Raw genomic sequence first — 54,852 nt, 5'->3', positions numbered from 1 at the left:
GTCATGAAAGGGTCGTACCTGACGAAAAACGTCAGGAACGACCCTTTCATGACATGCGGGAGAGGCTCAGCGCGGAGCCATGCGCAGCGAGCCGTCCATCCGGACGACCTCGCCGTTCAGGTAGTCGTGGTCGATCAGCGACAGCGCGAGCTGCGCGTACTCGTCCGGCCGCGCGAGCCGCTTCGGGAACGGCACGCCCTCGGCCAGCGAAGCGCGGAACTCGTCGCTCACCGTCGCCAGCATCGGGGTGTCGACGATGCCCGGCGCGATGGTCAGCACCCGGATCCCGTGCGACGCCAGGTCGCGCGCGGCGGGCAGGGTCATCCCGACGATGCCGCCCTTGGACGACGAGTACGCCACCTGCCCGATCTGGCCGTCGAAGGCCGCGATCGACGCGGTGTTGATGATGACGCCGCGCGCGTTGTCGGCCAGCGGTTCCGTCTTCGCGATGGCCTCGGAGGCCAGCGTCAGCACGTTGAACGAGCCGATCAGGTTGATCTGGACGACCTTCGCGTACAGGGCGAGGTCGTGCGGGCCCTTCTTCGAAAGGATCCGGGCGGACGGCCCGATCCCGGCGCAGTTCACCACGGTCCGCAGCGGCACCCCGGACTCGGCGGCGGTCGCGACGGCGGCCCGCACCTGCTCCGGGTCGGTCACGTCGGCCTCGACGTAGGTGATGCCCTCGATCTGCTCGGCGTTGGCGATGGCACCGGCGAGGTCCAGCGCGAAGACCCGCGCGCCCTTCGCCGCGAGTGCCTTCGCGGTGGCGCCGCCGAGCCCGGACGCGCCGCCCGTGACGAGCGCCGCGGTATCGGTGATCTGCATGTTCTCCCTTTCGTCGACAACCGCGTCTAGGTTAACGCTCGTTCGCATCGGGGTAGCGCGTGTGTTGGCTCACGTCGATGGGCGGCATGTCGTGAGGAGTATTCGGGCCTGAAGCATTCCGTTCGCTCGGAGGTCAACTCCGGCTGTCACCTTCAGCAGCATGAGCGCTGCTCGGATCGTGGTGGTGGGGACCGGTTACGTCGGATTGACCACGGGGGCCTGCCTGGCCGGCCTGGGGCATCGAGTCACTTGCGTCGATGTCGACCAGGCGAAGGTCGCAAGGCTCTCCGCCGGACGGGTGGACATCCTGGAGCCGGGATTGTCCGAGCTGGTGTCGAGGGGGCTGACCAGCGGAAGACTCAATTTCGTGGTCGGCGCGCGCGACGCCGTTCGTGACGCGGAGGCCGTCTTCCTGTGCGTGCCGACGCCGATGGGCGCGGGCGGTTCGGCGGACCTGCGGGCCGTCGAAGCCGTGACCGGCGAGATCGGCGACATCATTCCCGCGGGATGCGCGCTGATCACCAAATCGACCGTTCCGGTGGGTACGTCGAAGCGCATCCAGGCGATGCTCGGCCGCACCGACGTGCCGGTCGTGTCGAACCCGGAGTTCCTGCGCGAGGGCACCGCCGTGGAGGACTTCCTCGGGCCCGACCGGATCGTCGTCGGTTCGGACGACGTCGCGGCCGCCCGCTGGGTCGGCGACCTCTACGCCGACCTCGCCGCCCCGGTCGTCGTCGCCGACGCGGCCAGCGCGGAACTGGTGAAGTACGCGGCGAACTGCTTCCTCGCGATGAAACTGTCCTATGTGAACTCGATCGCCGAACTGTGCGAACGGCTCGGCGCGGACATCGACCTGGTCACCGAAGGCATGGGCTACGACCGGCGCATCGGCCGCTCGTTCCTCAAGCCCGGCCCCGGCTGGGGCGGCTCGTGCCTGCCGAAGGACACCAGCGCGCTGGTCCGGGTCGCCGAGTCGGTGCAGTACGACTTCACGCTGCTCACCTCGGCGATCGAGGAGAACATCGCGCAGCGGGACCGCATCGTCGCGAAGATCGCCGGCGCGGTCGGCGGCACGCTGGCCGGTTCGCGGATCGGCGTCCTCGGGCTGGCGTTCAAGGCCGGGACGAACGACCTGCGCGACTCACCCGCCCTCGCGGTCGCTTCGGTGCTGGGCGCGCTCGGCGCGGAACTGACCGCCTACGACCCCGCCGTCGGCGGCCAGATCGCCGGGATGACCGTGGTCGACGACCCGTACCAGGTCGCGAAGGCGGCCGACGCCGTCGTCGTGCTGACGGAATGGGACGAGTTCAAACGGCTCGACTGGACCTACATGGCCGAGCAGATGGACGGCGATTCGGTCGTCGACACGCGCAATCTCCTGGAGCCACAACGGATCCTGGACGCCGGCCTGTCGTGGCAGGGCGTCGGGCGGCCGCGGGCGGCGCTGCGGCGGAAGGTCGCCGTCTCATGACACGCGGGAGACGAGCGCCATCAGCCCCTCCACGACCTCCTCGGCCGTCGGAGCGTTCTCCGGGTCGAGCATGTGCTGCAGCATCACGCCCGAGTTGAGCGCCGTCGCCACCGCGCCGATCCGGCGCTCGTCGGCCTCGGTGAGGTTGTCCTCGTCGATCCCCAGGATGCCCGCCGCCATCCCGCGTCGTCCTTCGCGCTGCGCCGCCGCGAGCTGTTTCCGCAGCTCTGGATGATGCTCGGACTGGACGAACGCCTCGATCGAGGCGATCCACAGCTGCCGGTTGCGCCCGTAGGAGTCGATCATCGCGCGCCAGGACGTGGCGTACTGCTCGGCCGCCGACGCCTCCGGGTCGACAGCGCTCCGCATCTCCAGCTGGATCTCCTTGCCCCAGTCGTCCATCGCCTGCGAGAACGCCGTCAGCAGCAGGGTTTCGCGTGAGCCGAAGTGGTAGCCGATCGCCGCGTGGCTGACCCCGGCCGCCGTCGCGATGTCCCGCACCGTCGTGCGTGACCAGCCTTTTTCCTTCAAGCACTGGATGGCGCCCGCCATCAGGTCCTCGCGATTACCCATGCCCGAGATCTTAGACCACGCGGTTTATTCAAATGGTTTGACCAAGCGGCTTGACCAAGCGTGCAAATCTGCCGTACGGTCGTTCCCAACACCACGAAACCTCTGGGAGCAGCCATGACGACCACAGTTCTGATCTCCGGCGCCGGCATCGCGGGTCCGGCCCTCGCCTTCTGGCTTCGCGAGCGCGGCTTCACGCCGACCGTCGTCGAGCGCGCCCCGGCGCTGCGCGAAGGCGGCAGCGCGGTCGACTTTCGCGGCGAGCAGATGGCCCTGCTGGAGCGCATGGGGATCCTTGAAGACATCCGCGCGAAGGAGACCGCGATGGGCGCGCAGCTCGTCGTCGACGTGAACGGCAAGAAGGTCGCCCAGATGCCGTCGGTTTTCTTCAGCGGCGAAGTCGAGATCGAGCGCGGAGACCTGACGCGCATCCTCTACGACCACACGAAGAACGACGTCGAGTACGTCTTCGGCGACTGGATCACCGGGCTGGACGAAGGTGCGGACGGCGTCGACGTCAGCTTCGAGCACGGCGATTCGCGCAGATTCGACCTGGTCGTCGGCGCGGACGGGCTGCACTCGGGCGTCCGGCGGCTGACGTTCGGCGACGAGGCGCGGTTCCGGACGGACCTCGGTTTCCAGACGGCGGGCTTCACCGTGCCCAACCACCTCGGCCTCGATCACCTCGGCATGATCTGCAGCGTTCCCGGCCGGACCGTGATGGCCGCCAGCGGACGCGACGGCTCGGCTCTCAACGTCAGCTTCCTCTTCACCTCCGGCACGGTGGACGTGCACCGGCACGACGTCGAAGGACAGAAACGCCTGGTCGCGGAGCGGTTCGCCGACTTCGGCTGGGAAGTTCCGGCGCTGCTGGAAGGCCTCGGTGACGTCGACGCGCTGTACTTCGACTCGCTCAGCCAGATCCACCTCGACAAGTGGTCACGGGGCCGGGTCGTGCTGCTCGGCGACGCCGCCTGGTGCGCGGGTCCGGGTGGTTCGGGCACCGGGCTCGCGATGATGGGCGCGTACATCCTGGCCGGGGAACTCGCCGCCGCGCGTGGCGATCACGAGGTCGCTTTCGCGCGGTACGAAGAGAAACTGCGCGGACCGGTGAAGGTCTCGCAGAAGCAGGCGGCCGGGATCGGGACGTTCCTCATCCCGGCGTCGCGGTTCGTGATGGGCTACCGGAACTTCCTGTACCGGGTGCTGGGTTCGAAGCCGATGACCAAGGTGTTCACCTGGATCACCTCGCGCGCGGCGAACGCGGCGACGCTCGAAAACTACGACGCTCCGGTCACCGCTCGACGCTGAAAAAGTAGTTAGCAAAGCGTAGTATCGGCCGGGTGTTCACGACCAGGCCGGAACTGGCCGGCACCCACGGCATGGTGGCATCGACGCACTGGCTGGCTTCGGCCACCGGGATGGCGGTGCTGGAAGACGGCGGCAACGCCTTCGACGCGGCGGTAGCGGCCGGGTTCGTCCTGCAGATCGCCGAGCCGCATCTGTGCGGCCCGGCGGGGCAGGTCCCCGGCATCTTCGTCACCGCCAAGGATCGAACTCCGCGAGCCCTCGCGGGCCAGGGAGTCTCGCCCGCGGCGGCGACGCCGGAGTGCTTCGCGGACCTCGGGCTCGATCTGATCCCCGGCAGCGGGTTGCTTCCCGCGACCGTCCCCGGCGCGTGGGACGGCTGGCTGCTGCTCCTGCGGGATCACGGCACGAAGTCGTTGCGCGACGTGCTCGGTTACGCGATTTCCTACGCACGCAACGGGATACCGCTGGTCAGCCGAGTCGGCGACACGATCCGCGCGGTCCGGGACCTCTTCACCGAGCACTGGCCGACGTCGGCGGCGCTCTGGCTACCGGACGGCAAGCCCGCCGAGGGGCTGCATCGCAACCCGGCGCTCGCGGACACGTGGGAGCGACTGGTCGCCGAGGCCGAGTCGGTGAGCGGCCGTGAAGCGCAGATCGACGCCGGACGTCGCGCGTGGTCGCAGGGTTTCGTCGCCGAGGCGATCGATGCGTTCAGCCGCAAGGCTTTCCGTGACGATTCCGGTCGCGACCACGCCGGTCTCCTCACCGGTGAGGACCTCGCGGGCTGGGAAGCGACGTACGAGGACGCGCTGCAGGTCGACTTCGGCGACTGGGGCCTGGTGAAGATGGGGGCCTGGACGCAGGGGCCGGCGTTGCTCCAGCAGGCACGGTTGCTGGACGGCCTGCGGAACGAGTTGTCCTATGTGGACGGAATCCCGACGGAGCGCACCGTGCACTTGGCCGTCGAGGCGGCGAAGCTGGCGTTCGCGGATCGCGAGGCTTGGTACGGGGATTCCCCCGACGTGCCGATCGAGCTGCTGATCTCCCGCGAGTACGCGGAGGCCCGTCGCGCCTTGATCACCGACGAAGCGTCCGCCGAGCTCCGGCCCGGTGGTCCGTCGCCGAAGCTGCCCGCGATTCTCGAAAAGCTGCGCGGGCTCGAATCCGGCTCCGGCGCGACGGGGGAGCCGACGGTCGGGCCGCTGGGTGCGACCCGGGGCGACACCGTGCACATCGACGTCGTCGACGCGGCCGGGAACATGATCTCGGTGACGCCGTCGGGTGGCTGGTTGCAGTCGAGCCCGACGATCCCGGAGCTCGGTTTCTGCCTCGACTCGCGCGGTCAGATGTTCTGGCTGGAACAGGGATTGCCGAATTCGCTGGCACCCGGGAAACGGCCGCGGATCACGCTTTCGCCGTCGATGGGCCTGCGCGACGGAGAGCCGGTGCTGGCGTTCGGGACCCCCGGCGGCGACCAGCAGGACCAGTGGCAGCTGTGTTTCTGGCTGGCGCACACGCTTGGCGGGCTGAACCTGCAGGAGTCGATCGACTCGCCCGCGTGGCACACGACCGCGTTCCCGAGCTCGTTCTATCCGCGTTCGTGGACGCCGCGAGAACTGGTGGTCGAGTCGCGACTCGGTCAGTCCACAATGGACGCTCTCGCCGCGCGCGGGCACGCCGTCGTCGACGCCGGACCTTGGGCGCTCGGAAGGCTTTCGGCCGTTTCGCGGTCCGGTGGCGTACTCCGTGCCGCCGCCAACGCGCGAGGAATGCAGGGCTACGCCGTCGGCCGCTGAGGCTGCTGCCCTTCACGGCTTTTTCCCCTGGTTGTCCACAATGACCCCCGTCTGTGGACAACTCACGTCAGCTCCCCTCCCGACCCCTCATCGGCGATAGACTGGCTTCGGGGTCGCCCCCCTGGGACGGGTGGGGGGTGGGGTAGTGACTCAAGAGCGAGGCTGTTCCCAGAGCCAGAATTCGATGCCCTGGTCGTCCACGCAGTCGGCGCTCAGGCCGTAGGGCTGCTGTTCGGTTTCGCCTGCCTGGCCGCCTTGCGCGCGGACGCGGTCGAGAGCGGCGGCGAGATCGTCGACGGCGTACATGACCTTCCAGCCCACCTGCCGCCCCGGGCCACCCCAGAGCCCGCCCTGCAAACCGGAACCCTCGACACCCCAACCGCCTTCGACCCGCCCGGGCGAGAACTGCCAGCCCAGAACGGCCCCGTAGAACGCCTTCGCGCGCGCGTCGTCCGGGACCTGGAAGGTGAAGTAGCCCGCTTCGCCGTGCCGGACCGGCGCTGCTTCCGGAGCAGCGGAAGGCGCCGCCTGCGCGACGAGCCACCGCTGGCCGTACGGGTCCTTGATCGCCCCGCTCAGCCCGTACCCCGTGTCCGAGACGGGACGTTCCAATTCCCCGCCCAGCTCCACTGCCCGCAGCGCCGACGCGTGCGCGTCCGCCACCTCGACCCGGATCAGCGGCCCACCCGCGGGGGCCACGACATTTCCCAGCTCCGGGAACTCTTCCGCGAGCATCAGCACGCTGTCCCCGATGGCCAGTTCCGCGTGCCCGACCCGGCCGTCCTCCATCACGATCGGATCGGCACGGCGCCGCGCCCCGAACACCTCGACGTAGAAGTCGAGCGCGGCGCGGGCGTCGGTCACCACGAGATACGGCGTCAAAGAACGCACTTCGGCACTGGATGGCATAGCGGAGGCTCCGTTCAAGACGGCGCGACGCAGGTTGTCACGCAGTTCGGCGGCGAAGAGCGGGTCAGGATCCACAGCCTGCGAGGGCGCGCGAAGCGCGTCGAATGGATCAGACATCGCGACCCTCCTTCTCCTGATAAGCACGCCGGAACGCGGCACGGGCCCGCACGAGCAACGCCTCCGTGGCGTGCACCGTGCGGTCCAGATGGGCGGCGACCTCCGGGACCGGAAGTCCGTCGACATAGCGAAGCGTCAACGCGGCTTGGTGATGCGTCCCCAGCGACGCGAGCACCTCGCGCGCCAGGAGAGCGTCCAGCCGTTCGTCCCACGGATCGGTGTACTCCTCCTCGTGGACGAGCCGCAGCCCGCGTTCCTCACGTTCCTTGCGCCGCCAGTGATCGGCGAGCTTGTGCCGGGCGACGCCGATCAGCCACCCGGTGCTCACCGGAGGTGCGAACTCCTTGCGACAGGCCCTCACCGCACCGAGGAACGTCTCGGACGTCAGCTCCTCGGCGAGGGTGCGATCACCGCACCGGGACAGCAGGTACCCGTAGACCTCCGGCAACGCCTTCTCGTACAACGAAAGCAGCGCGAAGGCCGGGTCCCGATGCACCCGTGGTTCCGTCACATCCCCATCGTCGCTCGGGGAGCCACAACTCCGACGGGTGAAATCGAACTTTCTCAGATCCGCGGATCCGGCAGCCGCCGCGCCACCGTGATCACCCCGACCGTCAGCACCGCCTGAATCCCGATGACCAGCACGAACGCGCCCTTCATCCCGAGCGGGCCCGCGCCGGCGGACGCGAACAACGTCCCCAGCGTCGCCACTCCGAGTGCCATCGCGGCCTGCTGCGACGTCGTCAGCATCCCGCTGCCGACCCCCGCGATCTCCGGCGGCACCTTCGACAACACGATCCGGAACACCGTCGTCATCGCGAGCCCCTGACCGAGACCGCACAACAGCATCCCCGGCGCGAAATCGAGCACGCCCAGATCCGGCCACTCCAGCAGTACGGTGCCGATCAGCACCAGCAGCCCGAGCAACTGGATCGAGAGACCCGCGGCCACCACCCGCTGCCCGAACCGCGTCACCAGACGGCTGCTGACCAGGCACATCCCGAAGAACGCGAGCGAAAGCGGCGCCGTCACCAGACCCGAATCCAACGGGCCGAGGCGCAGGCCGTCCTGCAACGTCACCGCGAACACGAACATGAACGCGCTGAACCCGATGAAGAACGGCACCCCGACCAGCAGCCCCTGCCGCACACTCGGCATCCGCATCACCGAAGGCGGCAGCAGCGGAACCCCGCCCGCGCGTTCCATCCGGCGTTCCACACGGACGAATCCGGCCGCGGCGAACGGGAACACCACGAGCAACGCGACCGTCCACAGTGGCCAGTCCAGCACCGGGCCCTCCGCCAGCGGGAGCAGCAGCGACACCAGCGCGATCGCCAGGAAGACCGTGCCGGGACGGTCGATGCCGATCGGGTTCCGCGAGCGGCTTTCCGGGATCAGCTTCCGGGCCACCACCAGGCCCGCGATCCCGACGGGCACGTTGACCAGGAAGATCGGCCGCCAGCCCGTGCCCCAGAGATCGGCGGCGACCAGCGCCCCGCCGAGGAACTGGCCGAGCACCATCGAAAGCCCCGCTGTCGCGCCGTAGAGACCCAGCGCCTTGGACCTGCGTTCGCCGGTCGTGGTCGCCTGGATGATCGACAGCACCTGCGGCAGCATCAGCGCGGCGGCCGCCCCCTGCGTCGCCCGCGCCAGCACCAGCGTCAACGCCGTCGGCGCGATCCCGCAGAGCAGGGAGGTGAAGGTGAACGCGGTCAGCCCGATCAGGAACAGCTTGCGGCGGCCGAAAGCGTCGCCGAGCCGCCCGCCGACGACGAGCAGCACGGCGTAGGCGATCCCGTAGGCCGCGACCACCAGTTCCAAGGTGGCCGACGACGTGCGGAGATCGGAGCCGATCGCGGGCAGGGCGATGTTGACGATGAAGAAGTCGATGAGGGGGAGTGCCGCCCCCAGCAGCACGGTGACCAGGCCCGCCGAGGTCAGGGCCGGTCCGGCGGCGACGCGGGCAGGCGTCGCCGGAACTTGCGTCGAAGTCATGGATACCACGATCGACCGATTCCCACCCTGGTACCAGGAGTGTGGTTATCCTGGTACCAGCACTACCTGGTAACCGGCTTCGAGCTTTGCGAACCTGATGAGGTGACCATGACCGTCGATTCGCGAGTGGCCGACGTGCGGCGGCACGAACTGGCCGCCTTCCTGCGCAGCCGCCGCGAACGCATCACCCCGGACCAGGTGGGCCTGCCGGTCAGCGGCAGGCGCCGCACGCCGGGGCTTCGCCGCGAGGAGGTCGCGCAGCTGGCCGGGGTCGGGGTCACCTGGTACACGTGGCTCGAACAGGGCCGCGACATCAACGCGTCCGAGCAGGTGCTGGACGCGATCTCCCGCACGCTGCGGCTCGACCCGCACGAGCACACGCACCTGTTCACCCTCGCCGGCGCGCCCGAACCGCCGCTCGAGAAGGACTGCAAGCTCCTCAGCGACAACGTCCACCGGATGATGACGAAGCTGGAGCCCTTCCCGGTCTGCGTGCGCAACGCGCGGTGCGACATCCTCGCCTACAACCGGGCCTACAACTGGCTGATGGGCGACCTCGACGCGATCCCGTTCGAGGACCGCAACACCCTGATCCAGTGCCTGACCAACCCCGAGTGGCGGCGGAGGCTCCCGGACTGGGAGCTCAACCTGCCCCGCGTGGTCGCCGGATTCCGCGCGGCGATGGCCGAACACCTCGCCGAACCGGCGTGGAAGAACCTGGTCAAACGGCTGCGCCAGGAGTCCGACGTCTTCGAGCGGATGTGGAAGGAACACGACGTCTCCGGCGAGCGGATCGTGCTCAAGCGGTACCTGCACCCGGACGTCGGCCTGCTGCGGTTCGAGTTCTCCTACCTGTACCTCGGACGGCGTTCCGAGATCTCGCTCGCCACGCTCACCCCGGCGGACGACGAAACCGCGGAGAAACTGCCCAGCTCCTTCTGACGGGGGAGGCGGACCAGGCTCACGAGGGAGTTCTTCCGCCGGGTGAAAGCCGACGCTGAGAGCATGACAGCAGCCATAGCCACTCCCAAGATCTCCAGTTCCCGCCTCGTCGTCTGCTACGCCGCGATCCTGGGCACCCTCCCGTACCTGACCCTCAAGGCGTCCTGGGTCACGGGCGGCAGCCTCGGCCTCCGCGATCCGTCCTTTGTGGACTCAGACCTGATGCTCTTCGCGAACCTGCTCACCGGCGGGATGGACGTCGTCGCGGTGGTGCTCGCGCTGGCGTTCACCTACTCCTGGGGCCGCCGGATCCCCGCGCCGCTCGTGCTGTTCCCGATCTGGATCGGCACCGGGCTGCTCGCGCCGATCGTGCTGAACCTCCCGGTGATCGTCGCCGACCTGGCGAAACCGCAGCTGACCGAGATGCCGCTGGAGAACTGGGTCTGGGCCGTCGTCTACGGCGGATTCGCCTGGCAGGGAATCCTGCTGCTGACCGCGTTCGTGCTCTACGCCCGCGACCGCTGGATGTTCGTCGTCACCGGCACCGTGCGCCCCGGAACGCTCGGCGTCGCGGGCAACCTCGGCATCGCCGCCGCGCTCGTTTCCGCCATCGGTCACACGATCTGGGCGGTCGGCTCCGGCGGCATGTCCGCCCGAGGCCAGGACGTCGTGATCGCGGTGCTCGGCGTGCTCGCCGCGATCGCACTGGCGACCGTTTCCCGGGGAAGGTTCTGGCCGCGGCTGGTGCTGGTGTGGACCGGCGCCGGGGCGATGGCGGGCTCGGGGGCGTGGGGCCTGTTCAGCGCGTTCACCATGGGATCCGCTGATCGCGTCCCGGTGCTGGCCGTGCAGGTGATCGGCGGGGTCCTGATGATGACGTCGGTCCTGCGACGGCTACCGCACGCGGCGTAGCCGGGAAGCCGCTTTTCAACGGACGCGGCAGGACCCCACCCCGGGTAGCTTGCGTCCTGTGCTGCTGAAAGAACGGTATCCGTGGAGCCCCTGGGTGGGCCGCGTGCTGCGCGTGGTGCTGCCGCTGGGGTTCGTCCTCGGGGCCACGAGCGGCGCCTCCCGCTGGCAACCGGACACCCCACCGCTGACCACGTTCGGCGTCCTCTGGCTGGTCGTCACCGCGTTGCCGTTGCTGATGGTCCACCGGTACCCGATGCCGATCTTCCTGCTCACGTCCGCGCTGACCTTGGGGTACTACGCGTCGGGCAACCCGGGCGGGCCCGCGATCGTGCTGCCGACCATCGCGCTGTTCATGCTCACGAAGATCCGCGGGCCGATCGTCGCGAGCATCACCGGCGGGTCACTGCTCCTGGCCGCCGGCGTCGTGCTCTTCGTCCGGCACGGGTTCAGCACCTTCGACGTCCGTGCCGGGCTCGGGGTCGTCTGGGTGATCGCGGTCGTCGGGATCGGGACGGCGGTGCGCAACGGGCTGGCCGCCGCGCGCGCCCGCCGCGAGCAGGCCGACGAGCATCGCCACCGGATGGCCGAGCAGGAACGCCTCACCATCGCCCGCGAAGTCCACGACGTCGTCGCGCACAGCCTGGCGATGATCAACGTCCAGGCCGGTGTCGCGGCGCACGTCGCCGACAGGCGCCCGGAGCAGGCGAAAGAGGCGCTGCTGAACATCAAGGATGCGAGCGCTTCGGCGCTGAAGGATCTTCGCGCGACGCTGGCCGTGCTGCGTTCCGGGGAGGACAAGGCGCCTGCGCCGAGCCTCGCCCAGGCCGACGAGCTGTTCGAGCACGCGCGGGCCGCCGGGCTGGAGGTCCGTGTCGACGGCGAGCCGGGTGAGCTGCCCGCCCCGGTCGACGGTGCCGCGTACCGGATCCTGCAGGAGTCGCTGACGAACGTGGTCCGCCACGCGCACCAGGCCCGCGGCGTCGACGTCACGTTCGAGCGGAAAACCGGTGCGCTGACCCTGCTCGTCCGCGACGATGGCCGGGGCGCCGTCGAACCCGCACCCGGCCACGGCCTGCGCGGGATGTCCGAACGGGCGGCCGCGCTGGGCGGCGCGTTCACGGCGTCCGTGGTGGACGGCGGCTTCCAGGTCCGCGTGGACCTGCCCATCAAGGGGGAAGAATGACGATCCGGGTGGTTCTCGCCGACGACCAGGCGCTGGTGCGCGCCGGTTTCCGCGTGCTGCTGGAGACCGAAGACGGCTTCGAGGTCTGCGCCGAGGCGGGCGACGGCGAGCAGGCCGTCGCGGCCGCCGCCGAGCACAAGCCGGACATCGTCGTGATGGACGTCCGGATGCCCGGCGTCGACGGGCTCGAAGCGACGCGGCGGATCACCGCGGATCCGGAGCTGGCCGGGGTGAAGGTCCTGGTCCTCACCACTTTCGACGTCGACGAGTACGTCTACGAGGCGTTGCGCGCCGGCGCGAGCGGGTTCCTGCTGAAGGACACCGATCCGGTGGAGCTGCTGCGGGCGCTGAGGGTGGTCGCCGCGGGCGAGGCGCTGCTGGCGCCGACCGTGACCCGGCGGCTGATCGCGGAGTTCGTCGACCGGCCGGAGAACCGCCGCATCGACGTGAGCGCCGTCCGCGAGATCACCGACCGCGAACGCGAGGTCCTCGGCCTGGTCGCCGGCGGGATGTCGAACGACGAGATCGCGGCGCAGCTGGTGATCTCGACGGCCACCGCGCGCACGCACGTCAGCCGCATCATGACCAAGATCGGGGCGCGTGACCGGGCGCAGCTGGTGGTGCTGGCCTACGAATCGGGCCTGGTCAGTCCCCGGCGACCGTGATGTTCCCCCAAAAAGCTGAGATTGCGGAAAAATCCTGGCTGTCACGGGGAGTCGTCAGGTGGGCCGTAATGCTGACACTCCGTTAATCCGAGCCAGTGCACGTGCAGATGCACGTCCCAGGCCGGGGTGAACGGATGTCCGACGCGGCTCACGTCACCGTCTGATCTTCCTCTCCACCTGGGAACCGATGAAGTGATCACCGGATTCCGGCGGGCGATCCGAAAACAGACGTCCGTACTGGTAACCCTGAATTCCTGATGAGTCCACGGGTAGCGCACTGAATCCCCTCCGGTGTTCGTGCACGGTGCGTGATTTTCCGCGCGGCCGCCGCGGGGAATGGTGGTCACTTTCCGTCGCGAAACGGCTCCCCGGACCGGGGGCGCGAAGGTTGTGTTGCTTTTCTTGCGACGCCTCTGAGCACTAGTCTCCGGCTGAACAGCGTGCGGCGATGTCACCTACCTGGCGTGATTCTCACCCGGCCGGGCAAGAAATCGACGCGCTTTCTTCTCTCACTGGGAGTCACTATTGAGGGCGAAAACTTCTGATCCGCTTCCGGTGGCCCGCTGATGGGCGGGGATTTCCTGGCGGCGGTCACCGAACGGCAGCGGCAGCGGCTGCTCGACCTCGGCAGGCATGTGGACCACGCGGCGGGCACGACCCTGCTCAACCAGGGCGATCCGGCGCCACCGGTGCTGATCCTGCGCGCCGGATTCGTGAAGGCGCTGCGCGCGGCCCCGGGCGGCACGTCGCCGATGATCGTGGACCTGCTCGGCGCCGGCGACCTTCTCGGCGTCGAAGACTGCCTGGTCAGGCGGCCGAGTCACCTCTCGTACGTCGCCACGAAACCGGTGCGCGTACTGGAGATCCCGCAGCACGCCTTCCATGGCTTTCTCGACGAAGACAAGCAGGCGATGGCCCTGATCACCGTGGATCTGGGCTTCCGGCTGCGGCTGCGGAACAGCGCGCTGGGGTTCGCGACGACCAAGGTCCGGAGCAGGCTGACCGCGTACCTGGCCAGGCTGCAAACGCTCTACGGGGTCCCGGGCGAAGGCGGCGTCGTCATCGACGTCGGGCTCAACCACGCGGATCTCGCCTCCGCGATCGGCGCTTCGGCCGCTTCGGTCAACGCCGAGATGGCGAAACTGAAGAACGAGGGCTTTTTGACCACCGGCTACAAGACGATCCACGTGAAGAAACGCCTTCTAGAGGACGGCGCTCCGCTTTCCCCGGCTCCAGCCGCCCGGCCGAGGCGGATTCCGCAGATGCGGATAGGGCGGCGAGTCGCGATGGGGTGAACGGGGCTTTCCCCGCGAAATCAGCGAGGAAAGCCCCGTTCTCCTCATTCACTGCGCCGCGGGGTGCGCAAAACCGGGTCAGCCGCGCTTCAGCTGAAGTGCGAGCCGTATGACGAATACGACGGCCAGCGCGGCGACCAGGGCGATTTCCCAGGCCATGGCTGTTCCTCCTCGTCCGACGACGCTTCGATGCTCTGCCCCTAAGGCGCATCACCGGGGGAGGTCGTTCACCGACACGGCCCAACTCACACTTTCGGGCTAACGCCACGCCCACCCCCAGTGCCAGGAACGGCTCTTTCCTGGCAAATTTCGCAAGGAAAGAGCCGTTCCTGACACTCGAGGAGCTACAGAGCGCTGCCGACCGCCGCCCACACCCGATGCGGGTCGAGGTCCATCGGCCGCGAGTCCGGATCCGGCCGCAGCCGCCGCAGCAGCACCTGCTGCACCAGCGTCGTCGGCCGCCCGGCCGAGGCCACCCGCAGCCAGAACAGGTGATCCTCCAGGCCGTCGAACAGCACCTCGGAGTTCCATCCGCCGAACTCGTCGACCAGCGACCGCCGCACGAGATAGCCGCTGCCCAGGTACGGCAGCGTCCGCAGGCGCCGCTCCTCCGGCGGCAGCGCGCCGACCAGGCCGTCCACCGGGTCCGCGACCGGGCAGTGCACGACGTCGGCCCCCTCGGAAGCGGCCAGCAGGCGTTCGAGCAGGAATTCCGAAGCGCGCATCCCGCCGTCGAGCACCAGCAGCCACGACGCCGTCGAACGTTCCAGCAGCGAGTTCCGGGTGAGCCCGCGGCCGAGCGGGGTGTCGTGCAGGAGGACGCCGTACGGGCGCGGACGCGGCCACGGGTGCACGCCGTCTTCGCCGACGAGCACCTTCCGCGGGGTGACGCTGCCGGTGAGCAGGTCGTTCGCGAGCTCGTCCGGGTCGACCTCGCCGGTCCGGCGCACGATCAGCACGTCGACGTCGGTCGTCCCCACCGCCGAAGCCGCCGCGGGCTCCCAGCGTCGCGTGGCGACCCGTCGCGCGCCTGCCGCGCGCTGCGCGATCCGCGCCGACAGCGCCGTCCCGCGCGCCGAAGCCGGGCCGGCGGCGGACCGGTCGCCCGCGAACCGCGCGTCGAACGACGGAGTGTCGACGGCCATCGCGTTTTCCGGGTTCCGCAGGCTCGTCGCCAGCGCCCGCGCCGGGGCGATGTCCGCGGCCGGCGTCGAACCCAGCGAAGCCGCCAGGTCGATCAACCGCCGCGCGGACGCCGTCATGTCCAGCGACTTCACGAAACCGTAGGCGGCCGAACGCAGGTGCCGTTCGCGTTCGGGCTCGTCGGCCAGCGCGGCGGCGACCGAACCCAGCGCCTCCGGCCGCGCGAGGACCAGATGTTCGCCGGGGACCAGCGGTTCGACGTCGACGGACGTCTCGCTGACCACCACGCAGCCGTTGGTCATCGCTTCGAGCGTGCGCACCCACTCCAGGGTCTGCTTCTGCTCGCGGTGCAGGTTCAGCAGGAACCGCGACCGCGCGAGGTGCTCGAACTTCGCCTTGCCCGGCAGGAAGTCGACGCGGGCGGCGGTCATCGGCTCGTGCGGCGGTGTCAGCAGCCGCGTCCGAAGCCCGGCCAGCTCCCGCGCGTACGAACCGAGCAGGACCGAACGCCGCCGCTCGGCCGTGCCGAGATAGGTGACGTCGATGTCGCGCGGACTGTCGAGGTCGCCACCCCACAGATCCCACAGCGGGCTGTAGCCGAGCTGGAAATGCTCGACGCCGATCCCGCGCCGCCGCAGTTCGGCGGTCGAATCGGTGTTGATGTCGACGGCGCCGCCCAGGATGGAGAGCAGTTCGGCGTTGCGCTCGAAGGTCGCCGTCCCGGGATGCTCCACGCAGAACCCGATGGTGCGACGGCACTGTTCGGCCGTCGGGAACTCGGCGTCCGGGGCGGTCACGAAATACTCGTGGGGGACGACGACGTACACCGTGTCGTTCCCGGCCTCGGGATACTTGCCGATCGCGGTCCTGGCCTTGCCGCCCGCCGTGCGCACGGCGTCGGCGACCACCTCCAGGAGTTCCTCCATGAAGGCGGAACCGCCTTCGGCCGAGACGAAGCAGAGTTCGGTCACGGCCGGTCCATCTTCTTCCGCACGACCCGCAGCGGCGCGGTGACCCGCCAGCTGACGGTGCGGCGCGTGGCGTCGAGTTCCCTGGCCATCTCGGCGGCTAGCCGTTCGGCGTTGAGCAGCCGCTGGCGGTCGGCCGACGGTTCGCCACCGGGCAGGATGTCCGCGTCGACGACGCCCGCCGACACCACGAGTTCGGCGTCGAGCAGCGCGAGCCGCAGCTTGTCCCGTTCCTCGCGGCAGGTCTTCAGCTCCGCGCGCAGCGAGTCACGCTGCTGCTGGGCGAGCAGGACCTCGGCCTCCAGCGCCTGCAGACGCGCCTTCGCGACTTCGAGCTCTTCTTGCTGTGAAGCGAGCTTCTGGTTCATCTCGGCGGACTCGCCCTCGTTCGGCGCGGCGGCGGTGGCCTCACGCAGCTCGTGCTCGGTGTCGGCCAGCTTGGCCTTGAGCCGGTCCTGCTCGGCGGTGAAAACCTGCCGCTCGGCCCGGAGCCGGGTCAGCTCGGCCTGGACACGGCCGGGAATGTCGGTGTCAGACATGAACGCCCCCACTCAGTTCGGTCAGGATTTCGGAGTACTCGCGCGCGTAGCCCGCCGGGTCGAGCCACGGCAGCAGCTTCTCGTGCGCGGCTTTCGCCATCTCACGGCGGCGCTGGGCCGACGTGCCCAGCGCGCGCAGCAACGCCGCGGTCAGGGCGTCGACGTCGTTGGTCTCGAACAGCCAGCCCGTCTCGCCGTCGACGATCATCTCCCGCGCGCCGAACACGTCGGTCGCCGCGACCGGCACGCCGCAGCAGACGGCTTCGAGGATCGACCGCGGCAGCGACTCGATGTCCGAGCTGTTCACGAAGATGTCCGCGGCCTGCAGCCAGCGCAGCGGATCCGGCTGGATCGGCACCAGGCTGACCGACTCCTCCAGCCCGGCGCGCTCGACGGACTCCTCCATCGCCAGCCCGTACGGCGACGGGTGCAGGCCGACGATCGACAGCTTCGCCTCGGGATGGATCTTGTGGATCCGTTCCATCGCCGAGATCAGCGGCGCCTGCCCCTTGCGGGATTCCGCGATGCCGATGTTGACCAGCACGATGTCGTCCGGCGAGTAGCCGAGCATGTTCCGCGCCTGCTGCCGGGTCTCCGACCGGGTCCGGCCGCCGAACTTGTGCATCGGCGTGCCGTAGCGGACCGTCCGGCAGCGCTCCGGCTTGCTGTACGGGAGGAACATCTCGCGCGTCGCGTCCGCGACGAACAGCAGCCTGTCGACCTCGCCGAGCGTGCTCTCCCAGCGTTTCCACACCGCGGCGGGCGGCTTCACCGGGCCCCAGTTCTGGTAGGCGAACGCGGGCAGCGAGAAGCTCTCGTGGATGACCCACGCCGTCGGCATCCCGGCCCGCTTCGCCGCGTCCGCGCCGACGAAGCCGCCGAGAGTGTTGACGAGCGCGACGCCCGCTCCGGAGCACTTCGCGAAGCGCGCCAGCTCGGCGACGTGGCCTTCGTAGGCAGGCACCGTCTGGTTCCGGTAGTGGGTCGTGACGTGCACGGGGATGCCGAGCTCGTGGCAGTCCGCGCGCAGCGGGCCGTCGGTCTCGCTGACCAGGCTGACCTGCCAGCCGTGGTCGGTGACCATCCGGCTCAGCAGTTCCTGCAGCCACAGCTGCCCGCCTCCGACGCCGAGGCTGTGCGTGAACACCAGCACGTGCTTCGGATCGGTCGGGATGTTCACGCGCGCCATCGCGCGGGCGGTGTCACCGGCGAGCTCGTCGGCGAGTTCGGCGTCGTCCAAGTCCGCGACGGGGTTGCGAAGCGTGAAAGTGCGCTTCGCCGAAACGACCTCGCCGACGCCTTCGGTGCGGTAGCGGACGCGAAGCGACAGCGTCCGCTCTTCGCCGTACGGGAGGTCGACGGGCACCCAAGCCTCGAAACCGCTCACGGCGGCGTCGTCGAACCCGGGGAATTCCTTGGGGACGTCCTTGCGCGGCAGGCGGGTGCGCGCGCTGACCGTGCCGCCGCCCTCGACCATGACCTCGATCAGGCTCGGCGCGCGGCCCTGCAGCATCGCCCAGCCGGTCACGTAGACGACGTGTCCTTCGGTGACCTTGCCCTGCTTCGGCGCTTCGAGTTCGCCCAGCCACAGCGGTTCTTCGCCGGGCAGCGTTCCGACGTGGACGGTCGCCTGGTTCAGCACGCGCTCGTCCGGGCCGGTGACGACGATGTCCTGGGTGCCCGCGGGGACCCAGGTGGCCGGGACCGCGCGCCAGCCGAAGGTGCCTTCGGGCGCGCCCGGGCACGGCTCGGGGAACAGGTTCGTCTCGACGTCCGCGATGGTCACGGACATCTCGTCGATCCGGCTGATCCCGGTCGTCCAGCCCCGGAGCTCGAACAGGTGCCCGACCGGCCGGTCCGGGGTCAGGATGCCGGCGGTGTGCAGGCTCGTCATCGCTTCGCTACCTCGTCTTCGTCCGGCGCCACCCCGGCGCCGACCTTCGTTGAACGGTACCCGTGGACGGTTCTCTCCAAGCGCGATCGCCAAATCCCGGCGATGGACTCGCGTACCTCGTCCGTGCCTTGTCCGGTGCCGCACGAACCGATCGTCGAAAAGACGACCTCACGCTCCATCGCACTGTCCACAAAGGAGGGATGGAGGCCGATCAGCACGCCGAGCCAGCCGGCCAGGTCGCGCATCGAGTCGCCGTCCGCGGCCGCGGACCAGCCCGCGTCGGCGAGTTTGTCGGCCAGCACCAGCACTCCGCGTTCGACCACTTCGGACACGCCGGTGTCCGCGTTCCGCCATTCGAGGTCGATCGGACGCAGCGTCTCGCCGTCGACGAGGACGTTGTGCGGCACCAGATCCCACAGCGCCTCGACCCCGCGCGCGGCCTCCTCGCGGACGAGATCCCGCCATCCGGCGAGCAGTTCCGCGACCCGCTCCGGCTCGTCGAGCAGGACCTCGACCATCGTCGGGGCGTCGTACACCTTGTCCGCCCACGGTCCGACCGAGATCCCGCCGACCGGCGGCGACGGGGACAGGGGCACGCGGCGGACCTCGGCGCCCTCCCCGGTGCGGACGACGTCGGCACGCGTGCAGGCGAACGCGGCGCGCTCGGCGGTGTTGAAGTAGGTCGCGAGCCGGTACGCGGGCCAGAGCGCGGCGGCGCCCGGACCGCAGAGCAGGGCGAGGCCGTTCGCGGGACCACCGGCGATCGCGGCGGACAGCCGGGGCAGTTCGGTGTCGATCTGGGCGCCGCGCACCGCGCGGGTGACCTCGTGACCGGGGGAGCAGAGCAGCTCACGCTGTACTTCGAGACCCGCCGCAGCGAGCGTCCCGGTGACACCGCGAGAAGCCGTCAGCACCACGAGAGCACCTGTCGGCGACAGCTGTTCGCGAACCCAGTCCAGCAGGTTCCGCGTGGCGTACGGCTGCTGGACGACGACGAGGTCGAACGCTCCGGCGACCAGCTTGTCGTGCACTGTCACGGTGTCGAGGTCACGCGTGCGGAACCGCGTCGCGGCTGCGCGGACCGGATCGGCCTCGACCGCGTGCACCGTCGCCGAGACCTCGCCCAGATACCGCGTCAGCCCGCCGAACCCCGCGCCGACCTCCAGGACCCGCGCCGCCTTCGGAAGCACGAGCGCCCGGAGGACGTTCGCGGCCCCGTGGTCGAGAGGCACGCGCTCGGCGTCGTCCCGACCGGCGAAGTGCAGTTCGTCGGAGAGCGAACCGGTGTCCTCGGCCAGGGAAAGCAGGGTCGTGAGCAGCCGGGCGTTCGCGGCGGTCATCGATCAGCCGGTGACGGCGTAGTTTTCCAGCGTCTTCTTCACCGCACGCTGGTACGTGCCGCTCAGCGCCTTCTCACCGTCTTCCCCGCCGAGCGGGTTCTGCAGGATGTCGACCCGGACGATGTTGTTGCCGCTGAGCCAGGTGCCGCGGTAGGTGCCCTTGTCGCCGTCGATCTTCTTCTGGAAGTTCAGCTTCGGCGGCATACCCGGCAGCGGTTCGGTGATCTGCACGAAGCCGTTGCTCGTCTGGTACTGGCGCAGCTGCTTGACCAGGTCACCGGCGGCACCGGGGCTGGTCAGCGGGATGACGGTGACCGAGATCTTCGCCGGCTGCGGCCCGGTCTCGTCCGGCTGCTTCTGCGAGCCCCGGTACGCGACCTGCTTCACTCCGGCGGCGATGACGAGGTCAGCCTCGCCCTTCTCCAGGCCCGCGATCTCGGCGAGCTGGGCAGCCGGGATCGCGCCGCTCTTCGAGTCCTCTTCACCGGACTGCTCCGGGATCTTCTCGAACAGCAGCTCTTCGGGCGTCTTCGGCTTGGCCGACGACGTCGGGGGAGCCGGCGGCTGGTTCGACTGCGGCGCGGCCGTCGGCTCCGGCGGGGTGTCACCGCCGCCGGAGAAGGCGAAGTAACCGCCGACGCCCAGACCGGCGAGCACCAGGACGGCCACGATCGCGATGACGGCGATCTTGCCGCCCTTGCCCTTGGGCTTGTCTTCGAACAGCTCGGGACCCTGCTTGACCCACTCCGTGCTGCCGACCGGCGAGATCGGCGGGAAGTCCGAACCACCCCACGGCGGGCTGGCGTCGGTGTCGGTCCAGCCCTGCTGCTGCGGCTGTTGCTGCTGGTAACCCTGCTGCTGTTGCTGTGGGAAGCCGCCCGCGGGCGAGGCCTGACCCTGCTGGGGGAAGCCACCGGCGGGGGACGCCTGACCCTGCTGCGGGAAACCGCCCGGCGGCGACGACATCGGCGGCACGACCTGGGTGCGGTTCGGGTCGGCCTGCTGTTGCTGCCAGTTCGGGACGACCTGGGTGCGCTCGGCCTCGCCGTTCTGCGGCAGGCTCACCGGCGCGATGATCTGGGTCGAGTCGGCGCTGTTGGGCTGACCGGTCTGCTGCGGCGCCTGCTGCTGAGGCTGAGCGGGCGGCGGCTGCTGTTGCTGGAAAGGCTGCTGCGGCTGCTGACCGGGCTGCTGGACCTGCTGCTGGGCGGGGTCGCCGTACGCGACCGCCGAGGACAGGACCTGGTCACGGCGGAGCCGGTAATCGTCCGCGGAGAGCCGTCCAGATGCGAGCTCTTCGTCCAGATTGCGCAGCTCTTCCTGCCAGGACACCACCGGCCCCCTTATCCGATTTCCGGCGGGAGAACGCTCCCGGCCGTCGCGATACCACCACTGCGGTGACCTCGCACATTCTGCACTGCCCGGAGTCGTCACGCCCTCGCGGGTCGAATCGTGATCTCCCCGCGACCTGCGCTTCTCAGCTCGGCGGGAGAACGGCGTCCAACGAGGTCAGCGTCTGCTCCAGACGGGTGTCGAGCGCCTGCGGGTCGCCGCCGAGCGGCTGCGAGACCCAGGCGCTCACGGCCGTCGTTCCCGAGACGTAACCGGTGCCGCTGAGCTGGCCGTTCTTGTTCGCGCCGACCAGGGCGAGTCGATCGCCGACGCGCTGCTCGCGCAGTCCGGCGTTGACGGAGTTCTCCCGGAAGTACTTGACGATCGCGGCCGCGTCCTTCGCGTCGTTGGCCGGGATCACCAGGACGAGGTAACTGTTCGTACCTTCGTTCGAACCCTTGTAGGTGACGGACGCGACGTTCTTCGACACGAGGTAGTCGGCCGCGGCCTTCGAGTAGAGGTTGAGCTCGACACCCTTCGCGACCGACATCGTCGAGTTGTCCTTAGACGGCGTTCCCGGCAGCGCGGGCAGCCGGTCTTCCATCGGTGTCTGGGCGCTGTCGGGCTGGCCCGACGGCGCGAGACCGCCCGGCGGCAGGGCCACGCTCTGCGAGGGAGGCTGCTCGGCGACGTTCGGGGACGGCGAGCCCAGCCACAGCGTCCCGCCGATGATCAGCGCCAGCACGACCAGCACACCGGCGGCGATGAACAGCCAGGTCGGCTTGCGTTTGCCGACGACCGCGTAGTCCCCGGACGGCGTGTGGAGTCGCGGGCCGGGTTCGGGGGTCAGCGACGGGAGCGGGCTGTTCAGCTGCCGGGTCGACGGCTTCTCCCTGACCGGCGGCGGCTCGGCGCGCAGGTAGACCGTCGGATTGATGTCGGCGGGCGAGGGCGCGGTGGTCTTGTGGTCCTCGATCCGCGGGATGGCGGACTTCTCCTCCTCACGCGGCTTGGGCTGCTCGACGGTCACCGGCGGCGGGGCTTGCTGGTGGTACTGCATCGGCTGGGTCTGCTGCGGCTGCTGGACCGTGACGGCCGGCCGCGCGGCGGGATTGGCGCTGTGCCACTCCCCGCCCGGGCGCCGCAGCGGCGAGGGGACCGGCGACGGCATCGTCCCGCCGGAGGCCTCCGCCAGGAGCTCGTCGCGCTTCCGGCGGTGTTCGGCGTGCCCGATGCGACCCGCGGCCAGCTCGACGTCCAGCGCTCGAAGCTCGTCTTGCCAGCTCATTCAGCCCCCTGCCGCCGGGTGTGGGCAGCCAGTGTTGCATGCACCCTTATGGGTGGTTGATGTGGTCTTTCCACATTCTTGCGTCCACTCACGACCTGGTCCAGCACTGATCTGGCCGTCTTCCGGCTGGTCAGGCGCGGCGGGCCGGTTCGCCGGTACCGTGGCGGACGTGGGAAGTGCCGGGTGACGGAAATCGACGCGTGCCGCGAGGCGCTGCGCGAGCTGGCCATCGGCAGGCTCGCCGGACGTGACGTCCGCTCCTCCCATCTGGTCGAGGCCGGTTTGGACGCGATCGTCGCCGGACTCGACATCCCGTCCTTGGCCCTCTTGGCCGGGCTCGGGACCTCCGCGGAAGACGCCGTCGAAAAGGCCTTCGACCAGGTCGTCGACGAACTCGGGCTCGAACTGCCCGCCGATCCGACGGCCGCCCGCTGGCTGCTGGTCCACGGCTGGCTCACCGCGATGGTCGAAGGCCGCCTCTCGCCCGCGGCCGGTGGCGCGCTGGTCAGCGAGGTCGGCGAGCTGCTCGGGTCGCCACTGGCGCTGCGCGGGATCACGCGCTGGTCGGCGATGCTCGACAGCTGGATCCCGACCGACCTCACCCCGAGGGACGTCTGCGAAGTGCCGATCCTCGAAGAGTCGGTAGTGCTGCTCGAAGGACCTTGGCCTCCTTCCCGACGTCACCCGTAAAGCCCCGTTTTCTGTCGTACATGTGTTCTAAAATGGTCGTTGTACAGCAGGAACAGCGGCGAAAGGCAGACACGGATGGCCTACATCACCCTGCCCACGTTCGTGGGGTACAGCACGAGCTCGGGTCCCTCGCGTTCCTCGTTCGTCCGGCGGTGGCGGCGTCAGTACGAGGACCCGGCCCGGGGCGGGTTCAACTTCTATCTCCGCGCCGCGAACGCGATCCGTGCCGGGCGGATCTCCGGGCGGGATCGTGAGGTGATGCGGGCGCTGGTCGAGAACGCGGACGAGCGCACGCGGCCGCACTACACCGAGATCGCCAACGGCTGGCTGCGCTACGTGGGGCGGCGCGATCTGCGGCTCGCCGAGGTCGGCCGGTCGCGGTGGCGGCTCGGCGCGCTCGAAGTGGGCATCAACCCGCACCTCGGCCTGCGCAAGGGCGACGGCCCCGTCTACGCGACCTGGCTCTACTTCAAGGAGGAGCCGCTGAGCCGGGACGCGGCGCAGATGGTGCTGTGGCTGCTTGAACAGACGATGGACGACCTGCGGCCGGGCGGGCGTGCGCTGGTGATCGACGTCCGGCGGTCGAAGGAGTTCGCGTTGTCCCCGCGAGATCGCGACAAGGTGAAGCCGTGGGTGCGGAGTGAGGCGTCGGCCTTCATGAGCCTTTGGGAGGCGGCCGCATGATCGAACGACGGCGAGCCCGCGTTCCGTGGGCTCGCCGTTCACGCACCGTCATTCCCACGGTTCCGACGGCGGCGCAAGACACCTGATCAGGTGACAGTTTCGCGGACTGTGCCCGCGAGCTGGACAACTCGGGCCCTGAACACGAAGCTTTCCCAGTCTTGATCGGTCGAACCACCGAGGGTCGCTCGTGAACAACGCTTGGGAAGCCATCTCCAGGGTCGCAGATGAGCCCGCTTGGTACTGGGTCTACGACAAGCTCGCGTTCTGGCCGAGTACCTACGCGCACGCTTGGCCCGGTTTCCGGGAACCCGCCCCGTCCGTCGCTTGGGATCTCGCGCCCGGCGGCCTCGACCGCGCGTCGGCCGAGTTCCGCCTCGGTCCGTACGCCGTCGAGCAGAACGACGTCGCCCGTGTCGCGCTCTCGGCGCTGAAGGACTGCGTCGCCGAGGACGAGTGGGTCTGGGTGCTGCACTGGCAGCACCAGTCGTACCGCTTCTACCCGCATCGGCACGCCGCGCTCGACCCGTGGCCGGTGCCGGTGTTCCCGCGCACGGACTATCACATGTTCCTGGCGAACGACTTCCGCTTCGGCACGCTCGGGCACCCCTGGGAACGGACTTTGTGCGTCTACGGCGAGAAGCTCGTGCCGGCCTTCGAGAAGCACGGTGAGCGGGTCTTCAAGAACGCCTTGCGCCGCGACGGGACACCGGCCGCGATGGCGGGCTGACCGCCGTCCGGCTGGCGGACCTGCCTAAACTGAGGCTGGTGTTCGAATACCACGGGTGGGTGACCATCCAAGCGAGCCCTTCCGGCGACGACGACGCGGCGCTTCTCGAGCGCATCGTCGAGCGGGTGCACCGTGCCGTCCGCGACTTCGACGACGGCGACCTGGTGGACCTGCGCTGGGCCGCCGGAGTGCCGGTGCTGCACCTGGGCGGCATGGACAAGCACGGCACGGCGATCGCGCCCGAGCTGGTGGACCTCTTCACCCGCGTCGGCGACCTCGCGCCCGGCTCCTACGGGCTCCTGCACGTCTGGGACGACCAGGACCCCGAGCACGACAACGAGTTCAAGGTGTACCGGATGGCCCGCGGCCTGGTCACCGAACGCGCCGACGAGCACCTGTCGCCGGTCGCGCCGACCGTGCTGGACGGCTACGAGATCTGAGAGTTCCGAGCCGTCTGCCTGCGGTTTTCGTGGATGATCGAATTAGGCTGTTCGGCTGCTTTCCCCGCCCGTCCGAATAGGACAGAGTTCACCTGGGCGCGGGTGGCACATCCCCGCGGAACGAGGGGGATTCGCCGTGAGATCGTCGTGCCTGAGATCGCGTCTCGGTGTCGTCAGCGTCGTGTTGGCCGTGGCTTTCGGGGTAATCCCGGCCACGGCTTTCGCATCTCCGGGGGAAGCCGCTTCCCCGGTACCGTCGGCGGTGCCGAATTCCGCGCCCGATACCGCGGCCGCGACGAAATTCGCCAAGCAGGGCCAGAAGAAGGTCCGGGTCGACGACCTGACCTCCGAGCGTTCGGAAACCTTCGCGAACCCGGACGGCTCGATGACGCTGACGCGGACCACCCGCCCGGTCCGGGTCTCCCGTGAGGGTGGCTGGGTCCCCGCGGACTCCACCTTGAGTCCTGGGCAGAACGGCGGGCTTTCACCGAAGGCCGCGATGGCGGATATTTCGCTCTCCGCAGGTCGGCGGGCAGATGTCCAGACCACGGGAGTCGCACCTCTGCTCCAACTGAGCGCCAAGGGCACCTCGGTGGGGCTCGATTGGCCGGGGGCACTTCCCCAGCCGGTCGTTTCGGGTGCCACCGCCACCTATTCCGACGTGCTCCCCGGTGTCGACCTCAAGGTCCAGGTCGACGTGGACAAGGTGCACGAGGTCGTCGTGATCAAGACGCCGGAGGCGGCGAAGAACCCGGCCATCGCGAAGATCAAGCTGGGCCTGCCGGTGAAGAACGGCAAGCTCACCAAGGACGGCGACGGCGCTCTCCGGGTCAAGGACACCAAGGGAGCCGATGTCTTCCTGGCCCAGGCGCCCTTGATGTGGGACTCGTCGGGAGTCGAACCCGGCGCGACGGATTTCGTCCGCGGTCCCGGGACCGGCGGTCGCCAGGCGAACGTCGCGACCGAGATCTCGGGCAAGTCGCTGCTCCTCACACCCGACGCCGACCTGCTGGCGAACGCCGCCTATCCGGTTTACGTCGACCCGACCTGGCAAACGAACTACTGCTCCAACTGCGGTCGAAACCACTACCTGGTCCAGCACGCCTGTGGTGCTTCGAAGACGCCGGGCGAGGCGACTTGGGACTCGGGCGACCAGCTCAAGGCCGGGTACGTCCACGACACCAACTCGAGCTGCTCGGGGAACCTCGTCACCGCGCGCTCCTTCGTGGAAATGAACCTCGGGGGCCTGGCCGGGAAGCTGATCTACTCCGCGCAGCTCAACCTGGCGGTGACCAACCCGAACGATTGCGGCAGCTACAACAACGTGGTGCTGACCAATCCGATCGGCCCAGGGCTTAAGTTCGGGAGCGGTCCGGCAGTGGGCCGCTGGCTCGGAAGCGTGAGCGGCTGTCCGACCAACGTCGGTTTCGACGTCTTGGACGCCGTCAAGTACTTGGTGGACGGCGGCGGGGCGACCTTCACCTTCGGCATCCTCTCGCCCAACGAGAACGACCAGAGGACCTGGAAGCGGTATTCCCCTCAGGTCGGGTTCTCGATCACCTACAACTCACGCCCGAACTCGCCGGCCAATCTCGCCATCGTCAACGGGACTTCGACGTATCCCTGCGGCCTGCCCGCCCCGGGTCAGCCATGGGTCCGTCCGGTACTCGGTCGCACCAGCACCGGTTACGTGGTCAAGGCGAACGTCCAAGATCCGGACGGCGGGATGCTCTGGACGGGTTTCCGCGTCTACAAGGGCTGGGTGAGTACCGGGAACTACGCCTGGGACAAGCGTGAGGCATTTGTCGACAACGTCTTGAGTGACTCGAACGTCGCCAATCGCAACGCTCAGGCGACTTTGTTCAAGGACTCGATGCCCGCGGACGGGATCTACTCCTTCGACGCGCACGTCACCGATGGCCGGGAAACCAGTTGGGCGGGCGCCTGCGAAGTCGAAGTCCAGCTGTCCGCTCCCGCGGCGCCGTCGGTGTCATCCCAGACGTACCCGAGTGGCAGCTTCGGAGGCGGCCCAGGCAGGGCGGGTGACTTCACCTTCACGGTGGCCAACACTCCGACCTCGGTCGGAAGCTACGTGTGGAAGCTCGACAACACCGCGCCGCCCACCTGCGACGGGACCGAGCCCGGAACCGTGAAACCTGCCGCGTACAGCGGCCCCGCGACCGCCGCCATCGCCCCGCAGACGAAGGGGACGCACGTCCTGAGCGTCTGGTCGTGCAACCGGGCGAAGACACCGTCGACCAGGGTCGACTACAACTTCAGCGTTCGTGACGTGACCGCTCCCCTCGCGTCTTGGCAGTTCGAGGGTGATGGCAAGTCGCAGGCGACCGGTCTGCGTTACGTCGGTGAAGGCCGGGGAGCATTCACGGACGGCAAGATCGGTGAAGGCGCGGCACTGTCGGGCCAGCCTGGCGACTACTTCGCGACTGGTGCGCGGGTGGTGGACACGACGAAGTCCTTCTCGGCTTCCGCTTGGGTGAACCCGACCAGTCTGAACAGCAGGCGGGTCGTGCTGTCCCAGGACGGCAGCCAGAGCAGCGGTTTCGCCTTGCAGTACCACGAATCCGGTAAGTGGGCCTTCAGTATCGCCGATTCGGCTCAAGCCAACCCGACGCAGAGTTCCGCCTTCTCCACTGCCGCTCCGACCGAGGGTGCGTGGACACATCTCACGGGTGTTTACAACGCCACCGCGAAAACGGCGACGCTCTACGTCAACGGGCAAGCGCAGGCCACGGTCAGTGCCACCGGCTCAGGCGGCGCGGGACCGTTGGTCGTCGGCGGTGGGAAATCCGGCGGTGTCCGTACCGACCTGTACTCCGGGAAACTCGACGAGGCCGTGCTCTTCGACCGCGCGCTGACCGCGGCGGAAGTCGTTTCACTGCACGGGAACAACGGTGTGCCGACCGGTCTGTCGGCCACCCGCGAGTACGCGTTCGAGAGCAACACGGTGGACGCGACCGGAAACGACGGTGTGCTCACCTTCGCGCCCGGCTCGGGGTTCGCGACCGGCTACAGCGACTCCGCCGGGCAATCCGCGACGGAGAGCAAGGTCGGACAGTCGTCGGGACAGGCTTTCGTGAGCAACGGAAGCGGTTACGGCCAAACGAAAACGCCGGTGGTCGACACCGCGCAAAGCTTCACCGTTTCGGCGTGGGTGAAACTGGCCGACACCAACGGCTATTACGCCGTGGCCGGGCAAGACGGCGTCCGTTCGAGCGGCTTCCAGCTGCGCTACTCCAAAGACGCCAACCGGTGGATCATGGGGCTTCCGTCCGCGGACATCGATGGAGACGGGTACCGGTGGGCGATTTCCACCAGCTCCCCACAAGTCGGCGTCTGGACGCAGCTGACCGGGGTTTACGACGCGTCCACCGCCAAAGCGCTGATTTACGTGAACGGTGTCCTCGAAGGGCAGACGGCCATTCCCGCAGGGACCGCCTGGACCGCGACAGGCGGCTTCGCGGTCGGTCAGGTGCGGTGGAACAGCCAGCCGTCGACCTTCTTCAAGGGCAGCATCGACCAAGTGCAGGTCTGGGACCGGGCTTTGCCCGCCGCTGAGGCCGCCGGCCTCGCCAACACCGCTGTGCTCCGGGCGAACTACCAGCTCGACGGCACTACCGCCGACGGCGTGACCGGCGCCGCCGGGACCGTCTCGGGCGGTGCTGCCATGGTCGACGACAACGGCGTCAACGTCGCGAAGTTCGACAAGTCCGGGACCGGGCAGATCGCGGCGCAGCGTCCGGAGAGTTTCCGCGGCGATCGCAGCTTCACCGTCGAGGCGTGGGTGAGGCATCGCTGGACCGCCGAGGACGTCGCCGCGGCCAAACAGGCGAACCCCGCCAACACGGCAGGCATCGACGAGGTGGGCAGGGCCGCGGTCGGAGTGGATTCCCCGCAGTTCCCGCCTTTCATGCTCGGGTATCGAGGAATCAAGGACCAAGCGGGCAAGTGGCAAGGCCGGTGGAGCTGGATGATGGGTTCGTCGACCGCAACTTCGACGAATCCGTTCGCGTGGTTTGCGGTTTCCGACAGCAACGCGTCCGACGGTGTGTGGACTCACTTGACCGGCACGTACGACGCGACGACCGGTACCTCGTGCTTGTACGCGTCGACGGATGAGATGCAGTACTCGCCGGTCTGTCTGACCAACGTGACCGGATGGAACGGGGCCAGTCCGCTCGAAGGCCTGCTCATCGGCAGGGGTGCATGGAGTGGCAACAAGTCCGACTACTGGTACGGCGATGTCCGTGGAGTGCGTGTCTACTCCGGTGTGCTGGACGCGCAACGTGTCGCCGCGGACATGATCCTCGACCACCCCTGATTCTTCCTCTCCGGCTCGGCAGACGCTCCATCCGAACTTTGGGCAGGCTTCGTCATGCGTAAAGAAACCCGCTGGACCCGCATCGGCCGGTTTTCCCGCGTCACCTCGTTAGCCGTGACCGCGATCATGCTCGCGTCCGGTGGCTCGGCGATCGCGCTCGAAAGCAAGGGACGGGCGCCGGGCTGGTCGCTCGGACCGGGCCAAAAGGACCAGAGTGTCCCGGTCACGCCACTCGTCGCCCCGCCGTCGCCGCCGCCGGTGTTGCCTGACGCGAAGCTGACTCCACCGGTTTGGCCGGGAGCGGCGGAAGCCGAGGTCGAAGTGCTCGCCGGAGCGCGCGACAGTCGGCAGCCGCAAGGGCTCGGTGTCCAGAACGCCGCGAACGGCACCCCGGTGAAGGTCGGCTGGGCAAAGGCGAGGGACACGGCCGCCGCCAAGAAGGAAGGGCCTGCCCCGAAGGTCCGAGTACGTGTCGCCGACCAGAAAATCAGCGACGCACTGGGACTCCGCGGCGTGGTGCTTTCCGTGACGGACACCGGCGTGGGAGCGGAGCCGGTCAACGTCGCGGTCGACTACCGGGCCTTCGGGAGTGCTTACGGGGGCGGCTGGGCCGATCGACTGCAGCTGGTGGAACTGCCGGTCTGTGCGTTGGTGACGCCGGAGAAGGCCGAGTGCCGGACGAAGACCCCGGTTCCCGGAACGGTGAACAACGGCAAGACGCGGCAGGTCTCGGCGGATGTCGCGGCCGCCGGAAACGCACCTCGGGTCTTCGCGGTGACAGCCGCGGCGAGCGGCTCCAGCGGAAATGTTTCCGCCCAGCCGTTGTCGGCGGCCGGGTCGTGGTCCAGTGGCGGTTCTTCCGGAAGCTTCTCCTACAACTATCCGTTCGCGGTCCCGTCCGCGCCGAGCGGAGCGGCGCCGAGCCTCGCGCTTTCGTACTCGTCCAGCGGCGTCGACGGGCTGACCTCCGCGACCAACAACCAGGCGTCCTGGGTCGGCGACGGATGGGACTTCACGCCGGGCGGTTACGTGGTCCGCAACTACCTGCCGTGCAGTGAGGACCTCGGCGGCAACAACGGGCAGACCAAGACCGGCGACCAGTGCTGGGGGATCGACAACGCGACCCTCGTCCTCGGGGGCAAGTCGACGGAGCTGATCAAGCTCGCCGGCACGAACCAGTGGCGGCCGAAGAACGACGACGGCTCCAAGATCGAACTGCTCACCGGGGCCGCCAACAACGCCCAGGACGGACAGCACTGGAAGGTCACCACCGGCGACGGGACCCAGTACTTCCTGGGACTCAACCGCCCGCCCGGGTGGTCGTCCGGCAAAGCCGAGACCCAGTCCACCTGGACGGTCCCGGTGTTCGGCAACAACGACGGCGAAGCCTGCTTCAAGCCCGGCAACTTCGCCGGCTCGTCGTGCCGTCAACCGTGGCGCTGGAACCTGGACTACGTGGTGGACCCGCACGGGAACGCCAGCACGTACTACTACCAGCCGGAGATCAACTACTACGGGCTGAACCAGAACGTCACGACCGCCGGAACCGAGTACACCGCCGGCGGGTATCCGCTGCGGATCGAATACGGCCTGCGGCTGAAGGACGGCAGTGTCTACGGTTCCGCGCCCACCAACCAGGTCGTTTTCGAAACCGCGGAGCGCTGCCTCCCTTCCGGAGCGGTGACCTGTGCCCCCGAGCAGCTGAACTCCACGACAGCCTCGTCCTGGCCGGACGTCCCGTCCGAACAGATCTGCGCGAAGGACAAACCATGCGACTACGGGTCGCCGGCGTTCTTCACCCGCAAACGGCTGACCACGGTCCGGACGCAGTACAACAACGCGGGCACCCAGACCGACGTCGACGTCTGGAACCTGGCCCACACGTTCCCCGGCACGGGTGACGCCTCCCCGTCTGCGCTGTGGCTGTCCTCGGTCACCCACACCGGGAAGGGCGGTGGCGGGAGCATCACCCTCCCCGCCACGACGTTCGGCGGATTCATGTTCGCGAACCGGGTCGACACGGTCGGCGACAAGTACTCGCCGATCACCCGCTACCGGGTCAACGAGATCAGGACCGAGACCGGCGGGCGGATCGGCGTCGCCTACTCCGGCCCTGATTGCGTGGCGGGGTCACGCATGCCCGCGTCACCCCAGACGGACACGATGCGCTGCTACGCGTCGTTCTGGAGCCCTCCGGCGGCGAAAGACCCGGTCCTCGACTGGTTCCACAAGTACGTCGTCACGGACATTTCCGAAGAAGACCTGACTGCGGGTGGCGTCGCGGTCAAGACGCACTACGACTACATCGGCGACGCCGCGTGGCATTACGACGAAGGCCAGTTCACGCCGAAGGAGCGGAAGACCTGGAGCCAATGGCGTGGCTACGGCGTCGTCCGGACGTCCGTCGGTCATCCGTCCGCCACCCAGACAGTGACGGAGTCGGTGTATCTGCGCGGGATGGACGGCGACCACCTGCCCGACGGCGGCAAGCGCACGGTCTCGGTCGAGGACTCCGAAAAGGGAACGATCGTCGATCAGGATCCGCTGCAAGGGTTCCTCCGGGAGTCCAGGACCTATCTCCCCGGGACGACGACGGTCGACAACTCGGCCATCAACGACCCCTGGGTCCGCGGCCCGACGGCGACGAGCGCGGACGGCCTGCTCAAAGCGCATTCGGTGGACACCGCGACGGTGCGGGGCCGCACCCTGCTGTCCGACGGCAAGACCTATCGCCGCAACCAGGTGAACAAGAAGTTCAACGACAACGGCCTCGTCATCGAGCAGGAGGACCTCGGCGACCTCGGTGTCGCCACGGACGACACCTGTACCAAGACGACCTACGTCCCGAACGCCGCGGGGATGTTCGACAAGTCGAGTGAAGTCGTGATGTTCGCCGGGACCTGTGCCGGTACGGCGACGGCGTCCACGGTCATCACCAACGCCCAGGTCTCCTATGACGAGCAGGCCTTCGGTGTTCCGCCGACGGCGGGCAACATCACGCGCACCGACACGCTGAGCGCTTGGGACGCCACGGGCAAGAAGTTCTTGACCACCGCGACGAACAAGTACGACGCCTACGGCCGTGAAGTGCTGTCGACCGACGTGGCCGGCGCGGTGACGAAGACCGCGTACACGCACAGCGCCGGAGGACAGGTCACCGAGGTCGCCGTGACGAACCCCCTCGGCTGGGTCACGACGACCACCAAGGAACCCGCGCGGGGAAACCCGGTGTTCTCGGTCGACGTGAACAAGGTGCGCACGGACATCACCTACGACGCGCTGGGGCGCAAGGCGGCGGTCTGGAATCCGGGGCGCAGCAAACTCGACGGTGACAAGGCGACAGCGACCTTCGAGTACACCGACGCGGCGACCTCGCCGACCGCCGTCCCCACGACGGTGGCGACGAAAGCCTTGCAGGACAACGGCGGATACACGACGTCGTACGCGATCTACGACGGGCTCGGGCGGACGAGGCAGGCGCAGTCCGTCGCGTCCGGTGGTGGACGGATCATCAGTGACACCGTCTACGACTCACGCGGGCTTCCGTTCAAGAGCAACAACGGCTACTTCAACGACGCTTCCGGGCCCGTCGCGAAGCTGGTGACCGTCGCGGACAACACGGTGTTCAACCAGACCGTGACGGAGTACGACAGCCGTGCCCGCGCGACGGCGTCGATCTTGATGTCGAAGGGCGTCAAGCAGTGGCAGACGTCGACCATCTACGGCGGCGACCGGGTCACGACGATCCCGCCTCGGGGCGCGTCACCGCAAACCGTGGTGACCGACGTCCACGGGCAGACCGTCCAGCGACTGCTCTACACGAACGGGTACACACCGGGAGCGGCGAATCCGGCCGACGTCACGAACTACACGTACAACGCCGCGGGCGCCATGACGTCGATGTCCGACGCGGCCGGAAACGTCTGGTCGACCGGTTACGACCTGCGCGGCCGCAAGGTCCGGCAGACCGACCCGGACGCGGGAGAGTCGACCTACACCTACGACGACGGCGGGCAGCTGACGTCGTCCACCGATTCCCGCGGCAAAGCCACCTTCTACACCTACGACAAACTCGGCCGAAAGACGCAGACCAACGCGGACTCGGCCACAGGCACCAAACTGGCGGGCTGGACCTACGACACCGTTCCCAACGGCATCGGTCTGCCTGCTTCCTCGACCCGCTGGGTGGGCACGGACGCGTACACCACGCGTGTCGTGACGTACGACAAGTACGGCAGGCCGACCAAGAACGCCGTCGATGTGCCGGCCGTCGAGAAGGGCTTGGCCGGGACTTATGAGTTCGGCACCACCTACACGGCGACGGGTGCCATCGCCTCCACGGTGAGCCCGAAGGCGGGCAACCTGCCGCTCGAACACGTACGGCACACGTACAACGAGCTCGGGCTGCCGTCCACGACGTACGCGATCGACTCTCTGGGCACGACCACGAACCTGGTGTCGAAGACCGACTACACCTCGTTCAACGAGATGTCCCGCATGCAGTTCGACGGTGAGAAGTCCTCCGTGAACGTCGGCGTGACCCAGACCTACGACGAGGTCACCCGGCGCCCGCAGACGACCACCGTCAACCGGGCGACCCAGATCGGATCGCAGCTGACCAACCGGACCTACGGGTACGACCCGGCCGGCAACGTCACGAAGATCTCCGACACTCCGTCAGGTGCGCCGGCCGACACCCAGTGTTTCGAGTACGACTACCAGCGGCGGATGACCGAAGCGTGGACCCCGTCCTCGGGTGACTGCGCGACGGCGAAGTCGGCCTCCGCGCTCGGCGGGGCAGCGCCGTACTGGAAGTCCTACTCCTTCGACAAGACCGGGAACCGCACGAAGGAGGTCGACCACAAGTCGACCGGCGACGTGACGAGCACGTCCACCTACCCGGCTGCCGGGCCGACCGCCGTCAAACCGCACGCTTTGCAGAAGGTGGACAAGAGCGGCCCGAACGGGACCTCGACGAGCAGCTACACCTACGACCAAGCCGGTTCGACGCTGACGCGGAACGTCGGCGGTGACACGCAGACGTTCACCTACGACCACGAGGGAAGGACCGAGGGCGTCACGTCGCCGACGGGGGAGAGCAAGTACCTCTACGACGCCGACGGCAACCGGCTCGTCACCCGCGCTCCGACCGGGACCACGCTGGCGATCGGCGACCTCGAACTGGTCATCACCACCGGCACGACCGGTGTTTCGGCGACCCGCTTCTACCAGCACGGAGGAGCCCAGGTCGCGGTGCGAGTCGGCGGCTCCGCCCTCAAGTGGATGCTCGGTGATCTCCACGGCACGAACGGCCTGGCGATCTCCGCGGGGACGCTCACTCCCACCCAGCGCTACATGGATCCCTTCGGCAACCCGCGCGGCCCCGCTCCGTCCACCTGGCCGGACAAGCACGGTTTCGTCGGCGGCTACCAGGACGCGACCGGCCTGACCCACCTCGGCGCACGCGAGTACGACCCAGCGCTGGGCAGGTTCACCAAGACCGACCCGGTGCTGGATCCGGCGGTTCCGCAGCTGTGGAACCCGTACTCTTACGCGAACAACTCACCGGTGACCATGACGGACCCGTCCGGCATGTCGGCCTGCTTCCACATGGGCGAAGACGGCCTGTTCTGCCGGGAAGGCACCGAACAGGCGGCCTCTTGCGGCAACAGCAAGAGCTGCACCGTCATGGCCAGCTCCCCGTCGTCGCCGCAGGGCAAGAAATACGCGGCCGCGCAGCAGGAGAAGGCCAAGCGGGGCTACAACGAGAAGTCCTACAAAGAAGCGCAAGCCGTCATGAAGAAGTCCAAATGGGACGTCTTCATAGACGCGGCCGGTGAGCTGATCAAGAGCCTCATCGGCTGGGACGACATCATGGGCTGCATCGAGGGTTCGGTCGGCTCGTGCATCAGCACCCTCCTCAACTTCATCCCCTGGGGCAAGATCCTGAAGGTCGGCGAGATCGTCGCCAGCTTCTGGAAGGGCGCGCGGGCACTGGCCACCTTCGGCCGTGAAGTGGAGAAGGCCCAGAAGGTCATCGCCGACACCGAGCGGATCCTCGCCGACGCTGAGATGGCGGCGAACGCGGTTCAAGTTGTCGTCGCCGTAAGCGAGGGCGAGGGCGTCGTCGGGGCTGCGGCCGCGGCCATGGGTGGTGCCGCCGCGGCGAGCGACTCGGGCTGCAACAGCTTCGTCCCTGGCACCCAGGTTTTGATGTCGGACGACACGGCGAAGCCGATCGAAGAGGTCACGCTTGACGATCAGGTGCAGGCTACTGACCCCGAGACCGGTGAGACCACGGCTCGGAAGGTCGTCGCCACGATCATCGGCGAGGGGCAGAAGCATCTGGTCGAGATCGGCATCGACGGCGGAGCGCCGATCGTGGCCACTGATGGCCATCCGTTCTGGGCTCCCGACCTGCGGAAGTGGATCCCCGCCGACGAGCTGACGGTCGGAAGCTGGCTACAGATCAGCTCCGGCACGTGGGCGCAGGTCACTGCTACTCGGACTTGGGACACCCAGGGTCGCGTTCACAACCTCACCGTCGACAACGTCCACACGTACAATGTGGTGGCCGGACAGACTCCGGTCCTGGTGCACAACTGTGGAGGCGGCCCTAGTGCCCGAGGTGGTGTCTATACGCTCCGGGATGCGGATGACAATGTCGTCAGAACCGGGCGAACAAATAACTTGCAGCGGAGAGAACGTGAGCACGCCCGCGGGAAGGACACCGCAGACTACAAGTTCCAGGCCGAATATCGCACAGACGTCTACAGGGAGCAGCGCGGCTTGGAGCAAATCGTCTGGATGCTCAATGGGCGGCCTACAATGTCTGGCGTTAGAAGAACGGCCGGAGTCAATGTAAAGAACCGGAATTACAACAATTACATGGATGCTGCCGGAAGATTCTTGGCCAAATTGTATCCAGGGTAAGGTGGTTAACGTGGCCCGAAATTTGCCGTATTCTCCAGGAGACATCTTCGCGGTACCTCTTCGTGATCACGGGTACGCGCTCGGCGTGGTAGCCAGGTCGGATGGTAAGGGGATCGTACTCGGCTATTTTTTCGGTCCGCGTTTGGAGTCCATCGAAAGCCTGTCGAAGGTGCGCGAATTCGAGGTTGGTTCGGCGATTAAGGTCTGCCGGTGCGGCGACCTCGGGCTTATTCGAGAGAATTGGCCAGTCGTAGGGAGGGTGGAATCATGGGATCCATCCCAATGGAATGTTCCCGACTTCTGTAGGGATGGGGGTATCCGTGTCGTTTACGACGCTGATTCGCTCACATTTTCCCGGGAGGAGCGGCTTGATCCGAGTGAGTGCAGGCTGCTTCCGCAAGATGGCCTCGAAGGGGCAGGCTTTGTAGAGATTAAGCTTACTCGTCTCCTTGGTTCTTAAATCGCCAAAGGCAGGTCCTGTCAGATTCAATCTGGCAGGACCTGCCTGTCTTCTTTAGTGCAAAACGTCCGCGCTCTAGCCCTTTCCTGCGTCCTTGATCGTGGTGATGCGGTGGTAGGTGCCGTCGAGATAGGCGAGGACGACCGGGTCCTTGACCTCCGGCGCCGCGACGGCCTGCCAACCCGAGCGGCCGGTGCCGTTCATGAACTGCGAGATGTCGTCGCGGGGCAGACCGACCGTGCCGCCGCCGACGACCTTGCCCGCGCCGTCGGTGATGAGGATGCACTGGGCCTGCTTGCCGCCGATGAGCGCCCAGCCGTTGATCTGCTTGTCGCCGGTGACCGGCGCGGTGTCGACGGCGCCGGCGGTGTCCTTGGTGCCGTAGCCGGGGCCCTTGAGTTCGACGGCCTTGGCGAGGTCGACGGTCGTTCCGAGTTCCGGTCCGCCCGCGCCGCAGCCCAGGGTGAAGTCGGGGACGAACGGGTAGATGCCCATGGCCCGCTCCTGCTCCAGGAAATCGGGGTAGGCGAACATCTTGCTCATCACGCTGCCTGCGTTGACCTGCATCGCCACGCCCAGGACCGGCTGGTAGGCGTACCGGTAGCGGGTCGCGCCCGCGGCCGTGTTCCCGATCGCGTAGACGCACAGCGCCATCACCAGCGCCAGCGGGATCGCCTTGAGCCGCACCGCGCGCGGGCCGCGAGTCACCAGCAGCACGAGCACCGCGCAGACACCCAAAAGGCCGATCCCGACGTAGCGGGACGACATGCCTTCGGTGGCGTTGTAGCCGCCTCGGCTGACGCCGATCATCGCGCCGTTCAAGGTCACCTGGGCGGCGAGCCCGAACCAGCCCGCGACGGCCGCGACCGGAGCCGGGCCCTCGAGGGTGCCGGTGAAGTTCTCGGTCTTGGCGGTGAGCCGCTGCTTCACGGCCGCCGCGATCAGGACACCGAAGAGACCGACGGTCAGCGCGCCCGCGAGGAACGCGAGATCGGGGGACTTGGTGGACCAGGACTGGCCGATGGTGCTGGTCATCGCGCCGAGGTAGGTGTCGGCGCCGACGACGTTCGGCTTCTGGTAGCTCGGCGGCCACGGCGCGATCCGCCAGAGGACGAAGACGACAAGGCCGAGGCCGAGCGGTAGGGCGGTCTTGACCCGGCTCTCGCCGCGGAGCCAGAGGACGAGCGCGAGTACGATCCAGACCGGGAACGCCACGCCGTGCCCGAGGCTGCCCATGAAGGCGAAAAGGAACGCGGGGACGAGCTTGCCGCGGTGCGCGAAGGCGATCGCGATGACGGCGGGGGCGAGGCCGAGGAGCCACTGGACGCCCATCATGCCGTCGCCGAAGTACTCGACCGTGCCCGCGGAGAACACCAGGCCGGAGAGTCCGGCGACGACGCCGGCGCGGCGCAGGCCGGTGAGGGTGCGGGGGAGCATGCTCCACAACGCGGCGAACATGCCGGCAGCGAGGATGACGCTGAGGAAGCCGAGTGGGGGCTGGGTCCCGGCGAACAGTTTCGCGTCGAGCCAGAAGACGAGGCCGACCAGCACGATCGGGTGTTCGTGGTAGAGGTGGAACAGCTGGGTGACGTCGAGGTTGCCGCTCTTGTCGGCGGTCAGGCCGAGGACGACCCAGTAGTCGGCGTGGTTGATCTTGGGGGCGCGGAGGACCTCGGTGATCGACAATACGATCGGTACCGCGGTCAGCGCCCAGAGGGCCCAGTAGGGAAGTCTGTCGAGCAGGCCTCGCTTCGCGGGCTTGCCGGGCTCAGATGCCCGCTGCTCGGCTTCCATGGTCGCGACGGTGCCGCCGTCGCGCGCGCTCTCGCTCATCCGTCTTTCCCCACCTCGAAGATCCGGTTCACAAAGTACCGAACCCCCAGGTGGCGCCCGCCGCCAGCAGGTCGACATATGCACAAATCCGAATTACTACGGTCGTGTGACTCCGCTCACCGATCATGTAGCACGTAGTAACCATCAAGATCAGAGACCAAAGGGAAGAAAACCAAAAAACCCCACGTGCCACATACCCACCCGAAAAGGTGAGAGACAAGCGACGTGGGGGTCCGGGGGGCTCGACCCCCCGGGAATTATGGTGAGCAGGCCCTGGTCCAGGCGTTCCCTGGACACACTGCGCCCGCATGCGAGCGGATGACGGGATTCGAACCCGCGACCCTCACCTTGGCAAGGTGATGCGCTACCAGCTGCGCTACATCCGCATGTCTTGCTCTGCTCCGGCACTCGTTTGAAGCAGTGGGACAACCATACACCGACCGTCTGTAGCTGTTTTGACCCACCCCTCCAGGTGCTTCGGTGTCACACCTGGCGTACAAGGGGTGACGACGGCTGCATACCTCCGTATGGTGTCCCCATTCGACCGAATGGTGAGTCCTTCGGGGAGGAGGTGCCTGGCCGGATGACCGAGCAGGGCACGGTGCCGCTTCAGGCGGCCTCGGAATCCGACGAGCAGGCATTGCTCCAGCGTCTCCGTGATGGGGAGGACGCCGCCTTCGGGGAGCTCTTCGAACTTCACGCCGCGGCGGTGCGGCGATTGGCCCGCAGTCTGGCCTCCGATCGGTCGGAGGCGGAGGACATCACGGCCGAGACTTTCTTCCGGGTGCTCCAGGCGTTGCGCCGGGGTGCCGGGCCGCGGGATTACGTGCGGGCGTACCTGCTGACGGTGGCTCGCCGGGTCTCGTGGGAGTGGCACGGCGCGCGTCGTGACGTGCCGGTGAGCGACGACGAGCTGACTTTCCGGGCCGGGGCGGGGGCGGACACGCACGCCCGTACGGCCGAGCATTCGCTGATCACGACCGCCTTCACGAGTTTGCCGGAGCGCTGGCGTTCGGTGTTGTGGCAGACGGAGGTCGAGGGCGAGCAGCCGGCGATGGTCGCGCCGCATTTCGGGTTGAGCGCGAACGCGACGGCGGCGCTGGCGAGGCGGGCGCGGCAGGGGTTGCGGGCGGCCTATCTCCAGGCGCATCTGTCGGTGAACCGCGGGCCGGATTCGTGCCGGGCGGTGGTGGAGAAGCTGGGCGGGTTCACCGCGGGCAGCGTCACCGGGGCCGAGGCACGCCGGATCAAGACCCACCTGATCGCGTGCCAGTCCTGCCGGGCGACGCACGACGAGCTGCGTGATGTCTGTTCTTCGCTGCGCGCGCACGCCGGTGTGGTGGCGCTGCTGCTGCCGGCGGCGGCCGGTGCCCACGCGAGCGGGGCGCTGTCCGGATTCGCCGCGTCGGTCAAGGGCCTTCTGCTCGGGTCGAAGGTGAAGGTCGGGTTGGCGGTGGCGTCGACGGCGGCCGCGGGCGCGGTCGGGATCGTCGCCGGTCCGGCCGTGTTCGGCACCGACGTCTCGCACACCGTCGGCCTGTCCGGCGGCGGGCTGCCGGAGCTGGCGCTGTTGCCGGCGCAGGTCGCCCCGCCCGCGCACGACCAGCCGATCGAGATCCCGCCGCAGCGGATCGCCGAGGACCAGCTGCACGGCAAGGGTTCCGGTGCCCAGCCGTCCGAGACCGGGCGGGGGCCGAGTGCCGAACTCGGCGCGTCCGACATGCCGAGCCTGCCGGGGGAGGGCACGCCGCGGAAGGAATCCGGCGGCGGTGACGGCGCGAGGCAGCCGTCCGAGTCCGAAGGTAAGCCGCTGCACGAGGTGACCTCGCCGCGGAACGAGGTCCCGGACACCGGCACGAACCAGACCACCACGAAACGGGACGACATCCCGCCGGGGGAATCGCTCAGCCCCACCGACGAGTCGCTGCACCCGACCACGACGACGACCCGGGACACCACCGGGCCTTCGGAGTCGGACACGCCGAAGTCGGACACGCCGAAGTCGACGACTGACCCGGAAGGGTCTTCTTCACCGGTGACGGGCACTCCCGAAAGCAGCACCGGGACGTCGTCCGGTCAGCCGTCGGAAGACGAGCCGAGCCCGGTGAAACCTACTTCTCACTATCCGGAACCCGGTGTCGACTACCCGACGTGCCCGTAACGCCCAAGCGGGCATATCGCCCTGGAACGCTCGCGAATCCGGCCGCCGTCACGGTACGGTGGAGCTCGCTCACGACGAGCGAGCGGCCGCGCGGGAGGCGACTGAATGAACCGGCTGGTGCACGGCGAGGACGGCCGTGACTGGGTGGTCCGAGCCCAGATGGAATGGCGTGCTCCCGCGACAGCGGACGATTTCGAGCACGACGTGGCGGGCAGCTACGGCCCGGGTATCGCGATGATCGCCGTGACGGCGCTGCTCGCGATCGTGCTCATCATGTGGACACCCGCCGACGTGATGATCCCGTCGTGGGTTCCGCTCGCGCTCCTGCTGATCGCGCTGTTCTTCCCGCTGCGGTGGATACTGCGCCGTCCGTGGACCGTGGTCGCCGAGACCGAGGGCGATCTCGCGGGCGACCGGCCGTCCGAGCGCTGGGTGGGCACCATCCGCGGCATGTTCACCGTGCGCGGCGAGGTCTCGAAGATCACCAAGACCATCCAGAAGCACTCGCTGCCGGATTTCGACGGCCCGTTGCACCCGGTGGAGTAGTCGCGGCGGCCTGAACGCGCGAGACTGGGGCCATGCCCGAGTTACCCGAGGTCGAAGCGCTCGCTCACCACCTGCGTGAACACGCGGTGGGCAAGACGGTCTTCCGCGTCGACGTGTCGTCCCTCAGTGTGCTGAAGACGGCGACACCGCCGTGGACCGAGCTGCACGGCCGCGAGGTCACCGGGGCCGGCCGTTTCGGCAAGCACCTGGACCTCGTCGCCGGTGATCTCCATCTGGTCGTCCACCTGGCGAGGGCGGGCTGGCTGCGCTGGTCCGACGCGCTGTCGCCGACGCCGCTCAAACCCGGCAAGGGGCCGATCTCGCTGCGCGTCCACCTCGACGCGGCCGCCGGGCCGGGCTTCGACCTCACCGAGGCCGGGACGAAGAAGGGCCTGGCGGTCTGGATCGTGCGCGACCCGGAGAAGGAGGTCGCCAGTATCGCGAGGCTCGGGCCGGACGCGCTCTCGCTGGACCGGACAGGGCTCGAAAAGCTGTTCGCCGGGCGCACCGAACGGTTGAAGACGGCGCTGACCGATCAGTCGCTGATCGCCGGGATCGGCAACGCCTACTCCGACGAGATCATGCACCTGGCGAAGCTTTCCCCTTACGCGACAACCGGAAAACTGTCGGAAGGAGCGCTCGACGGGCTTTCGGAAGCGATCCGCGAGGTGCTGACCAGCGCCGTGACCCGTTCGGTCGGCCAATCCGCGGCCCGGCTCAAGGGCGAGAAGCGGTCCGGGCTGCGGGTGCACGCGCGCACGGGGCTGCCATGCCCGGTCTGCGGCGACACGATCCGCGAGATCTCGTTCGCGGACAAGTCCTTCCAGTACTGCCCGACCTGCCAGACCGGCGGGAAGCCCTTGGCCGACCGGCGGATGTCGCGCCTGCTCAAGTGATCAACAGAGGGCGGCCGCGACCGCCGGAACCGGGCTGCTCGGCAGCGCGTCCTCGTGGGCCACGTCCTTCGCGAGGTCGTACACGGTGAGCGCCAGCACGATCTGCTTCGAGCCGTCCTCGGTGCTCATCGAGACGCTGGAGAACCCCGGCCCGGCCCCGGTGTTGCCCCAGATCCTCTTCGGCCCGCCCGGGCAAGGCAGGGTGAGCGTCTCGACACCGGCGCCGTACGCGCCGGCCTTGCCGGACGGCACGAGCCGTACGAGTTCGGCCTGCTGCGCGGGTTCCAGCAGCCGTCCCGCCAGCAGCGCGCGATGGAACTTCGCGAGATCGTCGACGGTCGAGACCATCGCGCCCGCGGTCCAGTCGTACGACGGGCTGAACACGGTCATGTCCTGTCCGCCCAGGTCGTACCCGTGCAGATGCGGTCCTCGCAGGAACGGCGACCGGAGCGGGAAGTACGTCCGGCCGAGGCCGAGCGGATCGAGCACCCGCCGCTGGATCTCCTCGCGGACGTCGGTGTGGGTGACCTTCTCGATCACCTTGCCCAGCAACAGATAGCCCGTGTTCGAGTAGTCCGTCTTCGTGCCGGGCGCGAACGACGGCGGATCGACGAGCGACCGCCGGATCACCTCCGACGGCGTGATGACGTGCGCCCGGTTCCCGTCCACGAGGTACGGGTCGAAGAAGTGCGGATCCAGCGGATCGTGCACGCCGCTCGTATGGTTCAGCAGCATCCGCACGGTGATCTTTTCCGGTTCGTAGCCCGGTCCTCGCACGACGCCGGGCAGCCGCCGCTCGATCGAATCGTCGAGCGAGAGCGCGCCTTCGCCCGCCAGCCGCAGGACGACCGTGGCGACGAACGCCTTGGTGTTGCTGGCGATCCGGAACCGATGACGCGGTCCCGCGGCTTCGCGCGTGGCCGGGTTCGCGTACCCGGCGCCGAAGCGCGAGACCGCCTCACCGTTCCGGACCCAGGCGACCGCTCCCGGGAAACCCCCTGCGGCGACCAGGTTCCCGACCGCCGCGCGCACCGGATCGCCGGTCGCGGCCGCCGTCCCCGACGACGCGCCCGCCAGCAGGACCCCCGCCAGCACGCCCGCCGCGAGTTTCCCCGATCCGCGCATTGTGTTCCTCCCCCGGAAGCGATTGCCTGCGCACAGTCTTCCGCCGGGCGACGGGGAGTGACCATGGGGAGAACACCCCGGCCTTGGGTAGGGTCGGCCCCACCCTCAGTTGTCACAACTCAACGGAAAGTGGGGAGCAGGCCTTGCACCCGGTTGGTCGAGCGCAGAGCATGGACGCCGTGTCCGGGCTCGATATCGCGCAGATCATCCCGTGGGGTGTCGCGGCGCTGCTCGCGGTCCTCGTCGTCGTCCTGCTGATCAAGCTGAGGCGTCCCGCGAGCATCGTGGAGAACGCCGTGTTGCAGGCCGTCCACCGCATGTCGAAGGCGACCCCGGACCTCCGCGAAGGGCTGGACGAAGAGGTCGCCGACAAGATCACCAGCCAGCTGCTGGAGATGCTCGACTGCGTCGCCGTCGGCATCACCGACAGCGAAGGCACGCTGCTGTCCTGGGACGGCGAGGCCAACGACCACTACGTCGACCTCGTCGACGCCATCGGCAACGCCATCCGCAAGCACCGCCGCGAGGTCGTCGCGCACGACAAGATGCCGTGCAACCACCGCGGCACCTGCCGGATGCGGACCGCGGTGATCGTCCCGCTGATCGTCGAGGGCGAGACCGAGGCGGCGCTGCTGGTCGTCGGGCGGACCCGCGGGCGGCTGGTGCAGATGGCCGACGCGGTCGCGCAGTTCGTCTGCACCCAGTTCGAGCTCGCGCGCCTGGACGAATCGAAGAACCAGCTCCAGCAGGCGGAGATCAAGGCGCTGCGCGCGCAGATCTCGCCGCACTTCGTCTACAACGCGCTCAACACCATCTCGTCGCTGATCCGGACGGACCCGGAGGAAGCGCGAGAGCTGCTTCAGGACTTCGCGGACTTCACGCGCTACTCGTTCCGGACGTCGGGCATGTTCACCTCACTCGCCGAAGAACTGCGCAACATCGACCGGTATCTGACCATCGAGAACGCCCGCTTCGGCGGACGCCTCGAAGTGCGGATGAAGATCGCGCCCGAGGTGCTTTCGGTGGTCGTCCCGTTCCTGATCATCCAGCCGCTGGTGGAGAACGCCGTCAAACACGGTCTGGCGTCGAAGCCTTCGGGCGGCTGCGTCACGGTGATCGCCGAGGACTACGGCGCCGAGGCGCTGATCAGCGTCGAGGACGACGGCATCGGCATGGAGCCCGCCAAACTCGCGGACCTCCGCAGCCAGCACCGCACCGGCGCGCACGTCGGCCTCGGCAACATCAACCAGCGGATGCAGCAGGTGTTCGGCCGCGACTACGCGCTCATGGTCGAGACGGCGCCCGGCGCCGGCATGAAGGTGACCCTGCGGGTGCCGAAGTTCATGCCCGGTGTGCGGCCGAACCTGCCGGACTTCTCCGCCGACAGCGCCGCCGTCCCGCCTCAGGGCGGCTCGAACGAGTCCAGCGGGGTGAGCGGTTCGCGCAGCGGCGTGCTGCCCTCCTGAACGTCGGTAACCTGGGGGTATGAGCGTTGCGGACAAGCTGACCTCCCGTCTCCCGATGATCGGCGAACGGGGTGAGCGCAAGGACGTCGTCGCCGTGGTCAAGCTGCACGGGGTGATCACGCCGACCCCCTCACCCCTGGCCAGGGGGTCGATCAATCTCGCCGCCGTCGAGTCGGCGCTGACCCGCGCGTTCGCGCACGAGCGGTTGAAGGCCGTCGCGCTGCAGATCAACTCGCCGGGCGGGGCGCCGACGCAGTCGGGCCTGGTCGCCGAGCGGATCCGTCAGCTCGCCGACGAGAAGAACGTGCCGGTCCTTGCCTTCGCCGAGGACGTCGCCGCGTCCGGCGGGTACTGGCTGGCCTGCGCCGCCGACGAGATCTACGCGCACCGGACGTCGATGGTCGGGTCCATCGGCGTGATCAGCGGCGGGTTCGGGTTCACCGGCCTGCTGGAGCGGTTCGGCATCGAGCGACGGCTGCACACCGCGGGCGCCAACAAGTCCCGGCTCGACCCGTTCAGCCCGGAGAAGCCGGAAGACGTCGAGTGGCTGAAGAAGATGCACGGCCAGCTTCACGAACTGTTCGTCGACTGGGTCACCGAGCGTCGCGGCGACCGGTTGTCCGGCTCCGACGACCTGTTCAACGGGGACGTCTGGCTGGGTGCCCGCGCGGTCGAACTCGGCCTGATCGACGGTGTCGGCAGCCTCCGCCAGGTGATCACCGAGCGGTTCCCGGACGCCGAGATCGCGATCGCCGAACCGAAGAAGCCGCTGCTGGCACGGCTCGGCATCGGCGCCCCGGCCGCGGCGAGCGCGCTGCTCGACGCCGTCCAGCACAAGGCCGCCTGGAGCCGCTTCGGCCTCTGACCCGAACGCCATGAACGGTCCGTTCCTTGCAAATTTCGCAAGGAACGGACCGTTCATGGCGTTCGGGACGGGAGTGGATTCACCCGAACGGTGGTAGGCGCAAGTGGTTCAGACCAGGTCTCATATCGGACATACCGCTTTGTTGTGAACGGCAACAAACCTCGACAATGTTGACGAGGAGGCCCGATGTCCGTTACTTCTCCCCGCCGGAGCCGGAGTCGCTGGAAGACCGCGCTCGGCTCGGCGCTCGGCGCCGCCCTGCTGGCCGTCCCGCTGGCCTTCCCGGCGTCCGCCAGCGTCCCGCCCCCGCCGTCCGGCTGGACCACCGTGTTCAGCGACGACTTCACCGGCGCCGCGGGTTCGCTCCCGTCGAACGAGAACTGGATCGTCGACACCGGCCACTCCTATCCCGGCGGCCCCGCCAACTGGGGCACCGGAGAGATCCAGAACTACACGGCGGATCCCGCCAACCTCGCCCAGGACGGCTCCGGCAACCTGCGGATCACGCCACTGCGTGACGGCGCGGGCAACTGGACGTCGGCGCGGATCGAAACGCAGCGAGCGAATTTCAAACCACCGCAGGGCGGCGCGCTGCGGATCGAAGCGCGCGTCCAGATGCCGAACGTCACCGGCGCCGCGGCGCTCGGCTATTGGCCCGCGTTCTGGGCGCTGGGTTCGCCGTATCGCGGCAACTACTGGAACTGGCCTGCCGTCGGCGAATTCGACATCATGGAGAACGTCAACGGGGTCAACTCGGTCTGGGGCGTGCTGCACTGCGGCGTCAACCCCGGCGGCCCGTGCGGTGAGACCACGGGTCTCGTCGGCAGCCGGACTTGCCCCGGCGCGAGCTGCCAGAGCGCTTTCCACACGTACACCTTCGAATGGGACACGAGCGCCAGCCCCAACGCGTTCCGCTGGCTGGTCGACGGCCAGCAGTTCCATTCGGTGGCCCAGAACCAGGTCGACGCGACCACCTGGGCGAACATGACCGAGCACGCGGGCTATTTCGTGCTGCTCAACCTCGCGATCGGTGGGGCGTTCCCGAACAACGACTCCGGCACCACCACCCCCGGACCCGGGATCGAGCCGGGACATCCGATGCTCGTCGACTACGTCACGGTCCTGACCCGCGGCGCCTGAGCATCGACCTCCAGACGTGGCACGGCTAGGCGGTTCGTGTCACCGGAAAGACGGCGGCACCGGCAACCCCAGGCGCGGGGGTGCCGGTGCCGTCCTTTTCGTTCGACTTTCGTGAAGCGGGCTGGACAAGGAACCCTGCAATGGGCAGGATGCGTCTCACTGTGAGTGCTCACGATGACACCCGGAAGCTCATTGTCCTGGCGGTGGACGATGAGCCCAAAGGGCTAGACGAACTCGTCCACTGTCTCCGGAACAGCCCGCACGTCGCCCTGGTCTATCCGGCGATAGACGCTTCGGAGGCGCTGCGCCTGCTGTCCGCCGACGACCCGAGGCTGGCCGATCGCAAAGCGCGGGGCCTGCCGATCGTGGACGCGGTGTTCGCCGACATCGACATGCCCGGCCTGTCCGGGATGGAGATGTCCCGCGTGTTCGCCGCGCTGCGCCCGTCGCCGGCGCTGGTTTTCGTGACCGGGCACGCGGAAGAGGCGGTCAACGCCTTCGACCTCGGCGCGCTCGACTACGTGCTGAAGCCGTACCAGCAGGATCGGCTCGACCGCGCGATCACCCGCGTGATCGACAAACTCGCCGCCAACGCCGCGCCGAAGTTCGGCCAGGAAGGCGGCCCGGGGCAGGTCAAGAACGACGACGAGGTCATCCCCGTCGAGCTCGCGGGCACCACGAAGCTGATCCCGCGTTCTTCGGTCCGCTGGGTCGAGGCGCAGGGCGACTACGCCCGGTTGTTCACCACCGACGGCAGCCACCTGGTCCGCATCCCGCTCGCTCAGCTCGAAGAACGCTGGGAGAAGGCGGGTTTCGTCCGGATCCACCGGTCGTTCCTGGTCTCGCTGCCCCTGATCACCGAACTGCGCATGGGCCAGGGTGGCTACCAGGTCGTCATCGGCAACGAGGAGAAGGTGCTGCCGGTGAGCCGCCGCCACACGCGCGCGCTCAAGGACCGGCTGGTCGGCGCCAACCGGTCGACGTAGCGGCGGCACATGACCGACGATTACTACCGGCGGGTCAACGGGGTTCGCGAACCGGATCCGACGCTCGGCAAGGGCAGGGCCAAGAAACCGTCCCCGCCCGAAGGCGCCGCCGTCGAGCCCGTGCCCGGCGCGCCTTCCGGCCCGAAGCACGAGCAGGCCAAACCCGAGCATCACGCGAAACCCAAGCGGCAGCGGGTGATCCTCGCCGATCCGCGACAGGCCACGAGCACCCTGCGGTCGCGGGTCGAGCTCGAAGAACAGACCAGCTGGGGAAAGCTGCTGGTCCGGGATCTGGTGAAGATCCAGCTCCGGACGGCCTCCCTGCTGGCGCTCCTGGTGATGGTCACTCTGTGTTCATTGCCGGTGCTCTTCTACCTGATCCCGTCCTTCGGACGAGTGATCGTCGTGGGCATTCCGTTGCCGTGGTTGATCCTCGGCGTGGCGCCTTTTCCCTTCCTGTTCGGCATCGGGCTCTGGTACAACCGGCTCGCCGAACGTCACGAACGCGACTTCGTCGACATGATCGAGAACTGATTGCGGAGCCGCACGTGCGAGGATCGCTGCTGTGCAGCTGAATCCGTGGGCCATGGCCGGCATAGTGCTGGTAGCGGTCCTGACCTTTTACCTGGGGCATCGTTCCTCGCGGTCGGCCGTCAGCACGCACGACTTCCTCGTCGCCCGGCGGACCGTGCGCTCCCGGCGCAACGCCGCCGCGATCTCCGGTGAGTACCTGTCCGCCGCGTCGTTCATGGGCGTCGCCGGCATCGTGCTCAAGGACGGCGCCGACGCGCTGTGGTTCCCGATCGGTTTCACCGCGGGCTACCTCGCGCTGATGCTGTTCGTCGCCGCGCCGCTGCGGCGATCCGGCGCGTACACGCTGCCGGACTTCGTCGAGATGCGACTGGGTTCGACGATGCTGCGCCGGGTTTCGACGGCGTTCGTCGTGTTCATCGGGATCCTCTACATGGTCCCGCAGCTGCAGGGCGCCGGGCTGACGCTGGCGACCATCCTGCCGGTGCCCGCCTGGGCGGGCGCGATCCTGGTGACCTGCGTGGTCGGCTTCAACGTGATCGCGGGCGGGATGCGCGCGATCACCGTCGTCCAGGCCTTCCAGTACTGGCTGAAACTGTTCGCCATCGCGGTGCCGACGTTCATCCTGTGCATCGTGTTCCTCGGCGCGGGCGCGCCGGGCAGCGCGCGTCCGCTGGGGCAGCCCGCGCCGCCGACGTTCCCCGAGAACACCACGGTTTCGGTACAGGCCGACGTCACGCTGAAGGTCACGTCGGTGACCGTGCTCGAGGCCTACGGTCAGGTGGAAGGCGCGCGGGCCAACGGTTTCGCGGTGTGGACACCGGAGGCCGGGCACAAAGTCGCCAAGGGAACGACGCTGAAGTTCACCGCGGGCACTCCGGTCCCGGTGGTCAGCGACGCGCCGACGTCCAACGGCGACTGGCTGCGGCCGAGTTCGGGCAGTCTCACCGATCTGCTGCAGGTCTATTCGCTGATCCTCGCGACGTTCCTCGGCACCATGGGGTTGCCGCACGTCCTGGTCCGCTTCTACACCAACCCCGACGGGAAGGCCGCGCGCCGCACGACGGTGCACGTCCTGTTGCTGCTCGGGCTGTTCTACCTGTTCCCGACGCTGCTGGGCGCGTTGTCGCGGATGTACGTCCCGGAACTGCTGGTGACCGGGAAGACCGACGCCGCCGTCCTGCTGCTTCCGTCCGCGGTCCTTCCCGGGATCGGGGGGCAGATCCTGGGCGCGGTGACCGCGGCCGGTGCCTTCGCGGCGTTCCTGTCGAGTTCGTCCGGACTGCTGGTGAGCGTGGCCGGGGTGGTGTCGACCGACGTCCTGCCCGGCCGGGTCCGCGATTTCCGGGTGGCGACCGGGATCGTGGCGCTGATCCCGTTCGGGCTGGCGGTCCTGCTGCCGTCGGAGGACCTCTCGCTTTCGGTCGGGATGTCGTTCGCGCTGGCCGCGTCGACGTTCAGCCCGCTGCTGCTGCTCGGCGTCTGGTGGCGCAAGCTCAGCTGGCCGGGTGCGCTGGCCGGGATGCTCGTCGGCGGCGGGCTGGTGCTGACCGCGCTGGTGGTCAACATCGTCAGCAAGTACACCGGCGGCTGGGCGCCGTGGTTCTCGAACCAGCCCGCGCTGATCACCGTGCCGGCGGCGTTCCTGACCACCTACGTGGTGAGCCGGGCGACCGGGTACGGACGGCCGGACGACGTCCACGGCGTGATGCTGCGGCTGCACGCGCCCGATCCGCTCGGGTTCATGCGCGATCGCGCGGTCGCCCGGTTCGGGCAGGCCGAAGAGAAGACGCGGGTCACCGGCAAGGGACGTCACCGCAAGTAAAGTCACTCTTTCGAGTTTCGACCCTCTACGCAGAGTCGTCCCGTTCACTCAAATGGATTGCTCCTCTCAGGCGCTATGAGGGGCATGATCTTCCGTGACATCGAAATCACCGGATGGTGCGGTAGATGGGAGGGCCGAAGTGAGTGATACCGATCAAGAACTCGGGTCGGATCCGGAATCCGACTGGGAAAAGGTGCAGGCCAGTCCGGAATTCACCGAGTTGCGGCGACGGCTGCGGGTATTCGTTTTCCCGGTCTCGGCCTTGTTCCTCGTCTGGTATCTGCTCTATGTGCTCCTCGCCGACTACGCGACCGGGTTCATGGGCACCAAGCTTTTCGGCAACATCACCGTCGGCCTCGTCTTCGGCTTGCTCCAGTTCGTGTCCACTTTCGTGATCACCGGCCTTTATGTCCGATACGCGAATCGCAAGCTTGATCCGCTCGCGGACAAGATCCGGCACGAGGTCGAGGGGACCGAACGGTGAAAACGCTGGCAGCGGGCGTCCAGGGTAGCAATCCGGCGCTCAACATCACCATTTTCGCGGTATTCGTCGCGATCACGCTGGTGATCGTTTTCCGGGCGAGCCGGAATACGAAGACCGCGTCCGACTACTACGCCGCGGGGCGCGCGTTCACCGGTCCGCAGAACGGGATCGCGATCTCGGGCGACTACCTTTCCGCGGCGTCCTTCCTGGGGATCGCCGGGGCGATCGCGATCAACGGGTACGACGGATTCCTCTATTCGATCGGGTTCCTCGTCGCGTGGCTGGTCGCGTTGCTGCTGGTCGCGGAACTGCTGCGCAACACCGGCAAGTTCACCATGGGCGACGTCCTGGCCTTCCGGATGAAGCAGCGCCCCGTCCGCGCGGCCGCCGCGATCTCCACGCTCGCCGTCTCGTTCTTCTACCTGCTCGCGCAGATGGCGGGGGCGGGCGGCCTGGTGAACCTGCTGCTCGGCATCGAGGGGAACCTCGGCCAGGACCTGGTGATCGCCGTCGTCGGCGTGATCATGATCCTGTACGTGCTGATCGGCGGCATGAAGGGCACCACCTGGGTCCAGATCATCAAGGCCGTCCTGCTCATCGCGGGCGCGTTCGCGATGACGCTGTGGGTGCTCGGGAAGTACGGCTTCAACCTCTCCAACCTGTTCCAGGCGGCCGTCGACAAGGGCGGCAAGGCGGGTGAAGCGCTGCTCGGACCGGGTAAGCAGTACGGGAAGACCGGCACGACGAAGCTGGACTTCCTGTCGCTCGGCATCGCGCTGGTCCTCGGGACCGCGGGCCTGCCGCACGTGCTCATGCGCTTCTACACGGTGCCGACCGCGAAGGACGCGCGCCGTTCGGTGGTCTGGGCGATCGCGCTGATCGGCATCTTCTACCTGTTCACGCTGGTGCTCGGCTACGGCGCGGGCGCGCTCGTCGGCCCGGAGGTGATCGCGAAGGCGCCGGGGACGACCAACTCGGCGGCGCCGCTGCTGGCGCTCGAACTGGGCGGACCGGTGCTGCTCGGGTTCATCGCTGCGGTGGCGTTCGCGACGATCCTCGCGGTGGTCGCGGGCCTGACGATCACGGCGTCGGCGTCGTTCGCGCACGACGTCTACGCCAACGTGATCAAGAAGGGCAAGACCGACCCCGACAGCGAGGTCCGCGTCGCGCGGATCACCGCGCTGGTGATCGGGGCGGTCGCGATCGTGGGCGGCATCCTCGCGAAGAACCAGAACGTGGCGTTCCTGGTGGCGCTGGCGTTCGCGGTGGCGGCGTCGGCGAACCTGCCGACCATCCTCTACTCGCTGTTCTGGAAACGCTTCAACACCCAAGGCGCGCTGTGGAGCATCTACGGCGGACTCGCGGTCTGCATCGTCCTGATCATCTTCTCCCCGGCCGTCTCGGGCAAGCCCGTCGACGCCAAGACCGGGAAGAGCGCCTCGATGATCCAGGGCGTCGACTTCCACTGGTTCCCGCTCGACAACCCCGGCATCGTCTCCATCCCGATCGCGTTCTTCCTCGGCTGGCTCGGCACCGTGCTGTCCAAGGAACACAACCAGAAGAAATACGCCGAGATGGAGGTCCGCTCGCTCACCGGTGCCGGTGCGGAGAAGGCCGTCAAGCACTGAGTTGTTCTTCACGCGCGCGCAACGGGCCGGGATGCGAGGATGGAACGGTGGTGAGCCCTGCTGACATCCCGACCGTCGCCGTCCGTGATCTGCCCAAGGACGGCGTCGCGCTGCTCGACGTCCGCGAGGACGACGAATGGGCCGCCGGACACGCCCCGGGCGCCAAGCACATCCCGATGGGTGACCTGCCCGCGCGCGTCGGCGAACTCGACGACCTGCCCGACGACCAGCCGGTCTACGTGATCTGCCGCAGTGGCGGCCGGTCCGCCCGCGCCGCCGCGTGGCTCAACGCGAGCGGCTGGGACGCGGTGAACGTCGCCGGCGGGATGGGCTCCTGGCAGCAGGAGGGGCGCCCGATGGTCGGCGACCATCCCGGCGTCGACCCCGAAGTGCTGTAACCCGTGCAGCCAGGCCACTACCCGCCGAGAACACCGGTACCGCCGGTGCGTCCGGCGCCGATGCAGCAGCCGAGGCCCCAGCCGGCGCGTTATCGCGTCCGCTGGGTCGCTTCGCCGCCTCCCGGCGCCCTGCCGCCGCGGCGCAAACCCGTGGCCGAGCGCTACTCCGGTCCGCCGTCCTACCCGGTCCCGCCGCGCTGGGGCTTCCCGAACCTGGTCTGGCGCCGCCCGACCGCGGTCCCCGGCACGGCGTCCGGCGAAGTCACCGCCGGGGAGCGGCTGCGGGTCATCACGCGCAGCCTCCTGCCGGTGCTGTGGACCTTCGCGGCGCTCGCCGTCATCGCGGCGTCCGCGGAGATCTGGCGCTACGTCCTGCTCGTGCAGAGCCGCGACTCCGCGCTGTCGACGTCCGTCGTCTCGGTGTCCGACAGCTTCGTGATCACCGCGGGCCTGCTCACGACGATCCTTTCGCTGCTGCCTTCCGGGCTCACCGTGTGGTGGCTGCTCGTGGCCAGGCACGCCGCCGCGGACGCCTCCGGCGAGACGCCGCCGAGACGGCTGTGGCACGTCCTGGTGTTCGTGCTGGCGCCGGTGGTCAACCTGATCATGGTGCTGCCGATCGTCGCCGAACTCGAACACGCCGTCCTGCGCCGGACCCGGGAGACGCGGCCGAAGCCGTCGCGGCTCGTGCTGGTCTGGTGGGGCGTCTGGGCGCTCAACTGGCTGCTGCTCGTGCTCGTCATCGTCTGGCGGTTCCGGGACGGAGTCCAGGCGCTGGCCGACGGCGTCGTGCTGGTCGCGCTGACCGACCTGGCCGCGGCCGGGCTGGCGGTGGTGACGGCGCTGCTCGTGAAGCGCATGTCCGGCCTTCTCGCGCCTGTGGAGGAGAAGCGCCTTCGCCTGCTTCGCGTGCTGAAGGTGGACGGCGCTCCGGACCCTGAGCGCCGCGATCGCCCCGCCTCCTCCGTGCGCTGACCTGCGAGTCTCGCCCCTGCGGGTCTTTGGTCCGTGAAGGACTCCTTGAGGGACCCAGAGTCCCTCAAGGAGTCCTTCACGGACTTGCCCGCGGGGAGAGCAGGGGACCTTTGCTATCGCGTGGTGACAGAGAGCGAGCGCAGGCCCCGGATCACGAACTCCGGCCGCCGTTCCGGCGTCTCCGCGAGCTCCAAGCCCGGCAGTTTCGTGGCCAGCGACGTCAGCGCGGCCGCGATCTCCACTCGCGCGAGCGGGGCGCCGACGCAGTAGTGGATGCCCATGCCGAAGCCGAGGTGCGCGTTCGGCGTGCGGCCGATGTCGAGGGTGTCGGGCCGGTCGAACACCTTCGGGTCCCGTGCGGCGGCGCCGAGGAGCGCGCCGATCTTCTCGCCCTCGGCCACCCGGAATCCGGCGATCTCGACGTCGGTGGTCGCCGTCCGCTCGAAGAGCTGGAGCGGCGCGTCGAAGCGGATCAGCTCCTCGACGCACGGGTCCAGCAGATCCGGGGAGGCCACCAGCCGCTCCCACTGGTCGCGGTGGGTCAGCAGCGCGTTGACGCCGTTCCCGATGACGTTCACCGTCGCCTCGTGCCCGGCCATCAGCAGCAGGACCGCGGTCGCGACCAGTTCGTCCTCGGTGAGCTCGCTGCGCAGGAGATCGCTGACGATGTCTTCGCCAGGGGAGTCCGCGCGCTGCTTCGCCACGCCACGCAGGTAGTCGACGAACTCCGAAGCGGCGGCTTCGGCGGCGTCGCGCTTCTCCTCGGCGAGCCCGTACTCGTACATCTTCACGATGTGGTTCGACAGGGTGACCATGCGCGGCCCGTCCTCCACCGGGACGCCCAGGAGCTCCGCGATGACCGCGACCGGCAGCGGCTGCGCGAGGTGGGTCAGCAGATCGGCCGAGCCGGTCTCGGCGATCTCGGCGGCCAGGCCGTCGACCATGCCGTCCGCGAGTTCGGCGACCATCGGCCGCAGCCGCTGGACGTGCCCGCGTCCGAACGCGCCCGCGATCACGCGCCGCAGCCGGGTGTGGGCGGGCGGCTCGTTCTCCAGCAGCGAGTTGCGGTGCAGCAGGTTGAACGACGCGAACCGCTCCACCGGCAGCGCGTCCTGCCAGATCCGGCCGAGCCCGCGATGCCGCAGGACGGCCGCCGACGCCGCGTGCGACACCGCCACGGCGATGCCTAGGCCGTCGTGCCGATGGACTTCGCCGCGTTCGCGGA

The 54,852-nt window shown here is 68.5% G+C and carries 42 protein-coding genes and 1 tRNA gene (1 of these 43 only partly in view); 28 read left to right on the top strand and 15 right to left on the bottom strand.

Annotated elements, in window-relative coordinates; genetic code table 11:
- Window positions 1-66 precede the first annotated feature (66 nt).
- Window positions 67-825, bottom strand: coding sequence for an SDR family NAD(P)-dependent oxidoreductase (locus tag AB0N89_RS08985; protein WP_364201981.1), 759 nt, complete (start codon window positions 823-825; stop codon window positions 67-69).
- A gap of 160 nt (window positions 826-985) precedes the next feature.
- Between AB0N89_RS08985 and AB0N89_RS08980 the strand changes: the two genes are divergently transcribed.
- Window positions 986-2,296, top strand: coding sequence for a UDP-glucose/GDP-mannose dehydrogenase family protein (locus tag AB0N89_RS08980; protein ID WP_364201978.1), 1,311 nt, complete (start codon window positions 986-988; stop codon window positions 2,294-2,296).
- Here AB0N89_RS08980 and AB0N89_RS08975 read toward each other — a convergent pair.
- Entirely contained in the window at window positions 2,291-2,869 is a 579-nt protein-coding gene (locus AB0N89_RS08975; RefSeq protein WP_364201975.1) for a TetR/AcrR family transcriptional regulator, read from the bottom strand. The genes AB0N89_RS08980 and AB0N89_RS08975 overlap by 6 nt on opposite strands.
- Window positions 2,870-2,983: 114 nt before the next feature.
- Here AB0N89_RS08975 and AB0N89_RS08970 point away from each other — a divergent pair, with 114 nt between their 5' ends.
- Complete coding sequence (locus tag AB0N89_RS08970; protein ID WP_364201972.1) at window positions 2,984-4,177, top strand: FAD-dependent monooxygenase; 1,194 nt, start codon at window positions 2,984-2,986, stop codon at window positions 4,175-4,177.
- A gap of 32 nt (window positions 4,178-4,209) precedes the next feature.
- Window positions 4,210-5,973 carry a gamma-glutamyltransferase gene (locus AB0N89_RS08965; RefSeq protein WP_364201969.1) on the top strand — a complete coding sequence of 588 codons (1,764 nt, stop codon included), beginning with the start codon at window positions 4,210-4,212 and terminating at the stop codon, window positions 5,971-5,973.
- A 150-nt stretch (window positions 5,974-6,123) separates the two neighbouring features.
- Here the strand turns inward: AB0N89_RS08965 and AB0N89_RS08960 are convergent, their stop codons facing one another.
- From AB0N89_RS08960 to AB0N89_RS08950, 3 genes are read right to left on the bottom strand one after another with little or no spacing between them, the layout of a single operon-like run.
- A complete protein-coding gene (locus AB0N89_RS08960; RefSeq protein WP_364201966.1) occupies window positions 6,124-6,999 on the bottom strand; it encodes a VOC family protein in 876 nt (291 codons plus the stop codon).
- Window positions 6,992-7,510 (bottom strand): sigma-70 family RNA polymerase sigma factor, encoded by a 519-nt coding sequence (locus AB0N89_RS08955; RefSeq protein ID WP_364201963.1) that lies wholly within the window; start codon window positions 7,508-7,510, stop codon window positions 6,992-6,994. The genes AB0N89_RS08960 and AB0N89_RS08955 overlap by 8 nt, the downstream gene beginning before the upstream one ends.
- A 53-nt stretch (window positions 7,511-7,563) precedes the next feature.
- Window positions 7,564-8,994, bottom strand: a complete 1,431-nt coding sequence (locus AB0N89_RS08950) for an MFS transporter (RefSeq protein ID WP_364201961.1) — start codon at window positions 8,992-8,994, stop codon at window positions 7,564-7,566.
- A gap of 108 nt (window positions 8,995-9,102) precedes the next feature.
- On the opposite strand from AB0N89_RS08950, the gene AB0N89_RS08945 reads away from it, so the two are divergent.
- The 5 genes from AB0N89_RS08945 (at window position 9,103) to AB0N89_RS08925 (ending at window position 13,991) form a co-directional block, all read left to right on the top strand.
- Window positions 9,103-9,936, top strand: coding sequence for a helix-turn-helix transcriptional regulator (locus AB0N89_RS08945; RefSeq protein WP_364201958.1), 834 nt, complete (start codon window positions 9,103-9,105; stop codon window positions 9,934-9,936).
- Between the two features lie 63 nt (window positions 9,937-9,999).
- Window positions 10,000-10,848 carry a hypothetical protein gene (locus AB0N89_RS08940; protein ID WP_364201955.1) on the top strand — a complete coding sequence of 283 codons (849 nt, stop codon included), beginning with the start codon at window positions 10,000-10,002 and terminating at the stop codon, window positions 10,846-10,848.
- Window positions 10,849-10,906: 58 nt separating this feature from the next.
- Window positions 10,907-12,031, top strand: a complete 1,125-nt coding sequence (locus tag AB0N89_RS08935) for a sensor histidine kinase (RefSeq protein ID WP_364201952.1) — start codon at window positions 10,907-10,909, stop codon at window positions 12,029-12,031.
- Window positions 12,028-12,696: a response regulator transcription factor gene (locus tag AB0N89_RS08930; protein ID WP_364201950.1), complete on the top strand. Its 669-nt coding sequence runs from the start codon at window positions 12,028-12,030 to the stop codon at window positions 12,694-12,696. The genes AB0N89_RS08935 and AB0N89_RS08930 overlap by 4 nt, the downstream gene beginning before the upstream one ends.
- A 566-nt stretch (window positions 12,697-13,262) precedes the next feature.
- A complete protein-coding gene (locus AB0N89_RS08925) occupies window positions 13,263-13,991 on the top strand; it encodes a Crp/Fnr family transcriptional regulator (protein WP_364201947.1) in 729 nt (242 codons plus the stop codon).
- 344 nt (window positions 13,992-14,335) lie between these two features.
- Here the strand turns inward: AB0N89_RS08925 and AB0N89_RS08920 are convergent, their stop codons facing one another.
- From AB0N89_RS08920 to AB0N89_RS08895, 6 genes are all read right to left on the bottom strand, one after another.
- Window positions 14,336-16,105, bottom strand: a complete 1,770-nt coding sequence (locus tag AB0N89_RS08920) for a glycosyltransferase (protein ID WP_364201944.1) — start codon at window positions 16,103-16,105, stop codon at window positions 14,336-14,338.
- Window positions 16,102-16,641, bottom strand: coding sequence for a hypothetical protein (locus tag AB0N89_RS08915; protein ID WP_364201941.1), 540 nt, complete (start codon window positions 16,639-16,641; stop codon window positions 16,102-16,104). Before AB0N89_RS08915 ends, AB0N89_RS08920 begins: the two co-directional genes overlap by 4 nt.
- The gene (locus AB0N89_RS08910) at window positions 16,634-18,535 is read right to left on the bottom strand and encodes a glycosyltransferase family 4 protein (protein ID WP_364201938.1); all 1,902 of its coding nucleotides are present in this window, start codon (window positions 18,533-18,535) and stop codon (window positions 16,634-16,636) included. The genes AB0N89_RS08915 and AB0N89_RS08910 overlap by 8 nt, the downstream gene beginning before the upstream one ends.
- Window positions 18,532-19,875 carry a methyltransferase gene (locus AB0N89_RS08905; protein ID WP_364201935.1) on the bottom strand — a complete coding sequence of 448 codons (1,344 nt, stop codon included), beginning with the start codon at window positions 19,873-19,875 and terminating at the stop codon, window positions 18,532-18,534. The genes AB0N89_RS08910 and AB0N89_RS08905 overlap by 4 nt, the downstream gene beginning before the upstream one ends.
- A gap of 3 nt (window positions 19,876-19,878) precedes the next feature.
- The gene (locus AB0N89_RS08900; protein WP_364201932.1) at window positions 19,879-21,210 is read right to left on the bottom strand and encodes a flagellar basal body-associated protein FliL; all 1,332 of its coding nucleotides are present in this window, start codon (window positions 21,208-21,210) and stop codon (window positions 19,879-19,881) included.
- 142 nt (window positions 21,211-21,352) lie between these two features.
- Entirely contained in the window at window positions 21,353-22,495 is a 1,143-nt protein-coding gene (locus AB0N89_RS08895; protein WP_364201929.1) for a hypothetical protein, read from the bottom strand.
- A gap of 183 nt (window positions 22,496-22,678) precedes the next feature.
- On the opposite strand from AB0N89_RS08895, the gene AB0N89_RS08890 reads away from it, so the two are divergent.
- The 7 genes from AB0N89_RS08890 (at window position 22,679) to AB0N89_RS08860 (ending at window position 36,768) form a co-directional block, all read left to right on the top strand.
- On the top strand, window positions 22,679-23,185 hold the full coding sequence (locus AB0N89_RS08890; RefSeq protein WP_364201926.1) for a hypothetical protein: 507 nt from the start codon (window positions 22,679-22,681) through the stop codon (window positions 23,183-23,185).
- A gap of 75 nt (window positions 23,186-23,260) precedes the next feature.
- Window positions 23,261-23,869, top strand: a complete 609-nt coding sequence (locus AB0N89_RS08885) for a hypothetical protein (protein WP_364201923.1) — start codon at window positions 23,261-23,263, stop codon at window positions 23,867-23,869.
- A gap of 187 nt (window positions 23,870-24,056) precedes the next feature.
- On the top strand, window positions 24,057-24,596 hold the full coding sequence (locus tag AB0N89_RS08880; protein WP_093931963.1) for a DUF2716 domain-containing protein: 540 nt from the start codon (window positions 24,057-24,059) through the stop codon (window positions 24,594-24,596).
- Between the two features lie 38 nt (window positions 24,597-24,634).
- A complete protein-coding gene (locus tag AB0N89_RS08875; RefSeq protein WP_364201920.1) occupies window positions 24,635-25,036 on the top strand; it encodes an immunity 7 family protein in 402 nt (133 codons plus the stop codon).
- Window positions 25,037-25,298: 262 nt separating this feature from the next.
- A complete protein-coding gene (locus tag AB0N89_RS08870) occupies window positions 25,299-29,375 on the top strand; it encodes a LamG domain-containing protein (protein ID WP_364201917.1) in 4,077 nt (1,358 codons plus the stop codon).
- A 54-nt stretch (window positions 29,376-29,429) separates the two neighbouring features.
- Window positions 29,430-36,308 carry an RHS repeat-associated core domain-containing protein gene (locus AB0N89_RS08865; protein WP_364201915.1) on the top strand — a complete coding sequence of 2,293 codons (6,879 nt, stop codon included), beginning with the start codon at window positions 29,430-29,432 and terminating at the stop codon, window positions 36,306-36,308.
- A complete protein-coding gene (locus AB0N89_RS08860) occupies window positions 36,268-36,768 on the top strand; it encodes an immunity 26/phosphotriesterase HocA family protein (RefSeq protein WP_364201912.1) in 501 nt (166 codons plus the stop codon). Before AB0N89_RS08865 ends, AB0N89_RS08860 begins: the two co-directional genes overlap by 41 nt.
- Window positions 36,769-36,843: 75 nt before the next feature.
- On the opposite strand, the gene AB0N89_RS08855 is transcribed toward AB0N89_RS08860, so the two are convergent.
- Together AB0N89_RS08855 and AB0N89_RS08850 are read right to left on the bottom strand one after the other, a co-directional pair.
- Window positions 36,844-38,601 carry a hypothetical protein gene (locus tag AB0N89_RS08855; RefSeq protein ID WP_364201910.1) on the bottom strand — a complete coding sequence of 586 codons (1,758 nt, stop codon included), beginning with the start codon at window positions 38,599-38,601 and terminating at the stop codon, window positions 36,844-36,846.
- A gap of 313 nt (window positions 38,602-38,914) precedes the next feature.
- A tRNA-Gly gene (locus AB0N89_RS08850) sits at window positions 38,915-38,987 on the bottom strand.
- Between the two features lie 197 nt (window positions 38,988-39,184).
- On the opposite strand from AB0N89_RS08850, the gene AB0N89_RS08845 reads away from it, so the two are divergent.
- The 3 genes from AB0N89_RS08845 (at window position 39,185) to AB0N89_RS08835 (ending at window position 42,204) form a co-directional block, all read left to right on the top strand.
- A complete protein-coding gene (locus AB0N89_RS08845; RefSeq protein WP_364201907.1) occupies window positions 39,185-40,762 on the top strand; it encodes a sigma-70 family RNA polymerase sigma factor in 1,578 nt (525 codons plus the stop codon).
- Between the two features lie 105 nt (window positions 40,763-40,867).
- Window positions 40,868-41,308, top strand: coding sequence for a hypothetical protein (locus tag AB0N89_RS08840; protein ID WP_005161585.1), 441 nt, complete (start codon window positions 40,868-40,870; stop codon window positions 41,306-41,308).
- Between the two features lie 32 nt (window positions 41,309-41,340).
- On the top strand, window positions 41,341-42,204 hold the full coding sequence (locus tag AB0N89_RS08835; RefSeq protein ID WP_364201904.1) for a DNA-formamidopyrimidine glycosylase family protein: 864 nt from the start codon (window positions 41,341-41,343) through the stop codon (window positions 42,202-42,204).
- On the opposite strand, the gene AB0N89_RS08830 is transcribed toward AB0N89_RS08835, so the two are convergent.
- Complete coding sequence (locus tag AB0N89_RS08830; protein ID WP_364201901.1) at window positions 42,205-43,329, bottom strand: serine hydrolase domain-containing protein; 1,125 nt, start codon at window positions 43,327-43,329, stop codon at window positions 42,205-42,207.
- A 170-nt stretch (window positions 43,330-43,499) separates the two neighbouring features.
- On the opposite strand from AB0N89_RS08830, the gene AB0N89_RS08825 reads away from it, so the two are divergent.
- From AB0N89_RS08825 to AB0N89_RS08780, 10 genes are all read left to right on the top strand, one after another.
- Window positions 43,500-44,795, top strand: a complete 1,296-nt coding sequence (locus AB0N89_RS08825; protein ID WP_364201898.1) for a histidine kinase — start codon at window positions 43,500-43,502, stop codon at window positions 44,793-44,795.
- 19 nt (window positions 44,796-44,814) lie between these two features.
- Window positions 44,815-45,660, top strand: coding sequence for a S49 family peptidase (locus AB0N89_RS08820; RefSeq protein ID WP_364201895.1), 846 nt, complete (start codon window positions 44,815-44,817; stop codon window positions 45,658-45,660).
- A 186-nt stretch (window positions 45,661-45,846) separates the two neighbouring features.
- Window positions 45,847-46,800, top strand: coding sequence for a glycoside hydrolase family 16 protein (locus tag AB0N89_RS08815; protein WP_364201892.1), 954 nt, complete (start codon window positions 45,847-45,849; stop codon window positions 46,798-46,800).
- Window positions 46,801-46,949: 149 nt separating this feature from the next.
- Entirely contained in the window at window positions 46,950-47,786 is an 837-nt protein-coding gene (locus AB0N89_RS08810; protein ID WP_364201998.1) for a LytTR family DNA-binding domain-containing protein, read from the top strand.
- Between the two features lie 9 nt (window positions 47,787-47,795).
- The gene (locus AB0N89_RS08805) at window positions 47,796-48,320 is read left to right on the top strand and encodes a hypothetical protein (protein WP_364201890.1); all 525 of its coding nucleotides are present in this window, start codon (window positions 47,796-47,798) and stop codon (window positions 48,318-48,320) included.
- Window positions 48,321-48,351: 31 nt separating this feature from the next.
- Window positions 48,352-50,142 carry a cation acetate symporter gene (locus AB0N89_RS08800; RefSeq protein WP_364201887.1) on the top strand — a complete coding sequence of 597 codons (1,791 nt, stop codon included), beginning with the start codon at window positions 48,352-48,354 and terminating at the stop codon, window positions 50,140-50,142.
- A 139-nt stretch (window positions 50,143-50,281) separates the two neighbouring features.
- Window positions 50,282-50,626, top strand: a complete 345-nt coding sequence (locus AB0N89_RS08795) for a DUF485 domain-containing protein (protein WP_364201884.1) — start codon at window positions 50,282-50,284, stop codon at window positions 50,624-50,626.
- Window positions 50,623-52,254: a cation acetate symporter gene (locus AB0N89_RS08790; protein ID WP_364201881.1), complete on the top strand. Its 1,632-nt coding sequence runs from the start codon at window positions 50,623-50,625 to the stop codon at window positions 52,252-52,254. Before AB0N89_RS08795 ends, AB0N89_RS08790 begins: the two co-directional genes overlap by 4 nt.
- Before the next feature lie 47 nt (window positions 52,255-52,301).
- The gene (locus AB0N89_RS08785; protein ID WP_076163979.1) at window positions 52,302-52,652 is read left to right on the top strand and encodes a rhodanese-like domain-containing protein; all 351 of its coding nucleotides are present in this window, start codon (window positions 52,302-52,304) and stop codon (window positions 52,650-52,652) included.
- 60 nt (window positions 52,653-52,712) lie between these two features.
- Entirely contained in the window at window positions 52,713-53,627 is a 915-nt protein-coding gene (locus tag AB0N89_RS08780) for a DUF4328 domain-containing protein (RefSeq protein WP_364201878.1), read from the top strand.
- 113 nt (window positions 53,628-53,740) lie between these two features.
- On the opposite strand, the gene AB0N89_RS08775 is transcribed toward AB0N89_RS08780, so the two are convergent.
- On the bottom strand, window positions 53,741-54,852 hold the 3' portion of the coding sequence (locus AB0N89_RS08775; protein WP_364201875.1) for a cytochrome P450. Its footprint extends 58 nt past the window's final position; 1,112 of the gene's 1,170 nt are visible here — the last part of the coding sequence; its start codon lies beyond the right edge, outside the window; it ends in the stop codon at window positions 53,741-53,743.

Source organism: Amycolatopsis sp. NPDC089917, assembly GCF_040684635.1.
Lineage (GTDB): Bacteria > Actinomycetota > Actinomycetes > Mycobacteriales > Pseudonocardiaceae > Amycolatopsis.
This window is presented reverse-complemented; position numbering and strand designations above follow the sequence as displayed.

Coding starts and splice junctions, on each gene's coding strand:
- AB0N89_RS08815 (WP_364201892.1), top strand. CDS start 45,847: ATGTCCGTTACTTCTCCCCGCCGGAGCCGGAGTCGCTGGAAGACCGCG.
- AB0N89_RS08820 (WP_364201895.1), top strand. CDS start 44,815: ATGAGCGTTGCGGACAAGCTGACCTCCCGTCTCCCGATGATCGGCGAA.
- AB0N89_RS08885 (WP_364201923.1), top strand. CDS start 23,261: ATGGCCTACATCACCCTGCCCACGTTCGTGGGGTACAGCACGAGCTCG.
- AB0N89_RS08845 (WP_364201907.1), top strand. CDS start 39,185: ATGACCGAGCAGGGCACGGTGCCGCTTCAGGCGGCCTCGGAATCCGAC.
- AB0N89_RS08940 (WP_364201955.1), top strand. CDS start 10,000: ATGACAGCAGCCATAGCCACTCCCAAGATCTCCAGTTCCCGCCTCGTC.
- AB0N89_RS08980 (WP_364201978.1), top strand. CDS start 986: ATGAGCGCTGCTCGGATCGTGGTGGTGGGGACCGGTTACGTCGGATTG.
- AB0N89_RS08835 (WP_364201904.1), top strand. CDS start 41,341: ATGCCCGAGTTACCCGAGGTCGAAGCGCTCGCTCACCACCTGCGTGAA.
- AB0N89_RS08960 (WP_364201966.1), bottom strand. CDS start 6,999: ATGTCTGATCCATTCGACGCGCTTCGCGCGCCCTCGCAGGCTGTGGAT.
- AB0N89_RS08860 (WP_364201912.1), top strand. CDS start 36,268: ATGCTGCCGGAAGATTCTTGGCCAAATTGTATCCAGGGTAAGGTGGTT.
- AB0N89_RS08805 (WP_364201890.1), top strand. CDS start 47,796: ATGACCGACGATTACTACCGGCGGGTCAACGGGGTTCGCGAACCGGAT.
- AB0N89_RS08975 (WP_364201975.1), bottom strand. CDS start 2,869: ATGGGTAATCGCGAGGACCTGATGGCGGGCGCCATCCAGTGCTTGAAG.
- AB0N89_RS08895 (WP_364201929.1), bottom strand. CDS start 22,495: ATGAGCTGGCAAGACGAGCTTCGAGCGCTGGACGTCGAGCTGGCCGCG.
- AB0N89_RS08985 (WP_364201981.1), bottom strand. CDS start 825: ATGCAGATCACCGATACCGCGGCGCTCGTCACGGGCGGCGCGTCCGGG.
- AB0N89_RS08910 (WP_364201938.1), bottom strand. CDS start 18,535: ATGACGAGCCTGCACACCGCCGGCATCCTGACCCCGGACCGGCCGGTC.
- AB0N89_RS08950 (WP_364201961.1), bottom strand. CDS start 8,994: ATGACTTCGACGCAAGTTCCGGCGACGCCTGCCCGCGTCGCCGCCGGA.
- AB0N89_RS08930 (WP_364201950.1), top strand. CDS start 12,028: ATGACGATCCGGGTGGTTCTCGCCGACGACCAGGCGCTGGTGCGCGCC.
- AB0N89_RS08810 (WP_364201998.1), top strand. CDS start 46,950: ATGCGTCTCACTGTGAGTGCTCACGATGACACCCGGAAGCTCATTGTC.
- AB0N89_RS08780 (WP_364201878.1), top strand. CDS start 52,713: ATGCAGCAGCCGAGGCCCCAGCCGGCGCGTTATCGCGTCCGCTGGGTC.
- AB0N89_RS08865 (WP_364201915.1), top strand. CDS start 29,430: ATGCGTAAAGAAACCCGCTGGACCCGCATCGGCCGGTTTTCCCGCGTC.
- AB0N89_RS08830 (WP_364201901.1), bottom strand. CDS start 43,329: ATGCGCGGATCGGGGAAACTCGCGGCGGGCGTGCTGGCGGGGGTCCTG.
- AB0N89_RS08825 (WP_364201898.1), top strand. CDS start 43,500: ATGGACGCCGTGTCCGGGCTCGATATCGCGCAGATCATCCCGTGGGGT.
- AB0N89_RS08905 (WP_364201935.1), bottom strand. CDS start 19,875: ATGACCGCCGCGAACGCCCGGCTGCTCACGACCCTGCTTTCCCTGGCC.
- AB0N89_RS08925 (WP_364201947.1), top strand. CDS start 13,263: ATGGGCGGGGATTTCCTGGCGGCGGTCACCGAACGGCAGCGGCAGCGG.
- AB0N89_RS08915 (WP_364201941.1), bottom strand. CDS start 16,641: ATGTCTGACACCGACATTCCCGGCCGTGTCCAGGCCGAGCTGACCCGG.
- AB0N89_RS08945 (WP_364201958.1), top strand. CDS start 9,103: ATGACCGTCGATTCGCGAGTGGCCGACGTGCGGCGGCACGAACTGGCC.
- AB0N89_RS08840 (WP_005161585.1), top strand. CDS start 40,868: ATGAACCGGCTGGTGCACGGCGAGGACGGCCGTGACTGGGTGGTCCGA.
- AB0N89_RS08970 (WP_364201972.1), top strand. CDS start 2,984: ATGACGACCACAGTTCTGATCTCCGGCGCCGGCATCGCGGGTCCGGCC.
- AB0N89_RS08855 (WP_364201910.1), bottom strand. CDS start 38,601: ATGAGCGAGAGCGCGCGCGACGGCGGCACCGTCGCGACCATGGAAGCC.